The following is a 57,024-nucleotide window of genomic DNA, read 5'->3' on the forward strand; positions in this document are numbered from 1 at the left end:
GTGATGCGGGTGAAGGCCAGATAGTTCGAGAAGATTGCAGAGCAGGCAACGATCGTGACGATCATGACCGTGGCACGGATCGCTCCGCTGACCGACTTGTTGAACTGCACGAAGGTCAGAGATCGCTGGAACAGAACGATAATCAGCGACCCCATTACCCCGAGCGCTGCCGCTTCCGAAGGTGAGGCAATCCCGCCATAGATTGCGCCAATCACCGCCACCATAAGAAGGATCATCGGAATGACGTGCCGGCTGTCCCTGACGGCCTTGTTCAAAACAAAAGGATCGCCTTTCGGCGCCTGGTCGGTCGTATTGGCTATAAATTTGATGACGACTGCGAGCCCTGCCGCAGTAAGAAGACCCGGAATGATACCGGCGATAAACAGCTTGCCGATCGATGTTTCCGTCAAGACACCGTATACCACAAGTACGATCGACGGAGGAACGACCACCGCAAGCGTACCGCCGACACTGACGACTGCAGCTGCCAGCCGGTCGGAATATCTGTGCGCACGCATTTCCGGGAAGGCGGAAGCTGCCATTGCAGCGGTGGAAGCCGTTGAGCTGCCGACAAGGGCAGCAAGAATGACCGAGGCGCCGACAGTGGCGATTGCAAGCCCACCGCGAACATGCCCGACCCAGGATTGGCAGGCAATGATGGCCCGCCGGGTCACATCCCCTGCTGTCAGCAACTCCGCCATCAGAATGAAGAGCGGCACCGCCACGAGAATGAAAGAGGCGGATGAATCGAAGAATGTCCGCTCAAGGACTGCCAGCGCCGGGCGTATTCCAAGTTGAGCCGCAAGCCCAAGCGTTCCGGCAATTCCCATGGCGAAGGCAATGGGCACCCGGTTGACCATGAGGGCAGCCAACACGGTCAGAATAACGAGAAATGTAAGCATCGAGGCGGGCGAGCTCCATAACGGGGTGGTCGGCCGCAAGGGCGGCCGTCCTGTTCCGTGGGATGATGATGCCGGATTACTTGGTGGTGATTTCGCGATAGGTGTCCAGGACAGCCTGGGCCTTCTCGTTTCCGATCCGGTTCACCCAATCAACACTCACCGCGCCGAGCGCTTCGCCCACCGCAGCCAGTTCCTCATCCGTGAACTGATAGGTGTCGATGCCTGCGGCCTTCCACTCCTCGACGAAACTGGCAACAGACTCGTCCTGGGCTTTTGCTACATGTGTGGCGGTTTCTGCCCCCAGCTTGATCATGTCCGCTTTCACGGTCTCGGGCAGCCCGTCGAAGACGCTGGTCTGCACGACCATGACAAAGCTGTAGCCTCCAAAGGAGCCGTTGGTGGAAATATGGCTGACGACCTCGTTCAGCTTGTAGCCAGGAACCGATGCGAGCGGAAACAGGACCGCATCCAGCCTGCCCCGTTCGATGGCCGTGTAGACTTCCGGCCCGGGGATCGAGATGCCGACACCGCCAAGAGCGCGCGCTGTCATGGACTGGGTGGAGCCAGAGGTTCGAATGTCCTTTGACACCCAGTCTGCAGGTTTGCCGAGCCGCTCCTTCGCAAGCACCTGATACGGCGGCAACACGAAGCCGAAGATCGGTGTCACGCCCGCCGCCATGATTTCGTCCCGCAGCGGCCCTTCCTTTAGCATTTCCTGCAGGGCATCAGTGCCTTGTTCCGCCGATCCATAAAAGCCGGGCAAGGCCACCACCGAATTCAACGGCAGGACATCGGCGTGATACGGCGTGCCGAGCAAGGCGGCGTCCAGAATGCCGTTGCGGACCGCATCCAACTGCGCGTCTGCCTTGGTGGCCTGCTGGGCGGGAAAATGCTCAAACTTGATCGCCCCGCCGGTCGCCTTTTCAACTGCGGCCATCCACTTGGTCGTCCCCTCGAGAGACACGATGTGGCTGGTCGACTGGAAGTCGCCAAGCCTCAAGGTTTCTGCCTGTGCAGATGCCATTCCGAGTGCCAGTACGGCCGAAACGGCCGCCAGAAACTTATTCGTCATTTGCATAACATCTCCTCCCAATTGATGCCTTCACTGCCCTGCGACGTCGCCTCTCCTCCAAGCGTCGTGCAGCAGCCTCACAACCAGAACGCCAGATCCCAGGGGGATGACGGCATAGGCCCACCCAAGCGGCCAGTCGATGACCCCGTATTCCACATCGCCGTGCAGGATGGCTTTCATGGCGAATTTCCCGGACATCCAGGTGACCCCGGCAAAGAACACTGCAGGCAGGATCAGGCGCAGCTTGGAGATCAGGGTCCCGAACAGACCGGGCAAGTGTTCAGGCATGAACTCCAGCGCCAGATGGCCGCCGTCGCGGAACACCCGCGACAGCGACAAGGTGGCCAGGGCCGGCATCAGATACAGCTCGGTCAACTCGAACTGGATCTGAACCGGCCGGTTCGCAACCAGACGCAGAATGATGTCCGCGTTGATCAGAACCGCCACGGCGACAAGGCTCAGGCAGCCCGCCAGATGCAGGATGTCCTCCAATTTTCGCAGAGTTCTTTCAAACATCGGCCGAGCCTCCCTTGCCGTCGGCGAACCCTGATGTCAGCGCTTCGGCAATTCGACGATTGCCGAGCCGATTGCGGACAGTTCCCCGTCCTGCTGTTCGGCGCGTTGCTGAACCTCGACGAGAAAATGGCCGTTTTCCTCGAATTTGCGCGAAACCGTCCCGCGAATGAGAATGATGTCGCCTTCCGGATTGTGACGGCGCACCTGACATTTTGCCTGGCGCAGGAACCCGTCATCTCCCATCCAGTTCGTGATCTGATGGGTGAGCCAGGATGTGCGCTCGGGACCGTAGTCATAAGCGCCCGGAGCACCGACCTCGAGGGCGAATTCTTCTTCCCAATGGACACGCTCGGGACAATCCGGAATGCCGTAACGGTTCTTCGGTCCGGCGCTCGGATGCTTCTGCTGAAGCTGCCAGGCCAGCTTGTTGGCGCGGATGTACAGGCCACCCCAGCCCTGGGCATAAGCGATGAAGCCTGTGGCAGTCATCGGCCCCTTCACCATGACAGGCAGCTCCTCGCCCTCCTTCACGTCATCCCAATACCGGGCTTCCGCACCGCGAACGGTCTCCTGTTCGTAGTACTTGTAAAAGCCGTCAAGCTCAGCCTGGGTCCAGACGCGGCGCCCCTTTGCTTTCGCTTCCGTGTATTTGGTGCCGTTCTCGCGCGCCTGATCACGGTCCGTGCGGAAGCACCAGCTGTCTGCGTCCGCAACCAGCTCTCCGGTCTTCGCGTCGTAGAAATCGACATGATAGATCTGCTGAACGGCACGGCCGGCAAACCGGGTGTCATGCTCGACCAGATCCTTCAGCACGGCCTCGGTGCGAAACTCCATGTTGCGGGTGATGGTCTTGTGCCAAGTCCAGTTTGCGCCGGACCACATGGCATGAACGCCCGGCAGGCCGCCCACGTAGCCGGAAATGATCCGGTTGGTCGCAAACAGGAAGCTTGGCAGCGCAATCACGTCGCCATACTTGGTGGTCTTCGCGTATTCCGGGTCACACCAGAGCGGGTTGTCATCGCCAATCCCGTGCGCGTAATGCCGGATATTGTCCCGGGTTGCCTCATAGCACCAGGGCTCGACCGTCTTCTCGATCTTTACGCCGACGCGTTCGCGGAGTTCGTCCAGTCCTTCCTGCGTGATGCGCGGAAATTTCTTCTGTTCCATATAGTCCATTCCATTTCTCCCTAGTCATTTCACTCAAGGTTCGCCTATTCGGCGGCTTCACATTTCTTCGCTTCCAGATCCCTCAGGATCTTGCGGTTGACCTTCCCCGCCGGCGTCTTGGGCAGCTCGTCGACAAATTCGATCTGGCGGGGATATTCGTGGCGGGCGAGGCGTGCGCGGACGTGGTTCTGGATCTCTTCGACCAGCCCCGGCGTCTGTGCAGCCTTGAGAATGATGTAGGCCTTGACCACCAGGCCTCTGAGCGCATCGGGGGCGCCAATCACGCCGCATTCGGCGACAGCGGGATGGCTGAGAATCGCGTCTTCAACCTCGACTGCGCCAATGGTCCAGCCCGCAGAGATGATCACGTCATCGGCTCGGCCGCCGTGATAGAAATAGCCGTCCTCGTCAACGCGCCCCAGGTCCTTGGTCGGGAACCACTCACCGCGCTTGCGGACCATCAGTTCGCCCGTTTCCCCCGGTGCAGCAGGTGTGCCGTCCGCACGGTGAACTTCGACTTCTACGCCCGGAACGGCCTTGCCCATGGCCCCGTCGCGCACTTCCAGGTCATCCGCCCCCGGATAGTTCGCAATGATGACGCCAATTTCCGTGGTGCCGTACATCGAGCGAACCTTGATGCCGAAGACCTCCTCGACATAGGCGGCGGTTTCTGAATCGATGGGCTCGCCGGTGAAGGAGAGCTTTTCGAGGCAATAGGAAAAGTCCCTCGCCTTTCCGGAGTTGCGCATCATCCTGTAGTGGGTGGCCGCAGCCGTCAGGTTGGTGATGCGGAAGTCCTGAAGGGCCTTCAGCAAACGGACAGGATCGAATTTCCCGCTGAACGTGCCCGTGGAAACGCCCATCGCCAGAGGGGCAAGCGTCCCATGCCACAGACCATGCCCCCAGGCGGGAGAGGACGGGCAGAAGAAACGGTCTCCCGGACGGATACCGGTTGCGTAGAGCGCGGCAACCATTAGCGTGACGATGGACTGATGATTGTGCAGCACGGCAGCCGGCAAGGCTCTTGTCGTGCCGGATGTGTATTGAAGAACGGCCAGATCGCTGCCTGCCGTGTCCCAATCAAAGGTTTCCGGCAAGCCCATGAGCCCATCCAGAAACGCCTGATCGACGATGGTCACGTTCCGGGCACCAGCCTCAATGGCATCAGGCGCTTTTTCAGCGTTGGTGAAGAAGATGGCGGGTTTGCAGTCCTCGGCGCGCAGCCGGATTCCGTCGGGTCCGAACAGGGAGAACATGGGCACGGCCACGGCCCCTGCCTTGATCACCCCAAACATCGCGCAATAGAACGGCAAGGACGGTTCGATCATCACCGCAACCCGATCCCCTTTCCGGATGCCTTGCCCCCTGAGGTAGTGGGCGATCTGGGACGACCGGCGGGCAATTTCTGAAAAGGTGATGACCTCGTCTGCGCCGTCGGCATGGGCAACCCGCAGGGCAACCCTGCCCTCCTCCACATGCCGGTCGATGCATTCGTGGGCGATGTTGAAGCGCTCCCGGCGACCGTCGAACAGCTCCCAAAGCCCCTCCTTCGAGTAGTGCTTCTGCGCGTCAGCGTAAGACGTGAATTCCGTCAGTCGGGTCATTCTTGTCTGCCTTCCCAATCTCGTCTTCAGACCACCGCGAGGTGTCCGTCTATCCGTTGACAACGGTAGAGATCACAGGCATCTATTGTCAATACGCTATTATTATTGTATATATACAATGAAAATGATGGCGACAAAGGTGATGCAGCCAATGGAAGAGCAGACAAAATCGACGAAGCGAGATGTTCCGGCAGTGACGAGAGCGCTTGCAATTCTGCGGTTTCTCGCCCGATCTCCGGAACCGGTGGGGGTCAACCCGATCGCGCGGGAACTGGATCTGGTGCCAAGCACCTGTCTGCACATTCTGCGCGTCTTGCAGGATGAGGGACTGGTCGACTTCGATTCGAAAACGAAGCGGTATTCGATCGGGATCGGCATCTTGCCGCTGGCCCGATCAGCGCTTCAGCGCAACACGTTCTCCAGTCTGGTCCAGCCCAGACTGTCCGATCTGTCGAAGAAGTTCGGCGTCACCAGCATTGCCACACAGCTCTCCGAGCCGGGGCAGATGGTCGTTGTGGCACTCTCCCAATCGAGCATGCCCTTCCGTCTCCAGGTCGATCTCGGAAGCCGGTTTCCAGCCTTGATCAGTGCGACCGGCAGGTTGTTCGCGGCCCATAACCCGCGGGACGAAGAGACCGTTCGGCGAGAATTCGAGAAGCTCGTCTGGGATCATCCACCCAGCTACGACACCTGGAAGGAAGAGGTTCGCGAAGCCCGCGAGCGCGGCTTTGCCGTAGACCAGGGCATCTACATTTCCGGTGTGACGGTGGTGGCAGTTCCGGTCTTCGACGGCACCGGACGGATGGTTCGCTCCATCGTGGCGATCGGCATTTCCGAGCGCCTGCAGAACAAGGAAATTCCCAAGCTCGCCAAGGCGATGCAGGCCATTCGTGACCACATTCAAGACACGCAGATTGAAACAGGGAGCTAGGCAGTGCTGACGCAGGACATCGTTCCGGAGGGCTGGAAAGCCGCAAGAATAGACGGGTTCATCGGGCTCATGGGACCGCTGCTCCGCGCCACAGACCAGGGCGACCAGGATCGATATGCGCTCCAGACAGACGAACGGCACACTAATGCCATCGGCCTGATCCACGGCGGCGTGCTGACAAGTCTGTTGGATCAGGTCATGGCCATCAGCGCCTGGAGGGCCGCAGATCGGCGCCCCACCGTGACGGTGCAAATGGAAACCAGGTTTCTGAGTGCGGCCAAAGCGGGCGACTTTCTCGAAATGGAAGCCCGCATCCGGCACAAGACACAATCGATGATCTTTGCAGAAGCGGAAATCTCAGGGCCAAGTGGCGTTGTTGCGGCCGCCTCCTGCGTCCTCAAGGTCACGTCGAAAGAGGGCGTCCAGAAATGACCCAACCGGAAACAGCATCCCCGACAGGGCCGCTTGCGGGCCTCAAGGTTCTCGATTTCTCGCGCATTCTGTCCGGCCCTTATGCCAGCATGGTGCTTGCGGATTTCGGGGCGGAGGTCATCAAGGTTGAGCCCATTGGAACCGGCGATGAAACCCGCAATTTCCCCCCGTTCCAGGAGGGCCTGAGCCACTATTACATGGCTCTGAACCGGAGCAAGAAGAGCATTGCCCTGGATCTGAAATCACTGGAAGGCGTGAAGATCGCACGGGAACTTGCGCGTCAGAGCGATATCGTCCTGGAGAATTTCCGGCCCGGTGTTATGGAGCGTCTCGGCCTTGGATACGAGACGCTGAAGGAGGACAACGAGCGTCTGATCTACTGCTCGATCACAGGGTTTGGCCAGAACAGCCCGCATGGCAACAAACCCGCTTTCGACATCGTGGCTCAAGCCCTGTCCGGTGTCATGAGTGTCAATCGGGAGCCCGGACAGGCGCCGAACAAGCTCGGCATTCCGCTCGGCGACATGGCCGGCAGCATCTTTTCCCTGTTTGGCCTTCTGGCCGCCTTACATGAGCGCAACGCAACAGGCAAGGGACGCCACGTCGAAGTCGCGATGCTCGACAGCCTCATTGCGATGCAAGGCTATCTGTCCCAGATCTACTTCGTGACGGGTAAGAGCCCGCAGCCGGTGGGAACCCAGCATCCGAGCATCGTGCCTTACGGCTCGTTCCCGACTGCCGACGGCCATGTCATTGTGGCCTGTCTCACCGAGCGGTTCTGGCACAATTTCGCGCGGTGCCTTGACCTTGAACATCTCATCTCGGATCCGCGCTTTGCTCTTTACCAGCAGCGCCTTGATAACCGTGACCAGCTGGAACCGCTCATCCATGCTCGCATGAAGCAGGAAACAACGGCTTACTGGCTGGAAAGTCTCGAGAAATTTGACGTGCCCAGTGCACCCATCCTGTCCATCGGCGAGGCTCTTGACCAGCCCCATGCCATCGAACGCGGCTTGATCGAAACGGTCAGTCACCCACAGGTGGGAGACATCAGGCTGGTGCGGGGACCGGTGCGTTTCGATGGCATGGCGCCCTCTGCCAGCAGGGCTCCAAGCCTTCTCGGCGCTGACAGTGCGGAGATTCTCGCAGACGTTCTCGGCTATAGGGCCGAGGAGATCGCAAGACTCGCCAAAGCCGCAGTGGTTAGCCTCAATGATTCTTCCTCACGGTAGGAAAAGCAAAGTTCGAAGAAGCACAACAGCGCCACTCTGCCTGTTGGTTCTGTCTCCCGCGGATAAACTAGCGTCAATCTGGCGTCTGCGCTGCCAGGACCAGCTTTTGAGCACGCTTCCGGAGTAAAAATCGGAGTGACCACTCGTGCGGGTGGGGTCAATACTGCGTCATCGCTGCTTGGCTCCTTTGCTTGGCACAAGCGCTCGGCAGAGATCGGCGAGGTTTGTCCTTGTGTGCTCCAAGCGACTAGTTACCTGCTCCAGAGAACATCGATGCGCCCGAAATCTGCAGCTCTTCCGGGAACTCAACCTTCAGGATGCAGCCGCTGTCCGATTCAGTGATGAAGAGTGTTCTGCCTTCCGGACCGCCAAAGGCGCAGTTGGTCGTACCCAGTCCACGAAGCGATCTAACAACGGCGATCGGGCGCCCAAGTTCATCATGAACCCAGACCAGGCCCATGCCTGTCTGGCAGACGACGACGCCATTTTGCGAGGTTAGCGCGAGACCATCCGGTCCAGCGCGCCCGCCTGAAAATTGAATGAAGAGGCCAGCCTTGTTTACCCGGCCGCTCGGAGACAAAGGCAGACGCCAGACCGCATTGGCTCGTGTTACGGCGAGGTAGAGCACATGCTCGTTGATGTCGAGAACCAGCCCGTTTGGGCTCGGCACCTTGTCGATCAGGCATGTCAGACTACCGGTCTCAGGTTGCCACCTATAGACCCGGCCTGTTGGATCCTGAAGCCCGGTCTGGCCCTGGTCCGTGAAATAAAGTGCGCCATCCCTGCCGAAATGCAAGTCGTTGCAGCCCTTGAACCCTTCGGTGTCACAGTCACGCAGCGCATGTGATACCTGCCCCGTCTCCGGGTCCAGTTGCATGATCCCGTTCTGGAAATCGGCAATGAAGATCCTGCCATCGCGATGGATCTTCAATCCGTTCGGCTGCCCTTCATATTCGGCAATTTGACGGACCGAACCTGACGGATCAGCGCGGAATATCCGGCCGAACGGAATATCGACGAACCAAAGATTGCCACTTCGGTCGAACGAAGGGCCCTCCAGAAAGCAGTCAACAGCCTGTCCGCGTCTGTTGCGCTCTGCCCAGTAGGAAGAGACACCACCGCGCCGGAAAGTCTCAGGCAGTTCCGTGAAGACTTCCGCATGAAGCACGACGGGTTCAGGAAAGGGATATGTAGCAGTCATGGGCTATCCGAGGGTGAGAGACGGAAAGAACAGAGCGATCTGAGGGAATGCGATCAGCAAGAGCATGAACGCGACAATGATGCCGAAGAATGGCAGAACACCCATGATAACGTCTTCGACCTTTACCTTGTCCGACGAACTTGCCACCACGAAGAGAATGACCCCAAGTGGCGGTGTAAGCTGCCCAAGTTCCACCAGGATCACCACGAAAACACCAAACCAGACAGGATCGACGTTCAAGGCCATCAGGGCGGGAAAAATGACGGGAACGATGATCGCAATCATTCCCAGCCCCTCCATGAAGCAGCCGAGGATGGCGAAGGTGACCATGATGATCAGCAGAAAGGTCACGCGGGACACATTGGCCGAAGCCAATGCCGACACCAGACTTTCTCCGACGCCGGACAAGGCTGTGGCATAGGCGAAGATCATGGACGTGAAGACGACGAAGAGGATGTTGCCGCTCATCGATGCGGTCCGGCCTAGAGCCTCGGAAATCAGCCTGAAGCTCAATTTCCGGTAGAGGCCGGTGATTGCGATGGCCCCGACCACTCCAACGGCGCCCGCTTCGGTCGGCGTTGCAAATCCACCGTAGATGCTGCCAAGAACGATCAAAATCAGAATAAGAAACGGCAGAATGTCGAGGAGCGCGGCGCCAAGTTCGCGCGGTGTAGCGCGCCTTTGATCCCTGGGGGCAAGGCCGGGGCTCATAAGCACCCGCACAGCAATGAACGACATATAGAACAAGGCGAGCAATATCCCCGGGATCAAACCTGCCGCGAAAAGCCGGGCAATCGAAGTCTCGGTGAAAGTGGCGTAGATGATCATTGTGATCGAGGGCGGGATGAGAATCCCTAGCGTGCCGCCGGCGGCAAGAGACCCGGCAACAATCCGTTTGTCATAGCCCCGCGCAGACAGTTCCGGCAATGCCACGGTCGACATGGCTGCAGCCGTTGGTGCGCTGCCTCCGGAAATCGCCGCGAAAATGCCGCTTCCTGCAATGTTGGTATGTAGCAAGCCCCCCGGCAGGCGGCGAACGAAGGGAGCCACACCGTTGTAAAGCCTGGTCGAAAGGCCGGAGCCCAGCAGGATTTCGGCCATCAGAACGAAGAGCGGGATTGCCGCAAGCGTGAAGCTGTTTGCTGCCCCCCAGCTCACAATTCCGAGTGCCTTCCAGCCGGCAAAGCCTTTCAGGAGCCAGATATAAAAAAGCCCCGCGCCAGCGACGGCAAATTGAACCCACATTCCCCCGAGGATCAGACCGATCAAGAGGCCGAATGCCAGAATTGCGTCCATCTGATCCTACCTCTTGAACCTGTCGAAGGTCAGCAGGAGCTGCTCGACCAGAAATACGCCGATCAATGCGAAGCCTGCCGGCATCAGCAATTGCGGGATCCAGAGCGGCGTCCGCAATACGGTCGCCGCGAATTTTCCGCGCGAGAGAGAACTCAGCATGAGGTCGTTCGTCTTGACCATCAGAGCCAGGCAAATGACGAGAGCACCAAGGGCGAACCCCCGCATGATCCAGGCCGCGGCGGACTTCGGGAGCCTGTCGAACAAGAACTGGACCTGGAACAATGTGCCGCCGCGAAGCGCGAGTGCCGCGCCGAAGAACGTCAGCATCACCACGCAATAGCCTGTGACTTCTTCGGCAAAGCCAAGCGAGTGATTGAAGGCACTTCGAAGAAACGCCTCCCCGCAAACAAGGATGACCAGAAAGGCGAGCACAGCAGCCGTGGCGGCTTTTGCCACCACGGCGATGCCGTCGAACACCGCACCGGCCGATTTTGACCTGACTGCCGAGTTCGGTTCCATCTTATTTCCCAATCGCGGTTCGAACGGTCTTCAGGGCTTCTTCATATTCCGGACCGTTTTCCTTCGCCCAGGCTTCCCAGAAGGGCGCAAGTTTCTCGCGCGCCGCCGCCATGTCACCGTCAGCAGCATCAACAAGTGTCATGCCAGCAGCCGCCTGAGATTTCATTTCAACGGCCTCGTCAGCAGTGAAGGCAATAGTGGTTTCCGGCCCCTCCTCGGCCACGATCTTGCGCAGGATCTCCTGATCCTTCTCGCTCAAAGCTGCAAAGGAATCCGAATTGGCAATGATCATGGAGTTCCCGTAATTGACGGGGAAACGGTAGTTGAAGGGCAGGAACTCGTGCCAATTCTTGGCTCCGCCTGCACTTGCCGTCAGAACGCCCTCGATAACGCCACGCTCCAGTGCAGTGGGCACTTCACTACCCGAAAGTGTGATCGGCGCACCGCCAAACTCCTCGACAAACCTGCCCTGTTCTGGCGAAGTCACGCGGATCTTATGCCCCTTCAGGTCAGCCAGGTTTTTCATTTCGAAGGTGGTGAAGATCGTCTGCTCAGGATACCGGTAGCCGCCAAGCAGGACGACTCCCTGATCGGCAAAGGCCTTGTCTAGGATCGGTTCCAGCGCCTCCGAGGCTTTGGCCCATTCATCATCATTTTCGATCAGCATGGGCAGGTTCAGCACACGGGCGATCGGTACGCTGCCAGAGAAGAAGAAATCTGCGGCAAAGTCGACAATGCCATCCCCAACCGCCTGCGTGATATCGGAAGACGCGATCTGAAGCGTCTTGCCGAGATGCAACTCGATCTTCAGCTCGCCGCTCGTTTCGTTCTCGACACGCTCCACAATGCGGTTCATCCCCTTGACCGCTGACGTGGTCGATACCGCTGAGTAAGTATAGCCAGTCCAATCCGTAGCATGGGCAACCGTCACAGATGCGGCCACGGCAGCAATGGCGCCGAGCATAGTAATCTTCATAATTTTTCCTCCAGCTGAATCAATTGGTATGAGGCTGAGTGCCGGCTTTGCGGCCTGCCATTATTTCCAGGGCGTCTTCTCCCAGAGCGCGCCCACAATGTTGTCCTGCGACTTTGCGATATCCCTGAATGTTTCCCCGTCGGCAAAGGCGATGGGGTTACCCTGCCCTGCCATCGTCTTCTGAAACTCTTCATTCTTGTTCACGGCAATCAGCGCGTCTTGCAGCACCCCGGAAACCTCTGAACTCATGCCGGCTGGCCCCACAATGCCGCGCAAGGACGACATGTTGACGTTGTAGCCGAGCTCTTTTGCCGTTGGCACGTCCGGCCGGAAGGACGAGCGCTCCTCGGAGAGAACAGCAAGAACTCTGAGCTCATTCTTGAATTCTGTCGTCTGGCTGAGCGCCATTGTGCCTGCGGCCACGTGCCCGCCAAGCAGAGCCGTCCGGGCCATCGCGGCGCCCTTGAAAGGAACCAGCGTGAACTCGGCGCCGGATGCATCTGCCATCATGTTGGCCGCGAAGTGATCGTTGCCGCCAAGAGAGGACAATCCGAAAGTGATCGAGCCGGGATTTTCCTTGGCCGATGCCAGCAGTTCGTCCAGCGTCTTGAACTGCGACGATTGACTCACAACGACCGTATTGGGATCGTCTACGAAGTTCGCCAAATAAGTGAAACTTTCAGCATTGTAGTCCGCCTTGCGATCCTTCGTGAGCGCCAGGGCAGCAGGTAAATTGAATGTGCCTAGTGTGTAGCCGTCCGGCGCCGCATGGGCCACTTCGGTGAAACCGATCTGGCCACCAGCTCCCGGCATGTTCTTGACGATGACCGACGCCCCGTTTCCAAGCTCCTTTTCCAGAAACTTGGCAACGGTCCGGGCCATCACGTCAGTGCCTCCGCCCGCAGAATAGCCCACAATGATCTCAATGGGCTTTTCCGGAAATTCCGCCAAAGCGGGTACTGCGGAAAGCGCTGTGATTGCGAGCGCCGCAAGTATGTGTTTCATGACTTAGTCCTCCCTCAGTCATTTACGAAAATCTGATCGTCTATGCGGTAGGTGCGAGCAGCAGTCCGCCAAAAAAGGTCGTCGCGCTCACTCTGATCAAAGTCAGCCGACAGCCGCTTGAAGGCGTTCCAGAGCGTGCGGTAGGCAAACTGACCCTTGTCGACCGGGAAATTGCTCTCGAACATTGCGCGCTGTGGTCCGAAGCACTCGAGGCATGCAGAAAAATAGGGTGCCCAGTCCGAAGCGAGCACGGATGACTGTGGCGGTACCGGCGCATCTGCATAGCGGTAGCCCATGACCGACAAACCAAAGCCGCCGATCTTGAGTCGCGTATTGGAAAGACTGGCCAGGCGTTGCAATGCCTTGCGCCACTCCTCGAAAGCCGCGGGGCTGCGTCGATCATAAGGACCAACGCTCAAGGGACCTCCGCAGTGATCGACAATGATCGACAACTCCGGCAAGGCTTTGGCTAGAGCAAATACCTCGTCGAGCTGGCTCTGATAGGCCCAGACATCTAGGCTAAGGCCATATTCCGCGACGACCCGTGCGCCTTCAAAGAAGGCGGAGCTGCGCAGCAAGCCATCGGGCGGCGGTGTTGGGTTGGACCTCACCGCCGGATGGGAGTGAAAAGCTGTAGTATTGCGGATGCCCCGCACCAATCCACCGCTGGCATCCATGAGAGCGTCGAGAACCGGCCGAATGCCCTCCCCGAGCTGCAAATCGGCAAATGCTACAATGGCGGCCGGGAAGTTTGGCTGGTTTCCGCACCAGTTCAGAACGGTTTCCACTTCCCCCAGGGGCTGCAGAGCGGCTGGCAAATCCGCCCTGTAACCCGTCCGGCATTGGACAAAAACACTCGCCCTTACGTCATGGCCGGATGCGAGGTCGTCATGCAACTCTTCAGCACGGTAACGGCCTTCGGACCGGTCCCAAAGATGATGATGAGCATCGAGGATCACCTGTTCAGGTGCCAAGACCTCCTCGCTAACCATGGCAAGCCAGTCTTCACGAACCGGAAAATGGGGCGAGCCTCCAGCCATGACTCAGTTTCCTTCCGCCGTCTTGCCATCCTTGGAAAGAAGGCGCTTGATCATCGGACCAACGATGACGGCGACGGTCAGCGCCACAATCACCAAGCTTGTGACGTTGGCGAATAGGATCGACCAGTCACCACGCCCGATACGGAGCGCAAGTCTCAGATTCTCTTCAGCAAAACCCCCAAGAATGAGGCCGAGAACCACCGGTGGCAGCGGGAACTTCAGCTTGTCCATCACGTAGCCGATCGCGCCGAACAGGAGCATCAGGTACACATCGAACATGCGTCCGTGGATGGAATAGACGCCGATCAACATCAGCACGATGATCACGGATCCAAGCAAAGGGCGGGGCAGATTAAGCAACCGCGCGAAGCTGTTGGTTGCGAGCGATCCGCCAAGGAGTACCAAAAGGATTGCCCCAAACAGGAACTGCCACATGAAGCCGAATACAATGTCCGGGTTCTCGCGGAAAAGCATGGGGCCGGGCTGAAGGCCGTGGATCAACAACCCGCCAAGCATCACCGCCGCGACAGCTGTTCCTGGAATGCCAAGGGTGAGCGCAGGAATGAGCGCGGAAGCCGTATCGGCATTGTTCGCCGTCTCGGCTGCTGCAACACCTTCTGGTTCGCCATTGCCCCAGGTGTCAGGCGTGCGGCTGGCGCGTCGAGCCTCGTTATAGGACATGAATGCTGCCATAGAGCCGCCCGCGCCGGGCAGAATGCCGATCCAGATACCGATGATGGATGAGCGAATCCAAGTCTTCCAGAAGCGCTTCATCCTGGGAAGAGCACGCCAGATCGGTTCTGTCCCAAGCTTGCTGCCATTGACCCCGTCGGTCTTGAGCGGCACTTCCAGCAGGTCGATCACTGGCGGCAAGGCATAGAGCCCGACAAGCAGAATGACGATGTTGATGCCATCCAGCATCTCGAGCTGCCCGAATGTGAACCGGTCATTGCCGAAAATCGGATCGGAGCCTATCACCGAGACGAAGACGCCAAAACAGGCGCTGATGAGACCTTTTACCGGATTGCCTCCCAACAGAAAGATGATGCTGGCAAGTCCGAAAATGGCCACCCAAAACACTTCCGAAGGCCCAAAAAGCAATGTGACCCTCGAGAGTGGCGGAGCGAGCACCATCAGCGCAATAGCACTGGCAATCCCGCCAATTGAAGACGAGACAACCGCAACCTGCAGCGCGAACCCGCCCTGCCCCTTCTGTGCCATCGGATACCCGTCAAAGGTCGTGGCAACGGCCGCTGGAGTTCCCGGAATGCGCAGCAGAACGGCAGGAATGGCTCCGCCATACATCGCACCGTTGTAGATACCGGCCATCAACCCAAGTGCGACGAGAGGCGACATTCCGAAGGTAAAGGGAACCAAAACAGAAATTGCCATAGTTGCGCTAAGACCAGGCATAGCACCGACCACAATACCGGCAACGACGCCGACGATCACCGCCATGAAATTGGCAAAGGTGAGAACTTCGGGAAGGGCGTGAAGGAGTTCAGAATACATGATTTGATCACCGTCCCAAGAGTAAGCCCGTAGGGAACTGCTGCGCCATCGCGTAGTCGAAGACCAGGTAGATGGCCCCAACCACAATGAGTGTGGCGGCAGCTAGTCCGAAGAAACTCCTGTATCCAAAGACATGGGCCACCAGCGGCACTGTGATGATGGTGGCCGGATAGAAGCCTATGAGCGACGTGGCTACGACATATGCAATGACTAGCAGGAAGGCCCCGGCCACTCGCCCTGGTGCTTTGGTCATGGGTTTGCTGACATGCCCGGCAGCCGCCTTGCGTTGATCTGAGATCAGAAGAACCGTTGCCAGAACAATCAGGCCAATCAGCATGGCGACCGGCAGCAAAGCCGAGTTTGCTCTGAGCTCCAGAGCTGGGATCAGAAATGCGGCAGCGACTGCGATAATTCCGAGGGCCGTAAGCGTTTCTGGCCGCAGGAGGCGGGATGCGCGAGGTTCAACCATCGAACCGGCTCCATATACGAGGCAAAGGATGACGTGCGGCGACTGAGCCGCACGCCGGACACATGATCAGTTCCAGGGAGTGGTTTCCCAGACTTTCTTCGCCAAGTCGTAGATGTCTTTGGTCATCGCCTTGAAATCATCACCGGTGACAACCTCCACGGGGTTGGCGGTATCCTTCATGGCCTTCAGGAAGTCCGGGTCGTCCTTCAGTTTGGAGAAGGCCATTTCGAGTTTGGATTTTGCATCATCGGGAAGGCCCGCAGGTGCAATGAAACCGCGCATCGCGCCGTTGACCAGATCAAGGCCCTGTTCCTTGAAAGTGGGAAGATCCGGTGCGAAATCGGAGCGCTTGTTAAGCGCAACACCCAATACGTTGAGCTGATCCCTAAATTTAGCAACCTCGGAAATATTTAGGATACCCATCGCAACGTGACCGCCCATCAAGGCCGTACGGGCTGGAGCCGACCCCTTGAAGGGAACAATGGTAAATTCGGTACCGATCAGATTCTGAAGCTTGATCAGGGCGAAATGATCATCCCCGCCAAGACTGGACATACCGACCGTGACCGAACCTGGATTGGCCTTTGCTTCCGCAATCAATTTGTCGAGCGTATCCAGACCGCTTGCCTTCGAGGTTACGATCACGTTCGGATCGTTCACGACGTTGGCGAGGTATGTAAAGCTGTCCAGATCATAGTCAGACTTGCGATCGATGGTCCGCGCCATCATGCCCGGCAAGTTAAACGTACCAAGCGTGTAGCCATCCGGTGCCGCGTTGGCTGCCTGCGTCACTCCGATCTGACCGCTCGCTCCAGGCACGTTCTTGATGACAACACTTGCGCCATCACCAAGATATTTCTCAATAAATGGTGCAACCGTTCGCGCCATGACATCGGTGCCGCCACCCGCGTCGAAACCAACGATGACTTCAATCGGCTTGTCAGGATAATCTGCAGCCTCAGCCGCTCCGGCGGCCAGCAATACTGTTCCTGCGAGCACCGCCTTGCTGATAAATTTCAACATACTCTTCCTCCTCCAGTTGTTTGTTCAATTCTCGGGAAAGCAGCAACCGAGTTTCTTCAATGCAGCATCGACCCAACTTCGATCGTTTGTGCCTTCCGCGATTGCACGCATCTGCTTGGTTTCTGCGTCCTGTTTCGCCTGAGTCTTGGCGAGCGTCTCCTCGGCGTCGGCGAAGGGAATGCACAACACACCATCGCTATCGCCGATCATGATGTCGCCAGGCTCAACGACCATTCCATCAATTGCGATCGGCACGTTGATCTCGCCGGGGCCATCCTTGTAGGGCCCACGGTGGGTCACACCGGCCGCGAATGTCGGCAGATTGGTGTGCACAAAGGCATCCGCGTCACGGATGGCGCAGTTGAGAACAAAGCCTGACACGCCCTTCTTGACGGCATAGGCCAGCATCAGTTCGCCCATAAGGGCGTTGGTCAGATCACCCCCGGCATCGACGACGATCACATCACCCGGCACCGCCATATCAATGGCCTTGTGCAGCATGAGATTGTCGCCGGGCCGTGTTTTGACAGTCAGAGCGACACCTGCCATGCCCCCAGAAGCGTGCATCGGGCGCAGTGCGGGACCGGCGGCTGTCATGCGGGACATGGCGTCCGAGACATTGGCTACTGGCAGCCTCGCAAAGGCATCAACCAGTTCCTTCGGGGCAGCTTTGGCGCGATTGTTGATACGGAATCCAATAGGCATTTTCGTTCCTCAAATTTGGCCAGAGACTGTGTTTGCCGCTTCGAGCTGCTTGCGGTTCGCAATCCGCTCGGTCGGAACCTGTCCTCCATCGAGGAACTGCAAAATGCCCCGAACAGCTTCCACGCCAACCCGGGCACCTGCTTCCCGCGTTACGCCGCCAATATGAGGAGACAGAACGATCCGGTTCTCGGCGAAAAAGGGGTGATCTGCCTTGGGAGGTTCAACGGCAAAAGTATCAAGTCCCGCACCGGCCAGATGCCCCGCTTCTATCGAGGCAAGAAGCGCTGCCTCATCAATCAGCCCGCCACGCGCAGTGTTGATCACGTAGGCGCCCTTCGGCATGAGGGCGAACGTGCCGGCATTCAGAAGACACCGAGTCTGATCATTGAGCGGACAGTGGAGGCTCAGCACATCGGCCTTTGGCAGCATGTCCTCAAGCGCGGTGTATCGCACGACACCCAAGCTTTCGAAAACGGCATTCCCAGCAAATGGATCATACCCGGCCAGCTCCATCCCGAGCCCCTTGGCAATGTGACCGGTCGCCTGTGCGATTGCCCCCATTCCGACCAGCGCGAGCGTTGCTCCGGCGATCTCACGCCCGGAGAAGCCCGGCTTCTCCCAACGCCCGGCCCGCAGTCCGGCATCAAGCGGCAAGATGCGCTTCACGGTCGCAAGCAACAGCGCGATAGCATGCTCGGCAACTGACACCGCATTTGCTCCGGTGGCGGCAAGAACAGGAATTCCCCGCCGGGCTGCTGCTTCCAGGTCGATATTGTCCACGCCAACGCCATGCTTGGAAATCACCCGCAAATGCGGTGCACTCGCCATGACGCTCTCATCCAGACGCCCCATGCGGGACACGATGCCGACTGCGCCAGTCGATTTCAGGAGCTCGGAAATCACCACGCTGTCCGCATAAGGCGGTGTGTGCACGGCCTTGAAGCCGTGCTCTGCCAGCATCGCCACTGCACTCGGATCGAGATCCGGTCCCGTGACGAGAATTGTCTTGTTCATGACAAGCATCTCCAACAAGCGCCCTTGCGGCGAATGTTCATTTTCCAAATGAGTTGAAAAAGCTGCGCGCACGCCTCCCAACGCCGCAGCATTCCTCCTGAAAAGACGTTAAGAGAAAGAAAGACTTCACAAAAGCGAATATTTCTGCTAGTTAGATTTAGAAAATCTGGATCTAATGATGGATACACGGCAGCTCAAGACACTGATGGCGATTGTCACCAACGGTACGTTTGCAAAAGCAGGCGATGTCGTCGGGCTGACGCCATCCGCAGTCAGCCAGCAAATTCAGGCTCTCGAGATCGAGCTGAACGCGACCCTTTTCGATCGCACATCCCGACCACCGAAACTCACCCCTCAAGGGATGCAGGTCATTGAAATGGCACGCAATATCCTGAGAGAAGAGGAAGATGCCAAGGCCAGCCTGAAAGGAGACCGTATTGCTGGCACGTTGATGCTGGGCTCCGTTCGTTCAAGTGCCTTGAACCTTCTCCCGAGAGCGATTGTGCAGATGCGGGCTCAATATCCGGAGCTCAAGACAAATCTGCGGATCTCCTTGTCCTCAAACCTCATCGCGGATGTCGCGGGCGGAAGGCTGGATGCGGCCGTGGTTGCCGAGCATATGGGTATTCCACCCGCGCTGAGATGGAGCCCGTTCCTTCGTGAACCTCTGTGGCTCATCGCGCCGAAAGGGACCACCCTTATTGATCCGCAGCAGCTGCTCAATGAAAGGCCCTTTGTCCGTTTTCGCAGTGCAGTTCCACTCGCCAATCTCATCGACACCGAAATCTCCCGGCTCGGAATTGTCACGCAGGATGTCGCCGAAATAGACACGATCGGGTCGATCCTGACCTGTGTTCGACAAGGCCTCGGCGTTTCTGTGGTTCCCCATGTTGCGCTCCAGGAGCCGGAGGATATGGATCTCGTCCGGCTGCCTTTCGGCAGACCGCAAGTCACCCGGCAGATCGGGATTGTGGAAAGAACCGTATCACCCCGCGCTGAAATCATTGCGCGAATGCATGAAACACTTGCAAATCTGTGTGGCGATCACGGACTTGCTAGAACCGATTAAATGAGGCCCTGAAGCTGGTGAATGCACAGGGTTCGGTTCCTGATCAAGCAGCTTGGTGCCTATGCGCCAACGTTCTTCCATATTTGTCCTGTTCACTTCTCAGGACTTGAACCTTCTGGTTGGCGACGATCGCGGCGAACCTCTTCATTGCGCCAATCGCCATGCGCCGCTCTGAAGTACATTTTCGTCGATTTCAGGCGTATCGATGTTTCCAACACCCACCTTTTCCGAGCCACTTTGACGGCCGATAAAGAAGGTATCACCATCCCAGATACGCAAGGTTTCTGGCTCACAGACAGAGGTGTATAGAAGGACGGCGACGACGATATGAGCAGGCAATGAATTAGACCTTAGCCAGATTTTCTCTTCGAACATCGCAAATCTGGCTAAGCAGACTATTTTGTTTGCTCAACAGCTCGTCCGCTTGTTCTTCAGACAAATCCTGAACCGTTTGCGGAAGAGATTTGAGACGCTTTGCCTTGGTCCTGGATGCATCGTCCGGGCTCGAACCATCGCCTGCAACAGACCTACTTTCTAAACCCTCTACTCTAGGATTCGATGCCACTATCACCACGGGCGGCTCCGGCAAAGGGCCGGTCTGTCCTTCGAAGAGCTTCTTCAGCTCCCGGTCTTTATAATAGATGACCTTCTTGGCGCGAACCGCGTCATGTCCTTGAATCAACAAGACCACTTCATCGTCGCTAAGACGGCGCAAATCCTCCGGACGCAAAAGACGTGTGCCTTCCTGTCGCTCAGAAATGCTGGTGCCGCTGAACTTGTTCATTTGCCACGATTTTGAACGGCTTTTGCGCGTGAAATCACCGATCGACTTCGACACATATTCAGGTGTCTCCGCGTCGGCCGGAGCCATGAACAATTGCAAGCGGCAGTTCGCCAAGAAGTTTTGCGCGCCATCGTTGCCATAGGCGGCTTTCAGGTTGGAAATCGACTGCGCGACGATCATCATGCGGCCGCCATAGGACCGAAGCGTCGTGATCCCCTGGCTCAAGGTGTCCATTTTGCCAAGCGCCGGAAACTCGTCCATCAACAGCAAGACCGGATAAGGCTCGTCTTTGCCCGGTTCCGATCTCTGCAATATCGAAACCGTTTGCTGGAACATCATCCGGATCAAGGGCGACAGCACTTGCAAGTCGTTCGGGCCAACCACAATGAAGATGCTCGCCGGCCGGCGCCGCAGCTCGGCAATAGAAAAGTCGCTGGCCTCGGTTGCCCGTCTCACATGGTATTCCGCCCACTGGCCCAGACCGCCATCGAATAGGACAGACATATAGGCAGAAACCGTCTTGTAGTCAGTTCCGGCCATCCGGTTGTAAATCGCCTTGGCCTCCTCAATGGCCGTCTCGCTCGCCAGCTGCTTGAACAAGGCCGCGAAATCGGCTTCGCCCTCTCCATCGCTGCGTTTGCCTTGGGACAAGAGGTCATAAACGGTGCCGAGGTTCGCAGAGTTGCGCTCGATCGCGACGAGGATGGTTGCAACAAGGATCTGTTTGGCGGACGGCATGAAGCCTTGGGCGTTGTTCCCAGGAAGGAATAGGAGCGATTCCGCAATCCGCTGCGCCTCTGCGTAGCGACGTCTCTCCGGCAGCGCGGCAACATCCTCCAGCGGGTTATAGCGGTGCGTCCGGTCTTCTTCATCAAACGGCGCGAACTTGTAGATCACATCGCCAAGCTCCTTGCGGTGGCGGCTCGTTTTCTCGAAGTTCTCACCCTTCACATCGAGGCAAATCACGCTGCCCGGATAGGTCAGTAACGTGGGAATGACAACGCCAACGCCCTTACCGGATCCGGTCGGCGCCGCGATAAACGAGTGCGGAATATCCTGGCAGGAAATAAACTTGCCGCGGCCTTTTGGCAGAGAGGTCTTCGCATAAATCGGCCCGCCTACGGATTTGACGGTGGCGAGAAGCTTATTCCGCTGCAGGTCCTGGACGCTGGCCCACTTTGCAGAGCCATGGCTGTTCATCGATGGCCGGACACCAAGAGCAACCGCGCCAATGCCTCCAAGCAGCGCTGCGGCACCACACACATAAAGGGCATGTGTCCAATACGCCGGATGGCGGAAACCACCCCACGGGCTGACCTTGAAGGCATCGAGCAGTTCAAACTGGCTGAGCGGAGTGCCAAGCCGCCAGTCCACATAGGCCCCTGCCAAAAGAAAGCCGATCACCCCGCCCAGAACCAGGCCGAACAACGCGAAGAAAACTCCGTCTTTGACCGCCTTGCTCACCGCCCATGGTCCTCGTCCCTGCGCGGCCGGCGTTTTGCACCTTCAGCCCTCTTCGCCCGCTCGGTCTGCTGGTCGCGGTCCAGCTTGCCGAGGGCGAGCTCAATCTTGCCGTTGCGCGCTCCTTCGGCATCGGCCAGTTCGGTTTCCAGGTATCTTCGAGCCAACAGGGATTGCTGGTCCGGATCCTGGGTCAAGCTCGACAGGGCTTGCCTGTCGCCATTTTCGAGCTCGCGGAGCCTCAAACTTGTCAGTGTCTCTTTCACGGTCTGCGCGAACCGGTCATTCACGTCGTCATCCGTGCCGAGGCTGGAAACGAGCCGCGCCTTTCGGCCTTCATAGGCTTCAATGTCCCGCCGCGCTGAGCTGTAGATGCCGCGGATCTCCGCGTGCACCGTCTCAAGCGTTGTTCCTGCCTTGGCCTGGCTGGCATTGGCATCCAGGCCCTCTGTCTGCTGATAGTAGGCCGAGAGCTGCTGCAGTTCGGCTTGCTTCCAGCCTTCAGCAACGGCCCGGGCAACTGGCTCGTCGCCGCCGTAACGCTCCACGATGATCTCAGGCGGCAAGCCGGCCTTGCGCGACAGATCCAGGACCAGGCCCTTTGCCTTCCCGGAAATCTCATCTGTGAAGTCGTCATAGGAAGTCACGCCCTGATAGGCTTTGTCCGCAGCCGGACGCCTGAAGCCCTGCAGCTCCGCAGCATCCGCCATGAACTGGGCCGCCTCTGTCTTGGTCCTGGCCGCGAGCCGTTCGAACCGTGTCCTGTCCGGACCTTCCGGAAGTGAGGAAAGCTCGGCATCGATCTTCTTGAAGTTGCTCAAGATCGCGGCCCGCCGCGCATCGATGGCTGCATTCATTTCGCGGATCTCCTTGATCGTGACGATATTGGCCGGCACAAGCTCACCGTAGAATTTGTGGCCGCTGTCAAACGTCCGTTTCAGCCCCGCCTGATGAGCGGGGCCGGCCGCCTTGAGCTGCCGCCCTTCCTCAATCAGCTGAGCCGCCTGACGCAAAAGCAGGCTGTAGTTCGGGTGCTCGCCTTTGATAAAGCCCGCTTCGCCCCGGACCTGGCGGACGAACAAGGTCTTTGCCAACGAGGCCCTCAAGCGGGATACGGCGTCATGAGCGCGGGTCTGCGGAGAACGCTCTTCACGCCGGGCACGCTGCACCTCGCAATCGGTGTAGGGTCTCTCCTCGATGCCCCGAGCAAATCGCGGCGTTGCCTCGAGCTCAATTCCGTGATCTGCCGCAACCCGGACCTGGACGAACCGCATCTCGTCATAATCGAAATGCCCGCGCGGCGACACTTTCAGCCATGACCCTTCCTCAAGCCCGCGCCGGTTCACAACGATATGCATGTGAGGATGCGCCCGATCCGTGTGAAACGCTGTGAAATAGTCGAAGTGATCGCCATATTTTCCGCTGGCGAACATCTCCTCGGCCCAAGCCCGGCCAGTGCGGTAAGCCGCACTATGGTCAGTGCCTTCCGGAAAGCTGACCATGAAGTGACTGGTCCGGTCGGCCTTACCGTCGCCGGCGTCTGCAAGCTGCCAGGAGGTCATCATTTCAGCCTCGGCCGCCTGGTCGACGACAAAGCCGAAATACCGGTCTGAGCGCTCAAGCTCGACGCTGCCCTCTTTGCGAAGGTAATCCATCTGATCGCGAATGCCGCGCAAATCGGACGTGCCGCCCGTTCGAATGAGCTTCGCCATGGCCTGGGGCTTTCGAGCCAAAAAGGCCGTTGTCATCCGGTCGGTCCAGCTGCTCGAACCGGATCCTCCGCCACCACCGCCGGCGATCTTCTTCTCCAGATCCAGGACATACTGGATCATCGGTCCACTCATCGATGCCGGAATTTTCAGGATGCCCCAATCCTCGCCCATCACCGCTTCGAGCGGATCGGCAACCTTGCTAACCATTGCCGAGCGCCTTCTCTAAAAGGGCCTTCGCAGCGGCCTTCCGCTTTCTCACGTTGAGAAGAATTTGGACCTGCGCCTCGACCTTCGCGAAGAGCCCGCCAAGCCCTTTGCGATCTTCCATGAAGGCAATGAAGTCAGGTTCACCCGTTTTGTTCGCCTGTTTCGCGAGCTGATTTATGTTCGTCGCGATCCCGGAGACCTGCCGCGTGAGATTGCGCAAGACGTCCGTGGTCTCTTTGTCGTAGTCTAGGAAGCCATTCGCTTTCAGGACCAGCGTGCGCAAAACCCGGTTCCTTTTGACACCCAGCTCGGCGCAAAGCGCATCCAACTCGGCGGCTTCGGACACTCTCATGCGGACGCTGAACACGGTCCAGACATCGTCCGGAGAGCCTGAATCCCTTTCGTCTACCCTCTGATTTTTGGTGTCGGTTCGGCAGCTCATTGCGGCTTCGGATTTGGCTTTTCTTTGCTCGCCCCATGGGCGTTTCTGGGGCGCTGGTGGGGGTACGTGGCGGGGGTGCGGAGCGCCCAAGCGCAAATGTGTTACATTTGCAATATCCTGCCACGCACCCTACCGAGGCACTTAAGGCAGATCAACCACTTTAGATTGCTATTAAGGATATTAACAACCTCATTCATCCAACCCCGCTGAAGCTTTGAAGTTCGGAAAATTGGACGTGATGAGACGCGGAAATTTGTGATTGAGGAGGTTCTGAAATCCGGAGGTTTGTAAATTTGCGAGAGCGGGTTTTCTGGAATGCCTGACTACGGGAATGCGTGATTTTGGATGTCTGGAAATTCGGACTTCTGGATCTCTGATCTTTTGGAATTTTGGAATTTTGGAATTTTGGAACTCCGAAACGCGGATCGCCTGAAACGTGCAACTTTGGATTGACGGAGATTCGGGAATGCAGGAAGAAGGTTGCATTGCAAGAAATTGCAACCGTCCCTACCAACCCGACGACAGGCTTCATTCCGTGAAAATCATTTCCTTCGTTTCTTTCAAAGGCGGTGCTGGCAAGACAACCGCTCTGATGGCCGTCACGTCGTGTCTCATCGAACGCGGTAAAAAGGTCGCGCTGTTCGAAGCCGACAACAACAAGCCGATTTCCGAGTGGCGCGAGAATGCGGTCAGCAAGAACACGTGGCATTACAACTGCCTCGTGTTCCTTGCCAACAATGAGGCGGACTTTGAAGCCGCATATGAAAAGGCCTTGGCCGCAGGCTGCGATTTTGCCCTGATCGATACCCAGGGAGGCGGATCGGAGCTCAACAACATGGTGCTGGTCAACTCCGATGCGATCATTTTGCCAACCGCGCTGACGGTCCTCGACACGGACGAAACGCTGCAAACCTTTAGCTATGCGGTCAAGGTCGCGATGGCAGCTGAAATCAACGTCCCGACAGTCGTGCTGAAAACCAGAATTCCAACCGCGAAGCTCACCCAGGCGCAAAAGCGGACGAATGAGTTGCTCGCGGGCCTGCCCTGCCTGGCAACGGGCCTGCACAGCCGCAATGCCTTCGAGGACATGAAATTCAAAGGCCTGCTCCATCTGGCCATGCGCCAGATGGAAGAAAATCCAAACGACAGGCTCATTGCCCGAAACTATCAGTCCGCAATCGAAGAGGCAGACGCTCTGACGAGCGGCGTTCTTTCTCTGGTTAAGGACCAGGCGGATGCGGCTTAGAAAATCGCCTGTCTCCTATCAGGAGTTCGTTGAGACAGGAGAAGTGCGCAAAAAGGAAAGCGTCGCGGCACCTGTCGAACAAGCTGCAGCGTCCTTGGCCGGGAATCCAAAACCGGATCACGCGGGCCAGGCAACGGCCGCGCCCACGATCCCTGACATGGGACAGGAAAAGCAAAAGCGCCGCGCTAAACTACCGGCGAAGCCGCATCGCAGGAAGAAACCGGGGATCCTCGTCACGGTCGATGTCCCGCTCCCTGCGGCAGGCGTATCAGCCACATTCGACGCTTTGTCCCGGACCTATTCTGGAAAGAGGGCCCTTGCCCTCATTTTGCGGAAGGCCATGCCGAAATTAGAACGGCACCTTCTGGAAGGAAAATCCAAATCCGCGCCACGAGACTATCCTGTCCAGCCCGGCGATTTGAAAACAACGCGGACAATGCCGGAGGATGCCTATCAGCTCGCGAAGGTCCAATTCGATCCCCTCGACATGCTGCCGAACAGACAGTTCGGCCGCATCGTCGCATTGGCCGCCCTCGCAGCCTTTTTCAAAAATGAGAAAAGCGGATAATTGTGGAGTCTCACCAACATCCGGCCCGGCTTGGAAGCAACATCCCGGACGGTCGTGAAGTAATCTCAGGACGGGAAGCGTCCGAGTCAGTGACACCCATGCTTAAGCCGCGACGGGCGACCGGAATATTTCAAAGCTCCCAAGCACTGATCCTGCCTGCCAGTCGCGTCATAAGGTCCATGCGCTCATGAAAAATCGCCACGATCAATGCGGGCGCGCGCTCGCGAGGCAGGCAAAAAACAAAGTGATGTTCGCAACGTGACATCCGCAATGCAGGAAAAAGTTCGCTCAGGTCCTTAAAAGAGCCTTGTGCGGCGGCTAAACGGCCAATCCCCTGTTCCAACTTGGCGATATAGAGGCGGACCTGTGTAGAGCTCCACTGCTTGCGTGTGTAGCGGATAATGCCGCGCAGATCGGCTTCTGCCTCTGTCGTGAGGATGTAGGCTGTCAAGCACTATCCCCGGCGAGTTCTTCATCCAGGATGTCGCCGATACTTTTGATGGACACCTTCCCCCCAAGGCCATCGTTGATGCGATCTCCGAGCAAGGTTTTCAGTTCCTGCCAAGCCTGATCGGCATCAGCATCGCCGGGGAACAAGCGTTCCAGAGCATACTGCTTGATGGTCTTGCCCTGTAAGGCGGCCAAAGCCTTCAGACTTTGATGCTGCTGGTCCGTTATGTCGATTGTAAGGCGGCTCATGAGGCACACTCCAAAAACTACACAAACCCACATTAGCACATATGTTGGAAAGCTGCTACAGATAGGCCAGTGCAAGCGGCCCGCCTTTCCCACAGTCCTACGGCTTCTCTTCGGCGCTTAATGGGGAGCGCATTCAGCCTCCGGACTGATCCGCCACCTTTCTCACGAAAGATGGCTCCGGCCCTGACGGGCTGGAAAAGGCTACTCAAGAAAGTGCGGACATTTCTGCCGTTTGCTACCGATGTTCACATGTCTGCTAAGGAGCCAGGAGCGGACTGGCGGCTCTTGGGCTTTCCCTTGCCTAAGCAGATACTCGTCTGGAAAATTTCTGCGGCAGCTTTCGGCACGGAGCTGCCGTACGTCGTGGTCTCAATCAATGGCGGATTCGCGCCCCATCCCAGTCGTTCGGACTGAAATGTTGCAGCCTGGAAGCCGACAAATCCGCAAGCTTTGGATCGACGTGGGTGTGCCCCCCAAAACGACCCTTAGATCAATTTTGCGATATTCTTAAAGTTGCTGTTAATTCACGCGCCTCGTGAGCTGTCGGCATTGGCCGACCTCAGCGATGCATTGGTTAACTACTCGGGACGCCCGACCGCGCCAGAATATCCTGCCGGAAGTATTCAGGGCAACAATCGAGCCGCTGCAGTTGGCCAGCCGGAAACTGGTGTGGTTTTCGTCGATCTCTACTTAAACGCGCGGTCATAAGTTTGCATCACCGCCGCCGACACAATTCCGAGACCTGCAACCGAATATCTGGGCGCGGATTAGCAGGAAATATCGCCTTGCGCTAACCCACATCAGCATGCGCCGACACCACTGCAGCTATGTTGTGAAACAGCTTCAAGGATAGGTGTTTCCGTCAAACCGGCATCATGCAGTACCCCGGAAGACATTTCTTATCATTGCAGACAATCACGGGCGGGACTGAACTCAACCCTGCGTTCCAGTTCCCCTGAGGAGGTCCCATGGACCATTCATCACATACGCCGATACCCATCGAAGAACTCAATACCGCGAATCTCAAGGGCGCGAATGTCTATGGATCCGATGATAAAAATATCGGTGACGTCTCCGAATTGCTTGGCACCGGTCGGAACGCCAGGGCAGTCATCGAAGTTGGCGGCTTTTTCGGGATCGGAATTAAGCAAGTTGCCCTTGATGTTTCGCGCATGGAGTTTGCGCGCGACAAAACCGGCAAGATTCATGCTCACACCGCGATGACCAAGGATGAGTTGAAGAACCTGCCGGAGCATCGAGGCTGAGCTGCCGAGGACCGAGGCAATGATCCGGAGCGCGCAAACGCGCCAGAAGTGCCTGTTTCGATGACAGCATAGGAGAATGAAATGGCAAAGGGCAAAAACCGCCGCGACCGGGAAGACAGAGAGCCGAAACAGAAAAAGACCACGCCTATTCCGCCAGCTTCTTTCAACAAGGAGCTGACCTTCGAGACGAAACCGAAGGCAAAAAAAGACTGAACCGGCTTTGTGGCAGGACAATTGCCGATCTGACCGGGCATTGAACGCTGCTGACAATATGGCTTGCACGGACAGATCCTTCATCGTGATCAGGCTGTGCTGCGGCCTTTAAATATCCTCCGGCGGCGTCTTGCATGCCGCACCGCCATGTCTCTGCTCGACGTTCGGCCAATTTTAGTATCGGAGGTTCCTGATGACCGTTGGGTTTTCCGGTTGGTCGCCGCTGCGACGGGCAAGCAGAGCTCCTTGGAGCGATATCAATCCTGTACGTGCGGAGATGTTCGGGGTCGAACGTCTGGAACAGCATGCGACCAGTCTGGCAGAACGCCAAGACGTCACCCTTAAGCCACCGCGTGTCGTGTCATTGCAGCGGCGGCTGGAAGAAAATGCAATTGCCTTGTCGGCCACCCGCAAGGCCTGCAATCTTGAACTTGCAGCCGGTCATCCGATCGAGCCTGCGGCACAGTGGTTTCTCGATAACTATCACCAGGTCGTGGCGCAAATCGGCGAAAGCCGTACCGATCTGCCAGCCAGTTACTACCGAACGCTGCCAAAGCTGGCAGATGGCGCGTTTCGGGGCTATCCACGAGTTTTCGGTCTTGTCTGGGCCTATGTCGCTCATACCGACAGTCACCTCGACGCCGCGGTGCTCTCCCGGTTTATCCGCGCCTATCAGCAAGTACAGCCCCTGACCATCGGTGAACTCTGGGCGGTTCCGATCACTCTACGCCTCGTTTTGCTGGAAAATCTCCGGCGCCTCTCCGATCAGATCGGCATGGGTCGCAAAAGACGCCATGAGGCCGACCAGCTTGCAGACCGGATTCTCGGCGCGGGGACCAAGCAGTCCCTCCCGTTAGCCTACTTAGAAGCTGGCCTAAACGGGCGCATGTCCGAAGTCTTTGCAGCTCAGCTGGCCAAGCGGCTTCGAGATTGCGATCCGCTCATCACTCCGGCTATCGGCTGGCTTGAGGAGCGTTTGGCGGTACAGGGCAGTGATATTGATCTTGTTGTGCACCACGCACAGGAACGTCAGGGCGCCTCCAACGTCTCGGTGCGCAACGTCATCACGAGCCTGCGTACAATTTCCGAGATGGACTGGCCGGATTTGTTCGAGGGCGTCAGCCTCGTTGATGCGAAGTTGCGGGAACACGCAGGGTTTGCCGCGATGGATTTCGCCAGCCGCAATCTCTACAGAACGGCCGTCGAGGATCTTGCCCGGCACTGTGATCACAGCGAAATCGAGGTGGCAGGGTTGGCGATCGAGGCCGCGGGCAGAGTGTCGGGGATCGCCGCAACGTCCCTGTACGACCCGCAATCTCAGCGCCGAAGCGATCCCGGCTGGCACCTGTTCGCAGAAGGGCGGATAGCCTTTGAGCGCCAGATCGGTTTTCGGCGAGACTGGTCGCACTGGCATCATTTTCACCCCGGTCTTTCGGGCTATGCCGGTAGCATCTTTTGCGTCACCCTTGGCTTGCTTGTGCTTGGCCTGTGGGCCGCTGCAGGTCTCGCCAACGCTCCCGTGTCCATGTTGTTTCTGGCCCTGTTGGCTCTCGCCGCCCTGATTCCTGCCAGTACCGTCGCGCAAATTCTGATCGATCGTCTGATCGGCTGGACTGTGCCCTCTACGGCGTTGCCGGGGTTGGCGCTTGAAGACGGTATTCCCGCCTCGCTGCGCACCTTAGTCGTTGTGCCGACCCTCCTGACAAATGTCAGCGATATGCGCGAGCAGATCGAAGGACTGGAAGTTCATTATCTGTCAGGCACAAACGGCGATGTCTCCTTCGCGCTTCTCACCGATGGCGTGGACGCTCCTCGCCAGAACATGCCGGGCGATGCGGCACTTGTGACACTGATCGACAAGGATATTGCCAGGCTGAACCAGCTCTATGGGTCGGCCCCATTGGGCGTGCGTTTTTTGCATCTGCATCGCCAGCGCCGGTATAATCCGGTTGAAAAACTCTGGATGGGATGGGAGCGCAAGCGAGGCAAACTGCAGGAACTGAACCGCCTCCTGCGTGGTGACACAAACACCGACTACCGTACACCTGATGGCGGCACCCCATTCGTCCCTTCTGACGTTCGGTATGTATTGACGCTGGATTCCGATACGCTGATGCCACGCGACACGGTGCGGCGGCTGATCGGAAAGATGGCACACCCGCTAAACCGTCCCGTTATCGACCCCGCCTTGCGCCGGGTACGTGCAGGTCACGCGATATTGCAACCTCGCGTCACTCCTGCCCTGCCGGCTGCGCGCAGCGGTACGGCCTTTCAATATGCCACATCCGGGCCAGGCGGCATGGACCCCTATGCCACTGCCGCGTCAGACATCTATCAGGATCTCTTCGGTGAAGGGTGCTTCACCGGCAAGGGCATTTACGATCTTGATGCATTCGAGACGGTGATGGCCGGGCGTGTCCCTGAAAACGCGTTGCTGAGTCATGATTTGCTGGAAGGGATTTTTGCCCGCGCCGGGCTTGCCTCCGACGTCGAGCTCGTTGAATCCTTTCCTGAGCGGCAGGACCTTGCCGCACGCCGCATCCATCGCTGGTGCCGGGGCGATTGGCAGCTTCTACCCTGGCTCGGAAGGCGAGGTGGGTTGGGTGCACTTGGGCGGTTCAAGGTGCTGGACACGCTGCGGCGCTCGCTCCTGGCTCCCGCGACCCTGGGGATGCTGACAATGGGCTGGCTGCTACCGGGCATGGCTGCCGTTCTGGTGACCGCTCTGGTCTTGGCGGTCCTGATGCTGCCGTCGTTTCTGCATGCGGCGGTTTCAGCAGTGCCGCACCGCGCCGGACTGCATCTTCAGACGCATCTGCGTCTGATGCGCGAAGATCTGGCGCTGGCCTTGCTTCAGACAGGGCTTGCGACAGCTTTTCTTGCCGATGCCAGCTGGCGTTCGCTCGACGCCATCACACGTACGCTGTGGCGGCTGCTGGTCTCCCGGCGGCACTTGCTGCAATGGACCACCGCGGCCTCTCTCGCCGCAGCACCGCGCCCGGATCTGGGCGGCTACGCGCGAGCCATGGCTCCTGGCACCACACTGGGGCTGGCCCTGGCCGGGTTGGTCGCCATGGCCGCCCCGGCTTCGCTGCCGCTGATCCTGCCATTCGCCGGGCTCTGGCTTGCTGCGCCCTACATTGCCTTTCGCGTGAGCCAGGTTCCCAAGCCCCGGTCCGAAGCGACGCTGACACCACAGGACGCACAGGCCCTGCGTCAGATCGCCCGCCGGACCTGGCGCTATTTCGAGACATTCGTCACCGCGGAAGACAGCCATTTGCCGCCAGACAATTTTCAGGAAAATCCCCACCCTTCCATTGCTCACCGCACCTCTCCCACCAATATCGGGCTCTATCTTCTGGCAACGGTAGCAGCGTGCGACTTCGGCTGGATCAGCCGTAAACAGGCCGCCGGGCGGATCTCCGCGACCCTTGGTTCTATAGAAACATTGCCGCGTCTCAATGGACATTTCTACAACTGGTACAACACTCAGGATGGCCGGGTTCTCGCCCCTCCCTATATCTCCTCGGTGGACAGCGGAAATCTGGCCGGACATCTGATCGCGCTGGCCAACGCGTGTGAAGAGTGGGCGGAAGCCACCGCCCCCGATCTGCAACGCTGTCGCGGCGGTCTCGCCGATCTGCTGGATCTGATGGAGATCGACGTGGTCCAGGCCGGCGTGGCGCCGGATCCTTGCTTCCTTGCCACGATGCGATCACTACGCGATAGCCTGGCACAGGCCGAAATCGACTGGCCCGCCTTGCAACGCCTCGTCGCCGAAGCAGAAAACTCGCCCTGGGCCAGCAGCCTGCCAGATGCAAGCGCACGATCCTGGCTGTCACTGTTGCGCGACAGTCTAAACGAACTGGCTACAGACGCGGTTGGGTGTGGCATCGACCGCGCCGACCTCGCCGGGCATCTGCGACAGCTCGGCGAAACCGCACGCAGACTGGCGATGGAGATGGATTTCGCCTTTCTGCTGAACCCGGAGCGCAAACTGCTCTCGATCGGCTATTCGGTGCACGAAAACGCGCTCGACCCGGCCTGCTACGACCTGCTGGCGTCCGAAGCCCGGCTGGCGAGCCTGTTAGCCGTTGCCAAACAAGATGTCCCTCTGCGTCATTGGTTCCGGCTGGGCCGTGCCTCGACTGCGGTTCGTGGCGGAACAGCGCTTGTTTCATGGGCCGGATCGATGTTCGAATACTTGATGCCCGAATTGGTGATGCGCGAACCCGAAGGCGGTCAACTTGGCTACACCTGCCGGTTGGCAGTCACACACCAGATCGCCTATGGTGAGGCTCAAGGCGTTCCTTGGGGGATCTCCGAATCCGGCTTCAATGCGCGGGATGTGGAATTCACCTATCAATATTCCCCCTTCGGCGTACCTGGACTTGGGCTGAAACGCGGCCTTGCCGGCGATCTTGTGATCGCGCCCTATGCCACCGGTCTTGCCGCGATGCTCGATCCTGCCGCCGCGCGGCGGAATTACGACGCGCTCGAAGAGGCGGGGGGGCTTGGCGCCTATGGTTTCTATGAAGCGCTGGATTTTACTCCCAGCCGGGTGCTTCCGGGCCAACGTGTGTCTGTTGTGCAAAGCTATATGGCTCATCATCAGGGTATGACCATCGCGGCCATTGCCAACGCGCTGACGGACGGACAAATACGCGCGCGATTCCATCGCGAACCGATGATCCATGCCAGCGAACTGCTGCTGCAGGAACGATTGCCGCGCGACATCGCCCGCACACTTCCCACTCTCGAAGAGCCCACGGTGACACCCGCTGTCCCTCCGGGTGTAGAGCGTGGACGCCGGATCTCCGGTTGTCCGAGCGGTCCGCCCATCAGCCATCTGATGTCGAACGGGCACTACGCCGTCATGCTGACCGCAAACGGCGGTGGTTATAGCCGGTGGGGTGACATTGCCCTGACCCGCTGGCGCGAGGATACGACGCGCGACCATCAAGGCGCTTTGCTGCACCTGCGGGATATTTCGAACGGAACAGAGCTGAGCTTTGGCCCCTGTGAGCAAGGGATGGCAAAGACCCAGCAGGATGTTCAGTTTTTCGAAGATCACACGACCTTCACGGCCCAAACAGGGCGACTTGACACGGTGCTCGACATCCTTGTCTCAGGTGAGGCCGATGCCGAGGTGCGCCGCCTGTCTATCACCAATTCGGGGCGCAGTGTTTGCGATCTGGATGTAACATCCTATGTCGAACTGACGCTGGCAGCCCCCACCTCTGAAGCAGCTCATCCTACTTTCTCACGGATGTTCGTGCAGACCGACTTCCTGCCCGAATATGGTGCGTTGATTGCATGGCGCCGCCGCCGCAACCCGGACGAGCCGGAGATTTGGGCCGCACAGTTCATGAGCATCGAGGGCGAGACAATCGCGCCCTTGCAATATGACAGCGACCGAGCCACGGCGCTCGGCCGCGACCAGGAACAGGCTCGCCCCCGCGCCACAACTCACCCCGGCCCACTGGCAGGCCGCACCGGAACCGTGCTCGATCCAGTGTTCGCCTTGCGCAACCGGTTGCGCGTCGCGCCGGGGGATACAGCACGTTTGATGATCTGGATGGTTGCCGCAGATAGCCGGGAGGCGCTGATCGACCTGATCGATCGTCATCATGACAGTAACGCCTATGATCGTGCTCGAACGCTGGCATGGACCCAGGCCCAGGTGCAATTGCGTCATCTCGGCATTTCGCCGGATGAAGCCGCAAATTTCCAGCGCCTCGCGGCGCCGATCCTTTATCACGATGCCAGGTTCCGGCCACCCGCCGCTGTCTTGGCAAAGGGAGCCGGGCGGCAGTCAGGGCTGTGGCCACTGGCAATTTCGGGGGATCTGCCTATCGTGCTGCTGCGCATCGACGATCCGGCAGACATCGGACAGGTCCGCGCGTTGCTACAAGCTCACGAATACTGGCTTGGCAAACAACTGTCCGTGGACCTTGTTATTCTCAACGAAAACCCTGCCTCCTATGTGAAGGACCTGCAGGCGGCGATAGACACTGCCCTGCGCAGCAGCCACTCCAGGCCACGTAGCGGCGAACAGCGTGTGCGGGGAGCGGTGTACGCACTTCGCTCCGATCTGGTCGCACCGGAGGCCCGCGCGCAGCTTCTGGCGGCCGCACGGGTGGTTCTTTTGGCACGTCGCGGCAAAATTGGTGATCAGCTTGTCATGGTGCTGAAGGATCCTGACCTTTTCCTTGCCGAAGAGAGATTAGCAGACATTCCTCCGGAACCGGCCGGGTACACCACTTCGAGGACAACCGACAAGTCCGCAGCTCCCGATCGTCAAGAAGATCTTCTGGCCGCTGGTGAAAATCTGGAATTCTTCAACGGCACCGGCGGTTTTGACCAGGATGGGCGGGAATACGTAATCCTGCTCGGCCCGAACGACACGACCCCCGCTCCCTGGATCAACGTTATTGCCAATCCCGGTTTCGGTTTCCAGGTATCGGCGAGCGGAAGCGGGTTTACGTGGGCCGAAAACAGCCGGGACAACCAACTGACACCCTGGTCCAACGATGCCGTGGCAGATCCGGCGGGTGAGGCCTTTTATATCCGAGACGACGACAGCGGCGCGCTGATCTCGCCGACCATCCATCCGTTGCGCAAGACATGGAATGGGTTCGGAGAAGAGACCGGGCCGTATATCGTGCGGCATGGGTTCGGTTACAGCAAATTCGAACATCAGGCGGACGGTATTGCCTGTGACCTGGTGCAATTCGTGCCGCGCGAAGATCCGGTGCGGGTCTCGGTGCTGCGTCTGAAAAATACCGGCGAGAAGCCGCGCCATCTGAGCGTTGCCGCCTATAGCGAACCGGTGATGGGAGTGTCGCGTGCCGCCTCTGCACCTTTTCTTGTAAGTTCACGTGACAGCGCGACCGGAGCCCTGTTGGTATGCAATCCCTGGAACACCACTTTTCCAGGCCGTGTCATGTTCACCGGCCTCTACGGCCCAGGGGCGGGCGTTGAAAGCTGGACAGGCGATCGGACGGAGTTTCTAGGATCGGGGGGGAGCGCAGCCGCCCCCGCAGCGATGCACAGCCAGCCAATTCTTTCGGGCCGGCTAGGGGCCGGGTTCGACCCCTGCCTGGCGCAAATGAAGGCCGTTGTGCTTGCCCCGGGCGAAAGCGTCGAGCTTTTGCATTTACTCGGCCAATGCACCGATACAGCGACAGTTGGTGCATTGGTCCGGCGCCTTCGCTCCTCAGATCCGCTCAAGATGCTGGCGGACGTTCAAAAATATTGGACCGAAACTCTGGGCGCTCTTCAGATCGAGACACCTGATCGGGCGATGGACATCATGGTCAACGGCTGGCTGCCCTATCAGACCCTCGCTTGCCGGATCGAAGCACGCGCGGCCTTCTATCAGGCAAGCGGTGCCTATGGTTTCCGTGACCAGTTGCAGGACAACATGGCCCTCACTTTGACCCGGCCCAGGCAGACCCGTGCCCACTTGCTGCGTGCTGCCGCCCGTCAGTTTCCCGAGGGCGACGTGCAACATTGGTGGTTGCCTCATTCAGGACAGGGCGTGCGCACGCGCATCTCCGACGATTGCGTCTGGCTCGGTCACGCGGTGGCCGCCTATGTGGCGAGCACGGGTGACACAGCTGTGCTTGACGAACGTGTTCCATTCCTGGAGGGGCATCGCCTTTGCGATGGCGAGCACGATGCCTTCTTCCTGCCCGACGATGCCGACGATGATGCCTCGCTTTTTACGCACTGTGTGCTCGGGCTGGATCGCGCCCTGACACTGACCAGCCCTTTTGGCCTGCCGCTGATCGGCACCGGCGACTGGAACGACGGCATGAATCGCGTCGGTGCCGGTGGCCGCGGTGAAAGCATCTGGTTAGGCTGGCTTCTGCTGCAAACGCTGAACGCTTTTATTCCGCTGGCCGAGCCGCGCGACACTGCAATAGCGCAACGCTGGCGCACCAGGGCCGAAACCTTGCGCCAGTCCATGGAGACCAATGGATGGGACGGAGACTGGTATCGCCGGGCGACTTTCGATGATGGCACCTGGCTCGGTACCGCGTCTGCTCGCACCTGCCGTATCGACGCGATCGTGCAAAGCTGGGCAGTCCTGTCTGGACAGGCGGATCCCGCGCGCGCAACGCGAGCGATGGAAGCCTTCGACCGCCTTCTTGTAAACCGCGACGATGGCCTTTCGTTGCTGTTTACGCCACCATTCGGAGCGGACCTCATGCCTGAGGATAACGATCCGGGATATATTGCCGCCTACCCGCCGGGCCTGCGCGAGAACGGTGGACAATACAGCCATGCCGCTATGTGGGCGATCCTCGCCTGGGCGAGGCTGGGACGCGGCGATCGTGCCGCTGAGCTCTTCTCTCTGGTTAATCCCATCAATCACACGCGAACTGAGGCTGCCGCGCAGCTTTACAAGACGGAGCCTTATGCCGTCGCCGCCGACGTCTATTCCGTTGCACCGCATATCGGCCGCGGCGGTTGGAGCTGGTACACAGGCTCAGCCGCCTGGATGCACCGCGCAGCGATCGAGGGGATCCTCGGCATTACCCGTGAGGGCAACCGCCTGCGCGTGGCACCCAACATCCCGGCGGACTGGCCAGGTTTTTCGGCTCGTCTGAAAGTTGCGGATACCTTGTGCGAAATTCGGGTCGTCCACACCGAAGACGCTATGGCGCGGCTTGACGGGCTGGTGATCACCGCCGCGGGGCCGGAGGTCTTCATGCCGCTCGATGGTGTGCCTCACGATCTGGTGCTTGGCCTCAGTCATGTCGAGCCAAAGACACCTGCCGTGTGACAGAGCCGGGCTAAAGGCGGCTGCGGAAAGAGAACTGCTCGCGTCGTGTCGACATCAGTTTGCCGGCTGAGCACTGTGAGCGTGCGCCCTTCTTGCTTCAAATATCAGAGAGACCCACATGACGACGTTGAGCACATATCACGTGACCACATATCGCTATCTGCAACCGGTCTTGCTTGGACCGCACCGGATGATGCTGCGGCCGCGTGAAGCGCGCGAACTGCGGCTGATTTCGCATGACTTGACGGTGTCGCCAGAGGCAGAAATCACCTGGACCCATGACGTCGCGGGCAATGCTGTCGCGACTGCCCGGTTCAACGCACCGACCGACCTATTGCTTGTCGAAAGCCGCGCAACTGTTGAACTCACTGCGTCGGCTTGGCCGGTATTCACCATCGCTGCCGAGGCAATCAATTATCCGCTTTTCTACTCCGATGACGACCGGACCGATCTCGGGGCGCTTGTAACACCGCAATATTGCGACCCTGACGGCCAACTGTCCAGATGGGCTGAAGGTTTCGTCCTTGGGCGTCCAACGGATACGTTGTCCTTGCTGAGGGACATCGCGATCGGTGTCTCGTCCAGCGTTGCCTATCTAAGCCGTGAAATGGAAGGTACGCAGATGCCGCTGGACACGCTTTCGCGTGGATCCGGATCGTGTCGTGACATCGCGGTCCTGTTCGCAGAGGCCGTGCGAAGCCTTGGTTTCGGAGCCCGTATCGTCTCCGGTTATCTCTTCGATCCCGATAAGCGTCTCTTGGGTCACGAAAGTACAGGCTCCACTCATGCCTGGGCGGAAGTCTTCGTACCAGGTGCGGGATGGGTCGCTTTCGATCCCACGAACCAAAGCGTCGGATCCAAAAATCTTATCCCCGTTGCCGTCGCTCGCGGAATTCATCAGGTCGTCCCGGTTGCCGGCAGTTTTATGGGACCCGGGAACGCTCTGGCAGAAATGTCAGTCGAAGTTCATCACACAGTGCTCGATGATTGAAGTTGGAATGCCGACCGGGAATTCATTGGACGCTGCGGTATCGGGAAACGTCGAACAGAGCACGGCACATATCGCGACAAGGGCCGGCTCAACCCATGACACACCAAATCCGCTCCGGTCCCTAGCTGTTCCTGTTGATGCTTGTGCGTGGCTCGTCCCGGTTCAGCGTCTGGTCGAACACGGCGCTTGCACTTGCCAACGTCAGTCTCGCAGTCACGCCGCTTTCACTTGATGAATAATTGATCGAGCTACCGATTTGAGCAGACAGCGCCTTTACCAGTCGTGTTCCCAATCCTGCGTCGGTCTTGCCAGTGCCAGCACTCCCAAGACCCGGTCCGTTGTCGCTGACTGTAATCAGGATCGATCCGCTGATATCTTTTCGACAGGCAATCCCGATCCGCCTGACAGAACCGGCGCGATGACCATACTTGAGGGCATTTGTGACGATCTCGGTAAAGATTTGCGCGACGGGGAGCACATGATCGAATTTCAACGCGCAGTCAGGCGCGTAGGTTTCGGTGAAGATGACGTCGTCCGCAATGCCCGACCTGAGGGTTGTGCAAATCTGGCCCAGAAAATCCCCCAACTGAACGTCATCTTCGGAACCGCTACCGGCAAGTATCTGGTGCAGGTCCGACACGGCCTGGATATGTGCGCTGATCGCGTTCAACAACAACGAAACTTCCATGACCTCCAATGGGCTTTCCTGTCTCATGAGACCGATCCCCTTGAGGCGTACATAACTGGACAGCAAGGCCAGGTGATTGGCGATCCGGTGGTCGGCCTCGAGGGAACCGGTGGAGTGGGCTTTGTTTCTGAACTTTCGCATTTGGGACCTCGTTGGTTCCGTTCTTTCACAGGACCGGCACATTTGCAGAACCCCTGCCGGGACGCGTCCGCCGAACCCTGCGCGCTGCTCTTCACCCAGTGAATGCGCGTCTTCAGCGACCTTACGCTTCAGTCATTCCAGCGGTACTGATACAGATCAGGTCAATGCCTTCAAAGACGCGCAGGGCACCCGCAAAGCTATTGATGAAACGCTTCCGAGCGCGGAGCGCTGCTCAATCGGTCTTCGTCCCTCAAGCTGCCGATAACCAGCTGCAGCTGGCGATTGGGTGCAGATTGAGCGCGCACCTCGCTTGCATGTTGATCTCGATCAGTACCGCATGCCGGAGAGTTGCTAACTTAGTCTCAAGCAGGAGGCCCGTGGATCTGCAGCAAGTGCATTTTATGCGTCGCTTTACAGTCCGATACCGCGTGGCCAGCCCCTGAAGAAGGAACGGATTTCCATGAGCTACACAATCACTCGGATGTTCGACCTTGCCGCCTTTGAAGACATCGATGCCCGAATACACCTAGGGAACACAGGCTTTTGCCAAAGGCTTTAATCCCTTCAACCACTGATCTGAGTCAGTGCCGGGTTGCCTGCTTTCCGTTAAGGTGAATGACACCGAAGAAACAGGCCTGACCTGCTTCGGTTCAATCGGAGCAAAGTCCCCGGCGATTTCTGCCGAAACGGACGGTGCCCGCAAGGATCCTCAGATGGCATACGTACCGAACAGACTGAGACAAGACCCGCAATACGACCTTTTTCTACAAGCCGCTGTCGGCGACGATGTTCGCGGAACCAGTGTCACCGTGCTTTCGATGCTCGCCCGGCTTGGCGTCGATCCCTGGGTTGAGGCGGCGACGCTGACTCATTTGAAGGAGGTAGTTGCACGGCAAAGACTGGAGGCGCTCCTGGGCCGATTCACCGATGTACCGTTGTTCGGTCCGGCACTAGACATGGCTGTCTCGCGGCTGATCGCTTGTCTTCCGCGCGTCAGCAAGGACGTTCCCACGCCACGGCCGACCGCAATATCCATCTATTGGCTGGCCGGCATCGGCCTGCTGCTGGCCTATGCCGGCTTGCAAGCCCATGGAAATTAGAAGGGGACTGGCAGCCTCTTCACCCAGCCTCCACAGTCTTCTGAACATCGGCATTCATTGAGGGACATGATGATCAACCGGAACCTTCTTCTGATCCTTCTCGGCGTGCTTGCTGTCGTGGCGGTTGGCGCCAGCTACCTCTACTACAACGAACGCCAGCGCGGGATCGATATCGAGATCGGCCAGAACGGCATTTCCATCGAAGGCAAATAAGCAAAATGACACAGCCGGAGCGTTGCGAAGACCATTGAGCCGCCCGGTCGCCGAGGTTCAGATCAACAGTACTTATTGCGAGAAGCGATAGTCCATCTTTCAGGAGAAACCATCATGTCACTCGGCTTGATCCTCATTATTCTGCTTGTCATTATTCTGCTGGGGGGATTCAGCGGCCGTGTCGGCGGCTATGGTTTTGGCTTCGGCCACGCCGGGGTCGGTGTGCTTGGTGCTGTGCTGATCGTCGTCATCGTGCTGGTACTGCTTGGCCGTATCTGAAACGGCTTGCCGTCAGGGGGATGTCACTTTCAGTGCCCCTTAACTCTCACCGGAGCTGTTCCTGAGGGCTTGCCTATGTAGACGGCCGACGGCGACCTCCATCTTCGCAGTCAGAAACTGGTTCCCAGTCGCCCAGAACCCTCGGCGATAAACAGAAACAAGAAGTCCGCGACGAAGTAACAACCCCGAGGCAAACCCAATTGCGCTTGATTGGGTTCCGCCAGACGGTCGGAAAGGCTTCGTTGATGTTTTGTATTTTCAAACTTTACCCGCTTCGGTTGAAGTTAGGGCGCGTCACTAGCCACAAGAGCGCAAGCAAACCTATAATCGCAGAGACTACGGATCCCGTAAGAATTCCGAGCTTTGCGGCCCCTAGCAGCTCCTGATCAAATGCCAGGTTCGCGATGAACAGCGACATGGTGAAGCCGATGCCGGCGAGAAATGCGCCTGCAGTCAAAAACGGCCATGCCAGATCAGGGTGTCTCACCGCAAAGCCCAAGCGAACAGCCGCCCAGCTGAAACCGAGAACACCAAGAGGCTTGCCAAGCACCAATCCCGCGACAATTGCCAAAGAGATCTGCTGACCAAAGTCGGCCATGTCGATCGAGATCCCGGCGTTTGCCAAGGCGAAGACCGGCATGACAGCAAATCCCACCCATGGATGCAGCACCATTTCGAGCCTCTCAACCGGAGAAAGGGTCTCTGAAACCGCCCGGCCGGCCTCGCGAAGGTCATGTCGTTCAGGAGTGTCACCACTCCAATGATCTCCTCTTGGATAGGCGAGGACCTGCTCGAGAATTGCCCGCAGACGTGTATCGCTCACCCAATTTTGTGTCGGTGTCATTAAGCCAAGAAGAACTCCGGCAATGGTTGCATGAAGGCCAGAGGCGTCGACGCACAACCAAATTGCGCCGCCCGCCGAAAAATATATGAGCATGCTTCTAATGCCCAGGCGGGCAATGCTGGCCACGAGAGCAAATCCCAGTACCGCCGCTCCTAAAGCCGCCCAGTTAAACGCCTCACCGTAAAACACAGCTACGACAAGAATAGCGCCGACATCATCAAATATAGCCAATGACAACAGAAAGAGCCGAAGAGTAGGTGGAATGCGCCGCCCGAAGAGTGCGAGGCAACCGATAGCGAATGCCGTATCGGTGGCCATGACGGTTCCCCATCCGCGTATCCCCGGATTCCCGGCGATCAACGCCAAATAGATCGAAACCGGTACGATCATCCCTCCGAGCGCAGCTGCAAAAGGTAACGCAGCCTGCCTTGGGTTCTTCAATTCTCCGAGAACAATTTCTCGTTTGAGTTCTAGGGAGATCACAAAGAAAAAGAATGTCATCAGTCCATCGTTGATCCAGTGCCGCAGCGAACGGGTGAAATCCAGCGATCCGAAATGGAGACCAATCGGTGTTTCCCAAATGGCCTCAAAAGACAGGGCCCAGGGCGAATTGGCCAGGGAAAGGGCGAGCAGCAAAGCAAGGAGCAACAGTCCGCCTGCCGCTGCCTCGATTTTCAAAAAACGTGAGAATGCCTTTGTGAATCGATCGGCAATTTCCTGAGGAAGGCTAGTCCCATTTGAACCGGTCATGTCAGTGCTGTCCGTGCCGGAGAATTGATGCCTCTTCGTGCGTCTATCGTGAAGAGGCTGGCTTGGCCTACTCGCGGGCCCGGATCAGGTCAGGGCCTTCGAACCGAGTTTCCGCCAGCGATAATCCGATTGATTAGCACGGCGACACCGCGGTGCATTTCCATGTCTCCTTCTGGAGAAACGGCATTCTCATGTGACGCTGCAGCGTCGCGAAGCACACCTATGATCTCATGTTCGGGCAGAATAGCGTGGTCATTCATGGCAAGCAGGAGAGCCTCACAAATTGAGAGGGCTGCCATTCCTGAGTAGTCTTCTGGATTGGGCATCACTGGCGTTCCTTCGTGTGGGGACGAGGTCCCCATCGATTGCGAACCTGTTGATTATCATCAGCCTCGCAGAGATCGTGCTATGCTGCACTGATCGAAAGCAGTCCTTGCGCCGTGGATATGAGATATTTTTCACGGGCACTGGAGGCCTTTTTGAACACCGTCGACATCAGCCCACTTACGCGCAAACTCTCTACATTCGTTGCTCTGTCCGCGAATGAACTTGCCGTGCTCGAGCGTTTGTATCAGCGCCGCAGAACGTTCGTCGCAGGGCGAGACCTCGTGGAACAGGGGCAGTCGAAACAGGCAGCCTATATTTTGGCGTCAGGCTGGGTATGCTCCTACAAGATTCAACCTGACGGGACACGCCAGATCGTCGATTTTCAAATCCCCGGCGATTTTTTAGGGTTGCGCAGTGTTCTGCTTCGAACTTCAGACCATAGTTTCGAGCCGATCACGGAAATTCAGGCCGCGGAGGTACTGGCGAAGGATCTCCTGGAAGTGTTCGCGTCGACGCCTCGCTTGGCAACAGCCGTCCTTTGGGCAGCGTCGCGGGACGAAGCGATGGTCGTTGAGCATCTGGTGGGCATCGGACGGCGCACATCGATCGCACGAATGGCGCATTTCCTATTGGAGCTTGGCGCCAGGCTGGTGCTGGTCGGACTGGGAAGCCGGACCGGCTACGCTTGCCCGCTGACCCAATATCATCTGGCCGATGCTCTGGGACTGAGTGCTGTGCACGTTAATCGTGTCCTCAGGCAGCTGAGGGAAAGGGGCCTGGTTACGTTCCGGGACGGCTGGGTTACATTCGACGACCATGAACGTCTGAGTGAGCTTGCGGGGTTTGATCCGGCCTATCTTGATCAGACTGGTCCGCTTTTGAGATAGATCTCGAAACTGGCGATGAAACCGTCAGATCCACCTAAAACCATCAAGACCGGGGTGTTGATCTGCAACACTTCAAGGATGCCGCGACTTGATTGTCTAGAGCCGCATCTGAACGGAAAATCCCCACAAGCTAACCTCGATCAGCACGAGATCCTTTCGTCTTGAATAATGTCGCTTAGACCCTCGTGTCTTGGTCCCAAGCTGGCGAACTATTTTGGGAGCAGAGAACCCGAAGCGCCGGAAGAAGCAAACTGTTGAGGCAACGCGCTCCAACATGAAGGAAAACACCATGAGATCCATTCTCAAGCTCGCGGTGGCCGCGGTAACAGTAGTCTCAGTCGCGTCCCCGGCATTTGCCGAGGCAAATGGAACCAGGCTGGGTGTGTTGGAATGTAAAATTGAAGGCGGGACGGGGCTGCTTGTTGATTCAGGCAAGAACTCCAGTGAAGCTTTACTGGTCGGGGTGACAGCTCCGAAGCCTATTCCGGTTCGATCAGCAAGATCGGGTTGGATGTAGGCATAACCGGAAAATCCTACATCAAATGGGTCGTGTTCACGCCTGCCGGAAGTGAGATCCGTTAATTCGCTCTTTCTGGGTCCTATGCAGGTGTTTCGACTGAAGTGTCCTTGGGAATCGGCTTCGGTGCCAACGCTCTCATGGGAGGGCAACAAAAGAATATCGGATTGCCGCCCTTCAGCGTCGAAGGCCAATCGAGCTTGAATATTGCTCTTGGTATTTCAACGCTCAACCTCGAAGCCACGCAATAAGCTTCATAGCTGCGGTCACGCGGACCACGGTATGCAACAGCAGCCCAATCGAACAATTTCTACCGGGTGATGAGCCTGCTCTCTGGCAAAAGCAGCATTGTGGAGCTTCGCTTCTGCCTTTGCGAAAAACGAGTAGAAACGAAAACACGCTCGGGCCGCGATGGCTTCGATCAGGAGCTCACTACTATGAAACAAGAATGTCCCTCAGATGTTTGTTTGGCGAGCTCCAGGTCGGCCAGAAAAGGCGCTCTCCGGATCAGTTTGGGCTGCCGTCTGGAGTATGAATTTTCCAATGCCACACCTATTCTTGCGATGCTAAACGTCGATTGCATACGGTATTGCGACCTTGAGCTGCTGGATTATTTGACGACGTCTCCCTGTGTGCCGATCGAGAGCTATCGGGATGGTTTCGGGAATTGGTGTTCCAAGCTGAGAGCACCGCCTGGCACCTTCACACTGGCGACAAATGGCATCTTCTTAGATAGCGGCAAGAAGGACCCGGTTTTTCGAGCCGCCTATCAGCATGCCTTGGAGGACCTCCCATCGAATACCTTCGTGTTTCTATTGGGGAGCCGTTACTGCGACACCGACCTCCTGTCCGATAAAGCTTGGCGGCTGTTTGGAAATTCACGGACTGGCTGGGCCAGGGTACAGGCTATTTGTGACTACGTTCACCAGCATGTGACATTCCGCTATGAGCATGCGCGACCGACCCGGACGGCCTCCCAGACACTGGCTGAAGGGAGTGGAGATTGCCGGGACTTCACTCACCTGGCGATCAGTTTCTGCCGCTGCATGAACATTCCGGCTCGTTATTGCACGGGATACCTGAGTGATGTCGGCGAGCCGGAACCGCACGCCAAAGGAGATTTTGCAGCCTGGATGGAAGTCTTTCTGGCCAACCGATGGTGGGTCTTTGATCCGCGCAATAACCAGCGCCGTATCGCACGGTTCCTGATTGGCCGCGGACGGGATGCTGCCGATGTCCCGCTGACACGGACCTTTGGTGAAAATACTTTAAGAAACTTTGAAGTTTGGACCGAGATTTCTAATTGAGACTAACTTCGATCAGCACACACCCAGCTGGGCTTATCTAAAGTCTTTGAAACAGTCTCGCTTCCGTATGAATTCGTCGATCAAGACGATTCTGGGAGCTTGATTGAAGGGCATCCAACGGAAACTGGCGGGCATTGCCGTGAGTACCCGATCGACGAGGTCGATGGTGACGTTCTTGCATCCCTTCTCTTTGAGGGGCAATTGGAAGTCTTGCCCGCCGAAGACTACGAAATCTTTTTCGAAGAAGCACTTCTTCAGGGTGTGTATTTCCTCGGATACCGAAAGACGCCGTCGCATCAAATCGTTGCCGGCACGGGGAGGACCGAGATGCGGGAAATCTCCGGAAACGATCTCGAAGCCGCGCTCAGGCGAGACCGGGCCGCCGACGATGACAGACAAAACCGCAACGCGGCAATTACTCCGCAGGAGGATCTGAAATGAACACTCCCATTTGGCTGAAGCCTGTCATTCTTGGCGCCGTGATCGGTGCTGTGATCGCTACCACCGTTGGCTTTTCCTGGGGCGGCTGGGTAACAGGCGGAAATGCGACAAAGATGGCGAACAAGCTGTCGCACAACAACGTCATCGCGGCGCTGTTACCGGTCTGCATTGAAAAATCGCGGACCGACACCCTGCGGGCGGACAAGATGGCCTCAATTCGCGAGACCTCAGCCTATCAACGCAGAGATGCACTTATGGAGACCGGTTGGGCGACCCCTCCCGGCTCGGAAACTGCCGACCGGGATCTTGCAGAAGCTTGTCTGGCTGAACTCAAACTCGACAAATCCTGAAGCAGTTTCTCCGCAAGCCCGGAGCGACCTTGATGCAGAAACGGATCTTTCCGGCCGTTCCAGGTGGGGATATCGAAGCCGCAGATATACAAACGCCCGGGCCATTTGCACTTCAGGCGTTCTTCTATCGGAGACGGACGAAACACCAAACGGATCCGGCGGCAATTCAAGCCGCCGAAAACGAAGGCATGCCTGTGATGGATGAGCGCAAGAGCTTCACATAATCCGGGCCGGAAGCACGCGTGCCATGCCGGGACATGAAACACGCCGTGAGGCAGAGCCGGAAATCGCCCCTGGCCTTAGAACCTATTATCGAAAAACCAATCGGACCGTTCCGCTTGCAAAAGCGTCTCATGAAAGGCAACAGCATGAATTCCCAAAGCACTGGACCGGACAATTCCGGACCTTGGGGACAGGGGCCGAAAGATCGCTCAGCTGATATCGACGCCTTTCTGAGGCAGGGCCGCCGGCACCTCAGTGGCATTCTACCGGGTGGCTCTTCTCCGGGCCGCGGACTTCTGATCGCCGCCGCTCTTGGATTGGTCGCCTACGGCCTCTGGTCCTCCTATTACACCGTGCCCAGCGACTCCGTTGCGGTCATTCAGCGTTTCGGCAAGTTCGTCTCGGAAGTTCCACCGGGATTGCATTTCAAGTTTCCGATGGGGATCGACACCGCGACGATCGTCCCGGTAAAACGCCAGTTGAAGCAGGAATTCGGCTTCACCACACCAGGTGGCAACGATCCCTACCAGAGTCCGACTGACGGACGCAGAGAAACCGAAATGGTTACCGGCGACCTGAACGCCGCTCTTGTCGAATGGGTGGTTCAGTACCGCATCTCCGATCCGGTCAAGTTCTTGTTCGAAGTGCGCGAACCGGCCGCCACGCTCCGTTATGTCTCGGAATCCGTTATGCGCGAGGTCGTCGGCGACCGCACCGTAGACGAAGTGATCACGATCGGCCGGCAGGAGATCGAAAGCGAGGCGCTTTTGAAGATGCAGGAACTCGCCACGAAATACGCCATGGGCATCAGCATCGACCAAGTGCAGCTCAAGAACATCAACCCGCCCGAACCCGTCCAGGCTTCCTTCAATGAGGTCAACCAGGCGCAGCAGGAAAAGGAGCGTCTCATCAACGAGGCGCGCCGGGAATACAACAAGGTTATCCCTCTTGCCGAAGGTGAAAAGGATCAACGTATCCGCGAAGCGGACGGCTACCGGCTGAAGCGGATCAATGAGGCCGAGGGTGACGCGGCACGCTTCACCGCCCTGTTGACGGAATATCTCAAAGCAGCCGATGTGACACGCCGACGGATCTATATCGAGACCCTTCAGGATGTTTTGCCCGGCATCCAGTCGAAGATCATCGTCGATGGATCCACCAGCAGCATCTTGCCGCTTCTCAATCTCGATCGCAAAGAGGAAACCAGCCGATGAAGATCATATGGGGACTTCTGGCCGGAATCGCAGCCATCGCGCTGGTCACTACTTCCACTGCCGTTTACACGGTCGGTGAAATCGAACAGGCGATCATCACCCAGTTCGGCAAGCCCGTTGGAGAGCCCATCACCACGGCCGGGCTCAAGCTGAAACTTCCCTTCGTTCAGGAAGTCAACCGCATCGACAGTCGGGTGCTGGAATGGGATGGCAATCCTTCCGACATGCCCACGAAGGACAAGCTTTACATTTCCGTCGATCTGTTCGCCCGCTGGAAAATCACGGACCCGTTGCAGTATTTTCTTCGGCTACGCGACGAACGCAGCGCCCAGTCCAGGCTCGACGATATTCTCGGCAGCGAGACGCGAAACGCGGTGGCAAAGCACGAACTGATCGAGATTATCCGAACCACGAAAGGGCGTACGCCCTTGAGGGACACGCTCCTGACCGATGAGGAACTTGCGCAGGATATTGGCTCACTTGTTCCGATCCAGAAGGGCCGCGCGCTTGTGGAGCGGGAAATTTTTGAAGCAGCGGCCGAGAAAGTCCGCGTCTTCGGAATTGCGCTGCTCGACATCCGGTTCAAGCGCATCAATTACAACGAGAGTGTGCGGCCGAAGATCTACGACCGGATGGTCTCCGAGCGGCGACAAATCGCCGAACGTTTTTTGTCGGAAGGCAACGGGGAGGCTGCGCGCATCCGCGGCAACAGGGTGCGGGACCTGAACAAGATCCAATCCGAAGCCTATCGTGCCGTGGAGGAAATACGTGGTGTGGCAGATGCGTCCGCCGCCGAAATTTATGCGCAGGCTTACAACACGACGCCCCGGGCTGCGGAATTCTATGAATTCACGCGAACCATGCAGGCTTACAAGGACATGATATCCACTGGAACGACCCTTGTCCTGTCGACGGACAGTGATCTATTCAAGTTCCTAAAGGGGATGCAGGCTCAAGTCGGGAAACAGGACCGGCGCCAGCCGGATAGTGGCGGCGATTTGGTCAGTGACCTGACGAAGAGCAAGCAATGACCAGGTCGTTTTCGACCGATCCGGCCGAACTACCCGGCAGGAAACAGTCCGAACCTGCGCCCATTTCGGCGTCTTCTCCAGATCCGTTCAATTTCATGAACCGCGCGCTTGAAAATTGGGACGGCGAGGGAGGAGCACCTGCGCAGGATTCCATGCACAGTGAATATGGCAAGCGTGTCGAAGCTGACGGCTCCTGGACGATTTACCACGTCTTTACCGGCAGCCCGGCAACAATTGGCGGCAACCTGATGCAGGACATGAACGCGAAAGACGCGTTGGATCAAATGACAAAAACAAATGCCGGCAACTCCACACGTCGGGCGGCACACACAAAGATCTTGAAGGCGCGGTTCTTGGCTACCTGGTGGGTCCGACTGACCAAGTACTTCTAATTTGGCCTCTTCTCACTGCCAGAGTGATTATGCTTCCCGTTCGCCGTCCCGTCGTGGTGATGGCCGTTTTTTGAGATGCAGATTACGGCTTTGCTTCGAGATGAAATCTAATTGAGCCCTCTAGTTCTTCCGCAATAGCGAGCGAAGATTGAAGGACTTTCGTTTCGTTCGAAGCGTCAGATCCCTGTTCCATGATGGCGATAGGCAATTCAACCTTGCCTGCCGCAGTGTTCACACGAACATAATACAGAAGCTGGCCGCCGGGCCGCATTTCAACTTTCGTCAACTTGATTTCTGACATTGTCAGTCTCCTATGTAGACATTCACACACTATTGAAACTTGCCAGAGGCCGGGCTTTCTAACCTGCAACGTGCAAAGCCTGACCCGGGGTCAAATGTTTTCGTGATGAGAAGCGCGTTGTCTTGGGTTGTTTCGGAAATCGCCACGGGTTCGAGCCTGTCCCGGATGACCATACGTTTGTGCAACTCCAGATCATTGCGGGTCCGGTATTGCGGTACATCACCGGTGCGGGGCATCAACGCGGTAATGTGGAAGGACACGCCTCGACTTGAGGAAGCCATCGGGGAGGCACTACTCGTTCTAACAAATTGTCCGATGGCGAAACAGTGTTCTGATAGAGCTGACACCATTCGGTTGCGGCAAGTTTGTTGGTTATTTTCGTTGATCATGATCCTTCTCATTCGCGGTCTCGGTCTTTTACACTTTGGAAAGACTGTCATTTGACCGTTGTTCGTGATGCCGGGCTGTCGGGCCACAGAACCATGAACAACGAGAGAAATCGGGCCAAGCATTTGAGAAAAGCTTGAGAGTGTTGCATGAATCGCGTCGACGGAAACTGATGCATGTTGGTCAGAGCTGGAAAAGCCGAAATCTCTTTGTCATGGCCGCAGAGCTGGAGGGATAGGGCTGAACGTACCCTTCAGCGAGAAGGACTGGCACGGGGTCCAAAGTGTGTATTCGCTACTGCGTTGACGATTAACGATTCCGAAACCCCGTAGTACGGGCTGTCAGCGACAAATGATCATGTTTCGTTTGAGCCCCGCGTGCCGACAGAAACAGCTCTTGCTCTGCCCCGCCTGATCGGCGCTAGGCGAATGGCAAGTTTCGTCAGTCGACAGCCAAAACCAGACTGTGTCCTGTCGGGCCCCTTTTCGGTCATTCGTTCGGACCGCAGCGAAAGCCCGCTTCCCGCCCAACCTGTGCATTCGCTGCGCTTGCGATGAACGTCGGCTTTAGGGATGCCGACTCGGTTCGTCGAACAATCGAATTGGGGGCCCAAAGCTGCCGTTGATTTTCGCAAGACCGGCGACCGCTCAGGGCTCGCAGTCGACTTTGGTACGTTCAAGACTGGAGTATACCGGAACCCGCAGAAACGCTCACTTATTGCGGCTTTGAATAGACGCGCACACGCGACCGGAAGACCGCATCTGCACCGTAAATACGCTGGAACTCTTCATAGCCGTCCTTCAATTCGAGGAAAGCGTTTGCCCGCTCCTGTTCCAGACAGCGCATATAGACCTCCATCTCCTCCAGATAGTCCTGAAATTCCTGGCGGGCATATTCATAGAGCGGGTCGCGCTTGGCCAAACGATAATCAACCGGCCTTTCCGGCAGATAACACACGGAATCCTGCGCCCTAAGCGGCACGGGCCCAAGGCTGATACCAGCCAGAAAGACAAGGAGAGACAAACGGGAAAGCCGCATTATCGTTCAATAACGGTGCCGTCGCCAGTGTTCACATAGTACCGCGGCGACGTAAATGCTTCAGCCGAACCAGGCTCGACGGTGATCTGCGTCGTGAAATTTACAAAGGTCGCAGGTTCCTTGCCCTCGTAGATTGTCACCAATTCACCGCCCTGATGGTACGATCGCAAGTTCGAGTAGCAAAAGACCTCGTTGAGGTGATTATCATCATCCTGTTCATAGAAGAGCTTCTTCCCCGGTTCACAAAGATGGCCCTCTTTGCCGAGCAGAAAACGCGCATCCGCTTTCACAGCCTCAGAGGTACCGCCATCTTCATAAGTACAGGCTCCGAACGGGCTCTTGCCCTTTTTTAGACGGTTGAGCATGTAGGATTTCGCATCGCTGCACGTCGCTGGAAACCCGCCAGCGAGACACAGAATAACCTTGCAATCCATGTCATAGTCTTGGGCCTGCGCCTGCATGGAAAGAGAGGTGACGGCGATAAAAGCACCGGAACCAGCGAGCCAACAAAGTAACCTCATCAAATCGACCTTTCTGAGAATATGAACTGCCCAGCATCGCTGAACATATAAGTTGCATCATTGATGCAACACAATCTATTCGTTCAGAATTTTCAAGGGCGCGCGCTGGTTGGAATTTCCCCTCATAGTTGGAACATCCCCTTCCGGGCGGGAGGGGAGTTCCGAGGGGCGGGGCCGGAGGGGGCGCCCTTCGACCCGTTTTGCGGGCGCTCGATGCGCCGGGAAAACGGCAGGGGCTTTGCGAAATCGATGAGCGGGAGAAACGGAAGCCGGTCGCGGGAGGGAAGCCCGCGACCGGCGGCGGCTGATTATTCAGCCGCCTCGGGGAACCGATAGGCAGTGTCATCGTGCTGCGGCGTAGTGGGGCTGCCGCAACGGATCGGTTTGGGCAACCAATCCTTATCTTTGAGGGCGTTTTGAGCGAACGTTGCTCCCTCTGCTTTCTTCATATCGGCTATACTATCGGCAAAATCGCCGCCACAAGCCTCTGCTACCGCTGCTTGAATGCTGCTCCGTTGCAGGTGGGAGAAATAGTTCTCCGCTGTAGGCTTGAAATAGGCCCGCATGTCGATGCCCACGGCTGCGCCGATCTGATTGGCATGTTCCGCAGACTTGGGCCGCATGAACTTGCCCTCCACCGCATTGACGGAATGCGAAGCCGCCCATGCCATCAGGTTCAAAAGCTGATCGCGGGTCTGGTCGATGCACCAGTCCCAAAGATCGGCTGAATTGCCCGGAATTTGGCTTCCATACTGCTCGGACAGGTTTTCCAGTTCTTCAAGGGCAGCGCATTGGTCCGGCTCCTTCATCGAACCTGCCAGATCGGTGTGCGTGATCGACAGTTCCAAGGCGGACTGCTGGTGGACACCGTAGCCGGTATAGGCGAGGCGCAACAGGAGAGCATGAACCACGCTGGCAAGGGCCACGTCCGGGTTGTTCGCCAGCTCAAGACGCAGTGCTGCGGTCTTCTGGGCGGTCAGATTCTCCATCAAGGTGGCGGAGTGTTTGAGCACGGGTTTCCCCTGCCCTGCTGAACCTTCTTCGCAGCTTTCGCCGGTTTCCTCTGAGTCTGCGTCCTCAGCCTGACAATCTTCCGGCTTGACCAAGCCGCGCTCTATGCGCAGCAATCCATTGTGGTTCAGGCAGATAAGCACGCCAGCGGTCTCGATGTCCTCCAGTGCGTAGGTTTCCTGCTCTGCGATCAATTCTAGCGCGGAGATTTTCTCGCCAAGCTCGTTCAGCTCGGTTTCGGTTTCATCCGTTTCGTCACAAAGCTCCAACTCGTGATATCTCGCCTCAAGCGCTTCCAGTTCCTCGGCCTGTTCCACCGTCAGCTCCCCTTGCTCGGGATAGCGCCGGTCAAAATCCTGCAGGGCCTGCCAGTCGATTTCCGAAACCGTCTCAACCCACTTCCAGCCTTCGGCCCTGACCGCCTCGGCTTCTGCCTCCATCTTGTCGGCAACGAGTTTTTCGAGAAGAGCGGTATCGGTTGCGTATCCGCCTGAATGGTCATCGAACAGATCGCGTTTGACGGTGCCGCCTGCGGCCTCATAGGCGTCCAGTCCGCCAAGGAACCGCAACCGCTTGTCCGACGCTTTCACGTCCTCGCCTGCGAGGGCCTGTCTGATGCTGCTCGCATGACGGCCATAGGAGGGCAGTGCCTCCCAAACCCGTTTTTGCTCTTCGTAGTCGTCCGTGATGGTAAAGGCGGCAAGCTGATCAAGGTTCATGCCTTCTTGGCGGAAGATCTCCCGAAGCTCTGGCGCTACACGGCCAAGGGCAAGCCGCTTCCTGACGATGCTTTCCGTTGTCCCGAATTTCGCCGCGATATCCGCGACGGGTTGACCGGCGGCGGCCAAGCCGCGGAAGGCTTCGAATTGGTCAGCCGGGTTCATCGCCTCCCGCATGATGTTTTCGGTGAGGCTGAGTTCCTGCGCTTCTTCCTTGCTGATCACCTTCACCGGCACGGGATGATCGGCGGCAAGGGTGCCCTGCTCCGCCAACAGCAGCGCCGCACGGTAGCGCCGTCCACCCGCTGACACATAATAGCCATTGCCCTTGGCTTTACGGACCAAAAGGTTTTGCAGGATGCCTTGAGCGGCAAGGCTGCATGCCAGTTCTTCAATGCTTTTCTGGCTGTAGGTCTTGCGCACATTCAGCGGATCGATTTTCAGCTCGTTAAGCGGTACGAAGATGATTTCAGCAGTGTTGGTGGTCATTTGGATAACTCCGGTTGCCGTGATGGGCGTGAATTGGATGAAAAAGGGCACGGGAGCGGGGGGACCGCTCCCCGGTTCTGGCTCAGGCTGCGGCTCGCATGCCCTTGAGTTCGGCCATTTTCTCGGTGAGGACCCAAAGCGCTTTGTTGAGTTTGATGTCCTGATCGATGCCATTCACGGCGCGGGTGCGGCTCTGGCGGCGGCGTCCCTGTGTATCCCGTGACACTGTCCGGATGCCGCCCCGGATCATGTTTTCCTGCGCGACGTTGAATGTCGTCCAGAGGTCTTTACCGGTATCTCCACGGCGGCGCGGATCAAGAAGCTGTTCCGGCTTAACAGGTGTGTTTGTTTCACCTTCCGCATCTGCGAACCGCAGCACGTGAGCCGCTTCAGCAAAGGCATGGCGTTCGTCAGTGTTGAGTGCCAGCATCGACCAGTCAGCTGGAGCGATGAGAGCCTTTTCGGCTTCCTTCATCACCCGATAGGTCCCCTCAATCACCTTTGCGCCAACGTCTCCGCTGTGCCGCACCTTCACGCTGTCGAGAGTGGATGTCTGGGACACCAGCGAATTGAGGCAGCAGACGCGGAACAATCCAGCCATCAGGTCATAGGCGGATGTGCCGTCATTGGCGTTTTTCAGCAGGATTTCGCAAACGGTATCGCCGACGCTGTACTTGCGGTCATCGTCCAGACGGCGAAGCCTGATCAGATGCTTGGTGAAGTCGGATTTGGTTTCGTCGCGGGGGCGGGCCTGCTTTGCGCCAACCGGCATGAAACCCTCATCCATCAATCCCCGCAGGATGTCGATTGTCGGGATCGGCTGAAACCGGTCTGAGCGGCTTTCATGGGCTGACGTTGCGAAGATCGACGGGGCCAAGCGCCGCAATTCGTCTTCGGTGAGGGCGCGGCCATGATCAAACCGGGCGGTGTGCGCATAAACTGTCATTTTGTGTTTTCTCCATTTTCCCTTTTCCGCGAAGCGGGTTCTGCCCCGAAGGGCAGGAGCCCGGCTCCTGCTCCTGAGACCTCGGCGGTGAGAGCGAAGGGGAGAGGGACAAGGGCAAAATCAGGAGGGGTATCGCCCACCGGAACGGCTGGGCAGCGGGTTCGCGGCACGCGGATCCGCTGCCCAAGTCCTGCACAAGCAGAATGTGCCGGCGCAGTCGGCTCATGGAGTGCGGAAGGATGGGGAGACCTGATTTTGCCCTTGTGGGAGAGGGGAAGCCGCGCGGCCTCTCTCCTGCCCTACTGACAATGACCGCGGCAGCGGACCTATTGTTTGGATGACTGCGCAGCGATTGGCAGAACCATCATTTGGGGGTTTGCCGTGAACCGAAAGATTTTTTCAGGAAAATCCGGAGATGTGGGCGAATACTGGAACGCGCGCATCATCAAGCGCGAAAGAGAAGCTCCAGCCCTTGGAAACCCAAACGGCAAGCAAAGCGCGCAGGACGGCTGTCCGGAGGCAAGAGGGATCGTGACCGGCAGGTGGAGACAGCTGCTTGCTGCTGGCTCCGTGAGCGAAGCGAGTAGAGCCCAGCCCCCAAGGGGGATTGTTCAAATTGTCTGGTATTTTTTATTATCGGGTATTTCATTTGAGATGTGCTGCAACAAGTTGAGTGTTCATTTGTCACAGCGTGAAATTGTCGTCAAACTCAATCGGCATGACCGTGAAATAGCTGCAATCGGCAGAGCGATACAATTGCCTGGCTCCAGGATTGAGCCGGACAAACGTAACTTGAACCAAGGGAAACCCGCGTCCTCGAAAGGATGCGGGTTTGTTGTGTCAGCCGGTTTTGGCAGCTTTCGCATTGTCGTTGTCTGACTTCAGATCGACGTTGTAGCCGAAGCGGATGCTGACGAAGGGCGGCAGGCCGATTGTGACGCTGATACTGAACTGGCCATTGGAGCGTCCTTTCTTCAGGAGCTTACCGAAGTAGGCAAAGACGTCGCGGCTGGTACGTTTCAGGTAAGAGAAGATCTTTTTCATGCTGGTCTCCGTTTTGTTGATTTCGAATGGTGCGAAGCCGATAGACGCGGCGTCCGGCGCCGGTCCGCACCGCCAGCGGCCGCAACGCAGTGGAGGACCCGAAGGGTTGCGGATTGGCGTCAGCCGCGTAAATTCACGAAGCAAACCATCGAAATTTTCAACAAACGAGACCATGGGAAGTCTTCTCCCTGGGACGGACCCGCCTCGGTGATCGCAGCCCGGCAAGCTCCTGAAGAAAGGACGGGCCGCGAAGAATGCCGCCTAAACTGCCGCCCTTCGTCAGCATCCGCGCACAGCTTTCCGTGCCGGTCCACAGACAAGCCCAGGCTGCCCAAACAGGCTGACACGTCAAACCGCCTGCCGGGCGGTTTCATGTTTGGGAAGGGAGTATTGAGGGGCGTGGCCGGAGGGGCCGCCCCTTGATCTGTTTTTCGGGCGTTCGATGCGCCGGGAAAACGGCAGGGGCTTTGCGATCCTGGAGAAATGGCCTATATTGAGAACCGGAGTGACGCGGCAGGTTTCCCCGCCGCGCCTTTTCCTAGATCGTGAATTGGACCCGGATAGTGACACGCCAGTGCTTCCGGGTCTTCTTCATTTCTAGGGTAACGCTTATTGGCAAAAGCCACATCGTCGTTACCTCCGTTAGAGCGGCAAGGCTGTTGCCACAGCCGGGCGAGCCGATCTTGCCCGGTCGCGCCGCTGGCCCGGCGCTGCTGCTTTAGCCACTCAAAACTGAATCAGTCGACCTCTTTGTAGAACCGCAAAACTCTCGGGTTCGTTAACTGGTCCCGTGTCGCCGCAAACCTGTAACCGTCCCAATCCGGCCAGGACTCCCAACCGCTCGGCGTTGCTCTGCCATACCAGACCCGAACGATAACGCGATTGTCTCCCCATTCGTCGACGATGGAAACCGTATGCGTTCCGCCAAGCCCAGAAGCGATGTCATAGACATTGACCTTTCGGAACTGTGACATTGTCCCCTCCCCTCACAGCAAGACAAGCTGTTCGGCGGGGCGATACGGCAGGACCGGAACCGGCAGGGCGTTTAGGCGCTCTTGCACCCGTCCGTGACGGGCGCGATCCTGGTCAAACTCGTAGCAGGCGATCTCGCAAATGATCGAGGTATCCTTCCAGTCGTCCTTGTACATCGAGGTATCGACGCCCGCACCTTCATGCATGCGGTATCCTGTCAGTCTCTCAAATTCAGCCGCTGGCCCGGCTTCCACGCGCTTAAAGTACTGGGCGCCGGAGTAGCGGAAAGCTGCGGAAGTTTGCGGTACAATGAACGCGCCACGGTCAGCGAGCTGGGCCGCGATGTCGATGACATGAAACTCAAACTGGCGACCACGATAGCGCGGTCCATTGCCGGTGCGCCTCACGGCACCGAACGGCGGGTTGGACACGGCTACGTCAAAGTGTTGTCCACCAAGCTCCCTTTGCCAGTCCCGCCAGTCAAAGACATCGGCGCAAATCCACCGGGCCTCAGGCAACAACTTCCTGCCAACCTCAACATATCGGGGATTGACTTCAACGCATGTCAGTTCCGGGCAATTGTCAGCCCACTTCGCGCGGTGGTGAAGGAAGTAGGACAGGATTCCGATCCCTGCGCATAGGTCAATCACGCGGCCGCCAGCGCCCCCGGCATCGATGGAGAAGTCTGCTGCCAGTCCCCAGGGCGTGAAGAACGCCCCGGCTGCCCCGTTGATGTGGTTCGCTCCTTCGTGCCAGTTCTGGAACACGAAGTCTTTTTCGTCTTCGCTCAGACGATCCTTCCTCAGGATCGCCTCAGCCTCCGTGT

The 57,024-nt window shown here is 57.8% G+C and carries 55 protein-coding genes and 1 pseudogene (1 of these 56 only partly in view); 23 read left to right on the plus strand and 33 right to left on the minus strand.

Annotated elements, in window-relative coordinates:
* The 5 genes from BUA94_RS21910 to BUA94_RS21930 form a co-directional block, all read right to left on the minus strand.
* Positions 1–902, minus strand: a 902-nt coding sequence (locus tag BUA94_RS21910) for a TRAP transporter large permease (RefSeq protein ID WP_073015522.1), incomplete at its 3' end; no start/stop codon positions are given.
* Positions 903–978: 76 nt separating this feature from the next.
* A complete protein-coding gene (locus BUA94_RS21915; protein ID WP_235860673.1) occupies positions 979–1,974 on the minus strand; it encodes a TRAP transporter substrate-binding protein in 996 nt (331 codons plus the stop codon).
* 30 nt (positions 1,975–2,004) lie between these two features.
* Positions 2,005–2,490, minus strand: coding sequence for a TRAP transporter small permease (locus tag BUA94_RS21920; protein ID WP_073015524.1), 486 nt, complete (start codon positions 2,488–2,490; stop codon positions 2,005–2,007).
* Positions 2,491–2,526: 36 nt separating this feature from the next.
* A complete protein-coding gene (locus BUA94_RS21925) occupies positions 2,527–3,666 on the minus strand; it encodes an FAS1-like dehydratase domain-containing protein (RefSeq protein ID WP_073015525.1) in 1,140 nt (379 codons plus the stop codon).
* Between the two features lie 35 nt (positions 3,667–3,701).
* Positions 3,702–5,261, minus strand: coding sequence for an acetate--CoA ligase (locus BUA94_RS21930; RefSeq protein ID WP_073015526.1), 1,560 nt, complete (start codon positions 5,259–5,261; stop codon positions 3,702–3,704).
* Positions 5,262–5,412: 151 nt separating this feature from the next.
* Between BUA94_RS21930 and BUA94_RS21935 the strand changes: the two genes are divergently transcribed.
* The 3 genes from BUA94_RS21935 to BUA94_RS21945 are packed head-to-tail and all read left to right on the plus strand — an operon-like array spanning position 5,413 to position 7,856.
* Complete coding sequence (locus tag BUA94_RS21935; RefSeq protein WP_073015601.1) at positions 5,413–6,192, plus strand: IclR family transcriptional regulator; 780 nt, start codon at positions 5,413–5,415, stop codon at positions 6,190–6,192.
* 3 nt (positions 6,193–6,195) lie between these two features.
* Positions 6,196–6,624, plus strand: coding sequence for a PaaI family thioesterase (locus BUA94_RS21940; RefSeq protein WP_208980200.1), 429 nt, complete (start codon positions 6,196–6,198; stop codon positions 6,622–6,624).
* Positions 6,621–7,856 (plus strand): CaiB/BaiF CoA transferase family protein, encoded by a 1,236-nt coding sequence (locus BUA94_RS21945; RefSeq protein WP_073015527.1) that lies wholly within the window; start codon positions 6,621–6,623, stop codon positions 7,854–7,856. The genes BUA94_RS21940 and BUA94_RS21945 overlap by 4 nt, the downstream gene beginning before the upstream one ends.
* Positions 7,857–8,103: 247 nt before the next feature.
* Here BUA94_RS21945 and BUA94_RS21950 read toward each other — a convergent pair whose 3' ends face one another.
* The 11 genes from BUA94_RS21950 to BUA94_RS22000 all read right to left on the minus strand — a co-directional run bounded on the left by BUA94_RS21950 (position 8,104) and on the right by BUA94_RS22000 (position 18,616).
* Positions 8,104–9,057, minus strand: coding sequence for an SMP-30/gluconolactonase/LRE family protein (locus BUA94_RS21950; protein ID WP_073015528.1), 954 nt, complete (start codon positions 9,055–9,057; stop codon positions 8,104–8,106).
* A 3-nt stretch (positions 9,058–9,060) separates the two neighbouring features.
* A complete protein-coding gene (locus BUA94_RS21955; RefSeq protein ID WP_073015529.1) occupies positions 9,061–10,353 on the minus strand; it encodes a TRAP transporter large permease in 1,293 nt (430 codons plus the stop codon).
* A 6-nt stretch (positions 10,354–10,359) separates the two neighbouring features.
* Positions 10,360–10,872 (minus strand): TRAP transporter small permease, encoded by a 513-nt coding sequence (locus BUA94_RS21960; RefSeq protein ID WP_073015530.1) that lies wholly within the window; start codon positions 10,870–10,872, stop codon positions 10,360–10,362.
* Position 10,873: 1 nt separating this feature from the next.
* Positions 10,874–11,848: a TRAP transporter substrate-binding protein DctP gene (dctP, locus tag BUA94_RS21965; protein ID WP_073015531.1), complete on the minus strand. Its 975-nt coding sequence runs from the start codon at positions 11,846–11,848 to the stop codon at positions 10,874–10,876.
* Between the two features lie 60 nt (positions 11,849–11,908).
* Entirely contained in the window at positions 11,909–12,853 is a 945-nt protein-coding gene (locus BUA94_RS21970) for a tripartite tricarboxylate transporter substrate binding protein (RefSeq protein WP_073015532.1), read from the minus strand.
* Between the two features lie 14 nt (positions 12,854–12,867).
* Positions 12,868–13,893 carry an amidohydrolase family protein gene (locus BUA94_RS21975; protein ID WP_073015533.1) on the minus strand — a complete coding sequence of 342 codons (1,026 nt, stop codon included), beginning with the start codon at positions 13,891–13,893 and terminating at the stop codon, positions 12,868–12,870.
* 3 nt (positions 13,894–13,896) lie between these two features.
* Positions 13,897–15,405, minus strand: coding sequence for a tripartite tricarboxylate transporter permease (locus tag BUA94_RS21980; RefSeq protein WP_073015534.1), 1,509 nt, complete (start codon positions 15,403–15,405; stop codon positions 13,897–13,899).
* Between the two features lie 7 nt (positions 15,406–15,412).
* Positions 15,413–15,874: a tripartite tricarboxylate transporter TctB family protein gene (locus BUA94_RS21985; protein WP_073015535.1), complete on the minus strand. Its 462-nt coding sequence runs from the start codon at positions 15,872–15,874 to the stop codon at positions 15,413–15,415.
* A 66-nt stretch (positions 15,875–15,940) separates the two neighbouring features.
* On the minus strand, positions 15,941–16,897 hold the full coding sequence (locus BUA94_RS21990; RefSeq protein ID WP_073015536.1) for a Bug family tripartite tricarboxylate transporter substrate binding protein: 957 nt from the start codon (positions 16,895–16,897) through the stop codon (positions 15,941–15,943).
* 24 nt (positions 16,898–16,921) lie between these two features.
* Positions 16,922–17,602: an RraA family protein gene (locus BUA94_RS21995; protein WP_073015537.1), complete on the minus strand. Its 681-nt coding sequence runs from the start codon at positions 17,600–17,602 to the stop codon at positions 16,922–16,924.
* 9 nt (positions 17,603–17,611) lie between these two features.
* Positions 17,612–18,616, minus strand: coding sequence for a hydroxyacid dehydrogenase (locus BUA94_RS22000; RefSeq protein WP_073015603.1), 1,005 nt, complete (start codon positions 18,614–18,616; stop codon positions 17,612–17,614).
* Positions 18,617–18,794: 178 nt separating this feature from the next.
* Between BUA94_RS22000 and BUA94_RS22005 the strand changes: the two genes are divergently transcribed.
* Positions 18,795–19,685: a LysR family transcriptional regulator gene (locus tag BUA94_RS22005; protein WP_073015604.1), complete on the plus strand. Its 891-nt coding sequence runs from the start codon at positions 18,795–18,797 to the stop codon at positions 19,683–19,685.
* A gap of 144 nt (positions 19,686–19,829) precedes the next feature.
* On the opposite strand, the gene BUA94_RS23450 is transcribed toward BUA94_RS22005, so the two are convergent.
* The 4 genes from BUA94_RS23450 to BUA94_RS22020 are packed head-to-tail and all read right to left on the minus strand — an operon-like array spanning position 19,830 to position 24,291.
* A complete protein-coding gene (locus BUA94_RS23450) occupies positions 19,830–20,060 on the minus strand; it encodes a hypothetical protein (protein ID WP_139251252.1) in 231 nt (76 codons plus the stop codon).
* Positions 20,029–21,933 carry a type IV secretion system ATPase VirD4 gene (gene virD4 / locus BUA94_RS22010; RefSeq protein WP_073015538.1) on the minus strand — a complete coding sequence of 635 codons (1,905 nt, stop codon included), beginning with the start codon at positions 21,931–21,933 and terminating at the stop codon, positions 20,029–20,031. Before virD4 ends, BUA94_RS23450 begins: the two co-directional genes overlap by 32 nt.
* Positions 21,930–23,849: a relaxase/mobilization nuclease domain-containing protein gene (locus BUA94_RS22015; protein WP_073015539.1), complete on the minus strand. Its 1,920-nt coding sequence runs from the start codon at positions 23,847–23,849 to the stop codon at positions 21,930–21,932. Before BUA94_RS22015 ends, virD4 begins: the two co-directional genes overlap by 4 nt.
* Positions 23,842–24,291: a DNA mobilization endonuclease VirD1/MobC family subunit gene (locus BUA94_RS22020; protein WP_073015540.1), complete on the minus strand. Its 450-nt coding sequence runs from the start codon at positions 24,289–24,291 to the stop codon at positions 23,842–23,844. The genes BUA94_RS22015 and BUA94_RS22020 overlap by 8 nt, the downstream gene beginning before the upstream one ends.
* A 535-nt stretch (positions 24,292–24,826) precedes the next feature.
* Between BUA94_RS22020 and BUA94_RS22025 the strand changes: the two genes are divergently transcribed.
* Positions 24,827–25,537, plus strand: coding sequence for an AAA family ATPase (locus BUA94_RS22025; RefSeq protein WP_073015605.1), 711 nt, complete (start codon positions 24,827–24,829; stop codon positions 25,535–25,537).
* A complete protein-coding gene (locus tag BUA94_RS22030; protein ID WP_073015541.1) occupies positions 25,527–26,105 on the plus strand; it encodes a VirC2 family conjugal transfer protein in 579 nt (192 codons plus the stop codon). Before BUA94_RS22025 ends, BUA94_RS22030 begins: the two co-directional genes overlap by 11 nt.
* A gap of 130 nt (positions 26,106–26,235) precedes the next feature.
* On the opposite strand, the gene BUA94_RS22035 is transcribed toward BUA94_RS22030, so the two are convergent.
* Positions 26,236–26,556 (minus strand): type II toxin-antitoxin system RelE/ParE family toxin, encoded by a 321-nt coding sequence (locus BUA94_RS22035; protein ID WP_073015542.1) that lies wholly within the window; start codon positions 26,554–26,556, stop codon positions 26,236–26,238.
* Positions 26,553–26,804, minus strand: coding sequence for an antitoxin (locus tag BUA94_RS22040; protein WP_073015606.1), 252 nt, complete (start codon positions 26,802–26,804; stop codon positions 26,553–26,555). Before BUA94_RS22040 ends, BUA94_RS22035 begins: the two co-directional genes overlap by 4 nt.
* 968 nt (positions 26,805–27,772) lie before the next feature.
* Between BUA94_RS22040 and BUA94_RS22050 the strand changes: the two genes are divergently transcribed.
* The 4 genes from BUA94_RS22050 (at position 27,773) to BUA94_RS22060 (ending at position 38,067) form a co-directional block, all read left to right on the plus strand.
* Entirely contained in the window at positions 27,773–28,069 is a 297-nt protein-coding gene (locus BUA94_RS22050; protein ID WP_073015544.1) for a PRC-barrel domain-containing protein, read from the plus strand.
* 81 nt (positions 28,070–28,150) lie between these two features.
* Positions 28,151–28,282, plus strand: coding sequence for a hypothetical protein (locus tag BUA94_RS23915; protein WP_268877537.1), 132 nt, complete (start codon positions 28,151–28,153; stop codon positions 28,280–28,282).
* Positions 28,283–28,475: 193 nt separating this feature from the next.
* Positions 28,476–37,076: a glycoside hydrolase family 94 protein gene (locus BUA94_RS22055; protein ID WP_073015545.1), complete on the plus strand. Its 8,601-nt coding sequence runs from the start codon at positions 28,476–28,478 to the stop codon at positions 37,074–37,076.
* A gap of 118 nt (positions 37,077–37,194) precedes the next feature.
* Positions 37,195–38,067 carry a transglutaminase family protein gene (locus tag BUA94_RS22060; RefSeq protein ID WP_073015546.1) on the plus strand — a complete coding sequence of 291 codons (873 nt, stop codon included), beginning with the start codon at positions 37,195–37,197 and terminating at the stop codon, positions 38,065–38,067.
* A gap of 121 nt (positions 38,068–38,188) precedes the next feature.
* Here the strand turns inward: BUA94_RS22060 and BUA94_RS22065 are convergent, their stop codons facing one another.
* Positions 38,189–38,896 carry a sensor histidine kinase gene (locus tag BUA94_RS22065; protein WP_073015547.1) on the minus strand — a complete coding sequence of 236 codons (708 nt, stop codon included), beginning with the start codon at positions 38,894–38,896 and terminating at the stop codon, positions 38,189–38,191.
* Positions 38,897–39,609: 713 nt separating this feature from the next.
* Here BUA94_RS22065 and BUA94_RS22070 point away from each other — a divergent pair.
* From BUA94_RS22070 to BUA94_RS22075, 3 genes are all read left to right on the plus strand, one after another.
* The gene (locus BUA94_RS22070; protein ID WP_139251253.1) at positions 39,610–39,996 is read left to right on the plus strand and encodes a hypothetical protein; all 387 of its coding nucleotides are present in this window, start codon (positions 39,610–39,612) and stop codon (positions 39,994–39,996) included.
* A gap of 69 nt (positions 39,997–40,065) precedes the next feature.
* On the plus strand, positions 40,066–40,209 hold the full coding sequence (locus BUA94_RS23655) for a hypothetical protein (RefSeq protein ID WP_175558107.1): 144 nt from the start codon (positions 40,066–40,068) through the stop codon (positions 40,207–40,209).
* Positions 40,210–40,323: 114 nt separating this feature from the next.
* Positions 40,324–40,488 carry a DUF3309 family protein gene (locus tag BUA94_RS22075; protein ID WP_006938877.1) on the plus strand — a complete coding sequence of 55 codons (165 nt, stop codon included), beginning with the start codon at positions 40,324–40,326 and terminating at the stop codon, positions 40,486–40,488.
* A 265-nt stretch (positions 40,489–40,753) separates the two neighbouring features.
* On the opposite strand, the gene nhaA is transcribed toward BUA94_RS22075, so the two are convergent.
* On the minus strand, positions 40,754–42,082 hold the full coding sequence (gene nhaA / locus BUA94_RS22080) for a Na+/H+ antiporter NhaA (RefSeq protein ID WP_073015549.1): 1,329 nt from the start codon (positions 42,080–42,082) through the stop codon (positions 40,754–40,756).
* Positions 42,083–42,561: 479 nt separating this feature from the next.
* On the opposite strand from nhaA, the gene BUA94_RS22090 reads away from it, so the two are divergent.
* From BUA94_RS22090 to BUA94_RS22130, 9 genes and pseudogenes are all read left to right on the plus strand, one after another.
* Positions 42,562–43,296: a Crp/Fnr family transcriptional regulator gene (locus tag BUA94_RS22090; RefSeq protein WP_235860674.1), complete on the plus strand. Its 735-nt coding sequence runs from the start codon at positions 42,562–42,564 to the stop codon at positions 43,294–43,296.
* Between the two features lie 507 nt (positions 43,297–43,803).
* Positions 43,804–44,064: pseudogene (locus BUA94_RS23860) on the plus strand (DUF992 domain-containing protein).
* Between the two features lie 69 nt (positions 44,065–44,133).
* Positions 44,134–45,120 (plus strand): transglutaminase-like domain-containing protein, encoded by a 987-nt coding sequence (locus tag BUA94_RS22100; protein ID WP_328586311.1) that lies wholly within the window; start codon positions 44,134–44,136, stop codon positions 45,118–45,120.
* A gap of 99 nt (positions 45,121–45,219) precedes the next feature.
* The gene (locus BUA94_RS22105; RefSeq protein ID WP_208980202.1) at positions 45,220–45,561 is read left to right on the plus strand and encodes a hypothetical protein; all 342 of its coding nucleotides are present in this window, start codon (positions 45,220–45,222) and stop codon (positions 45,559–45,561) included.
* On the plus strand, positions 45,558–45,911 hold the full coding sequence (locus BUA94_RS22110) for a hypothetical protein (protein ID WP_073015552.1): 354 nt from the start codon (positions 45,558–45,560) through the stop codon (positions 45,909–45,911). Before BUA94_RS22105 ends, BUA94_RS22110 begins: the two co-directional genes overlap by 4 nt.
* 32 nt (positions 45,912–45,943) lie before the next feature.
* Positions 45,944–46,135, plus strand: coding sequence for a hypothetical protein (locus BUA94_RS22115; protein WP_073015553.1), 192 nt, complete (start codon positions 45,944–45,946; stop codon positions 46,133–46,135).
* Positions 46,136–46,168: 33 nt separating this feature from the next.
* Positions 46,169–47,347, plus strand: coding sequence for an FtsH protease activity modulator HflK (gene hflK / locus BUA94_RS22120; protein ID WP_208980203.1), 1,179 nt, complete (start codon positions 46,169–46,171; stop codon positions 47,345–47,347).
* A complete protein-coding gene (hflC, locus tag BUA94_RS22125) occupies positions 47,344–48,378 on the plus strand; it encodes a protease modulator HflC (RefSeq protein WP_073015554.1) in 1,035 nt (344 codons plus the stop codon). Before hflK ends, hflC begins: the two co-directional genes overlap by 4 nt.
* Positions 48,375–48,770 (plus strand): hypothetical protein, encoded by a 396-nt coding sequence (locus tag BUA94_RS22130; protein WP_073015555.1) that lies wholly within the window; start codon positions 48,375–48,377, stop codon positions 48,768–48,770. Before hflC ends, BUA94_RS22130 begins: the two co-directional genes overlap by 4 nt.
* Positions 48,771–48,852: 82 nt before the next feature.
* Here BUA94_RS22130 and BUA94_RS22135 read toward each other — a convergent pair whose 3' ends face one another.
* The 6 genes from BUA94_RS22135 to BUA94_RS22155 form a co-directional block, all read right to left on the minus strand.
* Positions 48,853–49,071: a hypothetical protein gene (locus tag BUA94_RS22135; RefSeq protein ID WP_139251254.1), complete on the minus strand. Its 219-nt coding sequence runs from the start codon at positions 49,069–49,071 to the stop codon at positions 48,853–48,855.
* 29 nt (positions 49,072–49,100) lie between these two features.
* Positions 49,101–49,460: a hypothetical protein gene (locus BUA94_RS23735; protein ID WP_208980204.1), complete on the minus strand. Its 360-nt coding sequence runs from the start codon at positions 49,458–49,460 to the stop codon at positions 49,101–49,103.
* A 712-nt stretch (positions 49,461–50,172) separates the two neighbouring features.
* Positions 50,173–50,379 carry a hypothetical protein gene (locus BUA94_RS22140; protein WP_139251255.1) on the minus strand — a complete coding sequence of 69 codons (207 nt, stop codon included), beginning with the start codon at positions 50,377–50,379 and terminating at the stop codon, positions 50,173–50,175.
* 116 nt (positions 50,380–50,495) lie between these two features.
* Positions 50,496–51,017: a hypothetical protein gene (locus BUA94_RS22145; RefSeq protein ID WP_073015558.1), complete on the minus strand. Its 522-nt coding sequence runs from the start codon at positions 51,015–51,017 to the stop codon at positions 50,496–50,498.
* Positions 51,018–51,325: 308 nt separating this feature from the next.
* A complete protein-coding gene (locus BUA94_RS22150) occupies positions 51,326–53,410 on the minus strand; it encodes a ParB/RepB/Spo0J family partition protein (RefSeq protein WP_084082196.1) in 2,085 nt (694 codons plus the stop codon).
* Positions 53,319–54,182 (minus strand): DUF932 domain-containing protein, encoded by an 864-nt coding sequence (locus BUA94_RS22155; protein ID WP_073015560.1) that lies wholly within the window; start codon positions 54,180–54,182, stop codon positions 53,319–53,321. The genes BUA94_RS22150 and BUA94_RS22155 overlap by 92 nt, the downstream gene beginning before the upstream one ends.
* Before the next feature lie 381 nt (positions 54,183–54,563).
* Between BUA94_RS22155 and BUA94_RS23455 the strand changes: the two genes are divergently transcribed.
* The gene (locus tag BUA94_RS23455) at positions 54,564–55,061 is read left to right on the plus strand and encodes a hypothetical protein (RefSeq protein ID WP_139251256.1); all 498 of its coding nucleotides are present in this window, start codon (positions 54,564–54,566) and stop codon (positions 55,059–55,061) included.
* On the opposite strand, the gene BUA94_RS23865 is transcribed toward BUA94_RS23455, so the two are convergent.
* The 3 genes from BUA94_RS23865 to BUA94_RS22170 all read right to left on the minus strand — a co-directional run.
* Positions 55,023–55,400 (minus strand): hypothetical protein, encoded by a 378-nt coding sequence (locus BUA94_RS23865; RefSeq protein ID WP_235860675.1) that lies wholly within the window; start codon positions 55,398–55,400, stop codon positions 55,023–55,025. The genes BUA94_RS23455 and BUA94_RS23865 overlap by 39 nt on opposite strands.
* A 563-nt stretch (positions 55,401–55,963) precedes the next feature.
* Positions 55,964–56,200 carry a hypothetical protein gene (locus BUA94_RS22165; RefSeq protein WP_073015561.1) on the minus strand — a complete coding sequence of 79 codons (237 nt, stop codon included), beginning with the start codon at positions 56,198–56,200 and terminating at the stop codon, positions 55,964–55,966.
* A 12-nt stretch (positions 56,201–56,212) separates the two neighbouring features.
* Positions 56,213–57,024: the 3' portion of a methyltransferase gene (locus tag BUA94_RS22170; RefSeq protein ID WP_073015562.1), read on the minus strand. The gene runs 34 nt beyond the window's last position; 812 of the gene's 846 nt are visible here — the last part of the coding sequence; its start codon lies beyond the right edge, outside the window — the gene reads right to left on this strand; the stop codon is at positions 56,213–56,215.

The organism is Roseibium suaedae, assembly GCF_900142725.1.
GTDB lineage: Bacteria > Pseudomonadota > Alphaproteobacteria > Rhizobiales > Stappiaceae > Roseibium > Roseibium suaedae.

Bases quoted from the DNA above. Each gene is read 5' to 3' on its own strand.
- BUA94_RS22030 (WP_073015541.1), top strand. From the start codon at position 25,527: ATGCGGCTTAGAAAATCGCCTGTCTCCTATCAGGAGTTCGTTGAGACA.
- BUA94_RS22040 (WP_073015606.1), bottom strand. From the start codon at position 26,804: ATGAGCCGCCTTACAATCGACATAACGGACCAGCAGCATCAAAGTCTG.
- BUA94_RS21960 (WP_073015530.1), bottom strand. From the start codon at position 10,872: ATGGAACCGAACTCGGCAGTCAGGTCAAAATCGGCCGGTGCGGTGTTC.
- BUA94_RS22005 (WP_073015604.1), top strand. From the start codon at position 18,795: ATGGATACACGGCAGCTCAAGACACTGATGGCGATTGTCACCAACGGT.
- BUA94_RS22135 (WP_139251254.1), bottom strand. From the start codon at position 49,071: ATGTCAGAAATCAAGTTGACGAAAGTTGAAATGCGGCCCGGCGGCCAG.
- BUA94_RS22020 (WP_073015540.1), bottom strand. From the start codon at position 24,291: ATGAGCTGCCGAACCGACACCAAAAATCAGAGGGTAGACGAAAGGGAT.
- hflK (WP_208980203.1), top strand. From the start codon at position 46,169: ATGAAACACGCCGTGAGGCAGAGCCGGAAATCGCCCCTGGCCTTAGAA.
- BUA94_RS21970 (WP_073015532.1), bottom strand. From the start codon at position 12,853: ATGAAACACATACTTGCGGCGCTCGCAATCACAGCGCTTTCCGCAGTA.
- BUA94_RS22155 (WP_073015560.1), bottom strand. From the start codon at position 54,182: ATGACAGTTTATGCGCACACCGCCCGGTTTGATCATGGCCGCGCCCTC.
- BUA94_RS22110 (WP_073015552.1), top strand. From the start codon at position 45,558: ATGAACACTCCCATTTGGCTGAAGCCTGTCATTCTTGGCGCCGTGATC.
- BUA94_RS21935 (WP_073015601.1), top strand. From the start codon at position 5,413: ATGGAAGAGCAGACAAAATCGACGAAGCGAGATGTTCCGGCAGTGACG.
- BUA94_RS21945 (WP_073015527.1), top strand. From the start codon at position 6,621: ATGACCCAACCGGAAACAGCATCCCCGACAGGGCCGCTTGCGGGCCTC.
- BUA94_RS22130 (WP_073015555.1), top strand. From the start codon at position 48,375: ATGACCAGGTCGTTTTCGACCGATCCGGCCGAACTACCCGGCAGGAAA.
- BUA94_RS22100 (WP_328586311.1), top strand. From the start codon at position 44,134: ATGAGCCTGCTCTCTGGCAAAAGCAGCATTGTGGAGCTTCGCTTCTGC.
- BUA94_RS21920 (WP_073015524.1), bottom strand. From the start codon at position 2,490: ATGTTTGAAAGAACTCTGCGAAAATTGGAGGACATCCTGCATCTGGCG.
- BUA94_RS21975 (WP_073015533.1), bottom strand. From the start codon at position 13,893: ATGGCTGGAGGCTCGCCCCATTTTCCGGTTCGTGAAGACTGGCTTGCC.
- BUA94_RS22070 (WP_139251253.1), top strand. From the start codon at position 39,610: ATGGCATACGTACCGAACAGACTGAGACAAGACCCGCAATACGACCTT.
- BUA94_RS21925 (WP_073015525.1), bottom strand. From the start codon at position 3,666: ATGGACTATATGGAACAGAAGAAATTTCCGCGCATCACGCAGGAAGGA.
- hflC (WP_073015554.1), top strand. From the start codon at position 47,344: ATGAAGATCATATGGGGACTTCTGGCCGGAATCGCAGCCATCGCGCTG.
- BUA94_RS21990 (WP_073015536.1), bottom strand. From the start codon at position 16,897: ATGTTGAAATTTATCAGCAAGGCGGTGCTCGCAGGAACAGTATTGCTG.
- BUA94_RS22000 (WP_073015603.1), bottom strand. From the start codon at position 18,616: ATGAACAAGACAATTCTCGTCACGGGACCGGATCTCGATCCGAGTGCA.
- BUA94_RS21915 (WP_235860673.1), bottom strand. From the start codon at position 1,974: ATGACGAATAAGTTTCTGGCGGCCGTTTCGGCCGTACTGGCACTCGGA.
- BUA94_RS21995 (WP_073015537.1), bottom strand. From the start codon at position 17,602: ATGCCTATTGGATTCCGTATCAACAATCGCGCCAAAGCTGCCCCGAAG.
- BUA94_RS23915 (WP_268877537.1), top strand. From the start codon at position 28,151: ATGGCAAAGGGCAAAAACCGCCGCGACCGGGAAGACAGAGAGCCGAAA.
- BUA94_RS23450 (WP_139251252.1), bottom strand. From the start codon at position 20,060: ATGTTCGAAGAGAAAATCTGGCTAAGGTCTAATTCATTGCCTGCTCAT.
- BUA94_RS22055 (WP_073015545.1), top strand. From the start codon at position 28,476: ATGACCGTTGGGTTTTCCGGTTGGTCGCCGCTGCGACGGGCAAGCAGA.
- BUA94_RS21950 (WP_073015528.1), bottom strand. From the start codon at position 9,057: ATGACTGCTACATATCCCTTTCCTGAACCCGTCGTGCTTCATGCGGAA.
- BUA94_RS23865 (WP_235860675.1), bottom strand. From the start codon at position 55,400: ATGGTCTCGTTTGTTGAAAATTTCGATGGTTTGCTTCGTGAATTTACG.
- BUA94_RS22050 (WP_073015544.1), top strand. From the start codon at position 27,773: ATGGACCATTCATCACATACGCCGATACCCATCGAAGAACTCAATACC.
- BUA94_RS21930 (WP_073015526.1), bottom strand. From the start codon at position 5,261: ATGACCCGACTGACGGAATTCACGTCTTACGCTGACGCGCAGAAGCAC.
- BUA94_RS22145 (WP_073015558.1), bottom strand. From the start codon at position 51,017: ATGAGGTTACTTTGTTGGCTCGCTGGTTCCGGTGCTTTTATCGCCGTC.
- BUA94_RS23735 (WP_208980204.1), bottom strand. From the start codon at position 49,460: ATGATCAACGAAAATAACCAACAAACTTGCCGCAACCGAATGGTGTCA.
- BUA94_RS21955 (WP_073015529.1), bottom strand. From the start codon at position 10,353: ATGGACGCAATTCTGGCATTCGGCCTCTTGATCGGTCTGATCCTCGGG.
- BUA94_RS21980 (WP_073015534.1), bottom strand. From the start codon at position 15,405: ATGTATTCTGAACTCCTTCACGCCCTTCCCGAAGTTCTCACCTTTGCC.
- BUA94_RS22015 (WP_073015539.1), bottom strand. From the start codon at position 23,849: ATGGTTAGCAAGGTTGCCGATCCGCTCGAAGCGGTGATGGGCGAGGAT.
- BUA94_RS22065 (WP_073015547.1), bottom strand. From the start codon at position 38,896: ATGCGAAAGTTCAGAAACAAAGCCCACTCCACCGGTTCCCTCGAGGCC.
- BUA94_RS23655 (WP_175558107.1), top strand. From the start codon at position 40,066: ATGATCAACCGGAACCTTCTTCTGATCCTTCTCGGCGTGCTTGCTGTC.
- dctP (WP_073015531.1), bottom strand. From the start codon at position 11,848: ATGAAGATTACTATGCTCGGCGCCATTGCTGCCGTGGCCGCATCTGTG.
- BUA94_RS21985 (WP_073015535.1), bottom strand. From the start codon at position 15,874: ATGGTTGAACCTCGCGCATCCCGCCTCCTGCGGCCAGAAACGCTTACG.
- BUA94_RS22165 (WP_073015561.1), bottom strand. From the start codon at position 56,200: ATGTCACAGTTCCGAAAGGTCAATGTCTATGACATCGCTTCTGGGCTT.
- BUA94_RS22075 (WP_006938877.1), top strand. From the start codon at position 40,324: ATGTCACTCGGCTTGATCCTCATTATTCTGCTTGTCATTATTCTGCTG.
- BUA94_RS22150 (WP_084082196.1), bottom strand. From the start codon at position 53,410: ATGGCATCGATCAGGACATCAAACTCAACAAAGCGCTTTGGGTCCTCA.
- BUA94_RS22060 (WP_073015546.1), top strand. From the start codon at position 37,195: ATGACGACGTTGAGCACATATCACGTGACCACATATCGCTATCTGCAA.
- nhaA (WP_073015549.1), bottom strand. From the start codon at position 42,082: ATGACCGGTTCAAATGGGACTAGCCTTCCTCAGGAAATTGCCGATCGA.
- BUA94_RS22115 (WP_073015553.1), top strand. From the start codon at position 45,944: ATGCAGAAACGGATCTTTCCGGCCGTTCCAGGTGGGGATATCGAAGCC.